This window comes from Synechococcus sp. O70.1 (assembly GCF_047462215.1).
GTDB lineage: Bacteria > Cyanobacteriota > Cyanobacteriia > Thermostichales > Thermostichaceae > Thermostichus.
Genome location: NZ_JANSIT010000017.1, coordinates 1 through 45,019, shown reverse-complemented (window position 1 = coordinate 45,019; position 45,019 = coordinate 1). Strand labels below are relative to the sequence as shown.

At 60.5% G+C, this 45,019-nt stretch carries 33 protein-coding genes and 2 pseudogenes; 19 read left to right on the top strand and 16 right to left on the bottom strand.

Going from position 1 to position 45,019, the window contains the following annotated elements; genetic code table 11:
- From NW833_RS09655 to NW833_RS09640, 4 genes are all read left to right on the top strand, one after another.
- Positions 1-2,382, top strand: a 2,382-nt coding sequence (locus tag NW833_RS09655; protein ID WP_414412338.1) for a glutamate synthase-related protein, incomplete at its 5' end; no start/stop codon positions are given.
- Between the two features lie 100 nt (positions 2,383-2,482).
- Complete coding sequence (gene acsF, locus NW833_RS09650; protein ID WP_414412337.1) at positions 2,483-3,574, top strand: magnesium-protoporphyrin IX monomethyl ester (oxidative) cyclase; 1,092 nt, start codon at positions 2,483-2,485, stop codon at positions 3,572-3,574.
- Between the two features lie 47 nt (positions 3,575-3,621).
- Positions 3,622-5,103 carry a site-2 protease family protein gene (locus tag NW833_RS09645; RefSeq protein ID WP_414412336.1) on the top strand — a complete coding sequence of 494 codons (1,482 nt, stop codon included), beginning with the start codon at positions 3,622-3,624 and terminating at the stop codon, positions 5,101-5,103.
- 21 nt (positions 5,104-5,124) lie between these two features.
- Positions 5,125-7,062 carry a tetratricopeptide repeat protein gene (locus NW833_RS09640; protein ID WP_414412335.1) on the top strand — a complete coding sequence of 646 codons (1,938 nt, stop codon included), beginning with the start codon at positions 5,125-5,127 and terminating at the stop codon, positions 7,060-7,062.
- An 8-nt stretch (positions 7,063-7,070) separates the two neighbouring features.
- Here NW833_RS09640 and lgt read toward each other — a convergent pair whose 3' ends face one another.
- The 3 genes from lgt to NW833_RS09625 form a co-directional block, all read right to left on the bottom strand.
- Positions 7,071-8,189: a prolipoprotein diacylglyceryl transferase gene (lgt, locus tag NW833_RS09635; protein WP_414412334.1), complete on the bottom strand. Its 1,119-nt coding sequence runs from the start codon at positions 8,187-8,189 to the stop codon at positions 7,071-7,073.
- 92 nt (positions 8,190-8,281) lie between these two features.
- Positions 8,282-8,974 carry a response regulator transcription factor gene (locus NW833_RS09630; RefSeq protein ID WP_414394726.1) on the bottom strand — a complete coding sequence of 231 codons (693 nt, stop codon included), beginning with the start codon at positions 8,972-8,974 and terminating at the stop codon, positions 8,282-8,284.
- Between the two features lie 195 nt (positions 8,975-9,169).
- Complete coding sequence (locus NW833_RS09625; RefSeq protein WP_414412333.1) at positions 9,170-10,378, bottom strand: glycosyltransferase family 2 protein; 1,209 nt, start codon at positions 10,376-10,378, stop codon at positions 9,170-9,172.
- Positions 10,379-10,484: 106 nt separating this feature from the next.
- Here NW833_RS09625 and NW833_RS09620 point away from each other — a divergent pair, with 106 nt between their 5' ends.
- The gene (locus tag NW833_RS09620) at positions 10,485-10,829 is read left to right on the top strand and encodes an STAS domain-containing protein (protein ID WP_414412332.1); all 345 of its coding nucleotides are present in this window, start codon (positions 10,485-10,487) and stop codon (positions 10,827-10,829) included.
- A 15-nt stretch (positions 10,830-10,844) separates the two neighbouring features.
- Here the strand turns inward: NW833_RS09620 and NW833_RS09615 are convergent, their stop codons facing one another.
- The gene (locus NW833_RS09615; RefSeq protein ID WP_414401339.1) at positions 10,845-11,663 is read right to left on the bottom strand and encodes a tetratricopeptide repeat protein; all 819 of its coding nucleotides are present in this window, start codon (positions 11,661-11,663) and stop codon (positions 10,845-10,847) included.
- A gap of 173 nt (positions 11,664-11,836) precedes the next feature.
- On the opposite strand from NW833_RS09615, the gene NW833_RS09610 reads away from it, so the two are divergent.
- A complete protein-coding gene (locus NW833_RS09610) occupies positions 11,837-12,868 on the top strand; it encodes a 2Fe-2S iron-sulfur cluster-binding protein (protein WP_414412331.1) in 1,032 nt (343 codons plus the stop codon).
- Between the two features lie 9 nt (positions 12,869-12,877).
- Here NW833_RS09610 and NW833_RS09605 read toward each other — a convergent pair whose 3' ends face one another.
- The 4 genes from NW833_RS09605 to NW833_RS09590 all read right to left on the bottom strand — a co-directional run bounded on the left by NW833_RS09605 (position 12,878) and on the right by NW833_RS09590 (position 19,255).
- Positions 12,878-14,659: an NADPH-dependent assimilatory sulfite reductase hemoprotein subunit gene (locus NW833_RS09605; RefSeq protein WP_414412330.1), complete on the bottom strand. Its 1,782-nt coding sequence runs from the start codon at positions 14,657-14,659 to the stop codon at positions 12,878-12,880.
- Between the two features lie 117 nt (positions 14,660-14,776).
- Positions 14,777-16,771, bottom strand: a complete 1,995-nt coding sequence (locus tag NW833_RS09600) for an ABC transporter ATP-binding protein/permease (RefSeq protein ID WP_414412329.1) — start codon at positions 16,769-16,771, stop codon at positions 14,777-14,779.
- A 115-nt stretch (positions 16,772-16,886) separates the two neighbouring features.
- A complete protein-coding gene (gene larC, locus NW833_RS09595) occupies positions 16,887-18,080 on the bottom strand; it encodes a nickel pincer cofactor biosynthesis protein LarC (RefSeq protein ID WP_414412328.1) in 1,194 nt (397 codons plus the stop codon).
- A 71-nt stretch (positions 18,081-18,151) separates the two neighbouring features.
- Positions 18,152-19,255: an RNA-guided endonuclease InsQ/TnpB family protein gene (locus NW833_RS09590; RefSeq protein WP_414412327.1), complete on the bottom strand. Its 1,104-nt coding sequence runs from the start codon at positions 19,253-19,255 to the stop codon at positions 18,152-18,154.
- A 35-nt stretch (positions 19,256-19,290) separates the two neighbouring features.
- Here NW833_RS09590 and tnpA point away from each other — a divergent pair.
- From tnpA to gndA, 3 genes and pseudogenes are all read left to right on the top strand, one after another.
- Positions 19,291-19,685 (top strand): annotated as a pseudogene (gene tnpA / locus NW833_RS09585) (IS200/IS605 family transposase).
- A gap of 58 nt (positions 19,686-19,743) precedes the next feature.
- Positions 19,744-20,271 carry a pentapeptide repeat-containing protein gene (locus NW833_RS09580; RefSeq protein ID WP_414412326.1) on the top strand — a complete coding sequence of 176 codons (528 nt, stop codon included), beginning with the start codon at positions 19,744-19,746 and terminating at the stop codon, positions 20,269-20,271.
- Positions 20,272-20,361: 90 nt separating this feature from the next.
- Positions 20,362-21,771, top strand: coding sequence for an NADP-dependent phosphogluconate dehydrogenase (gene gndA / locus NW833_RS09575; protein ID WP_414412325.1), 1,410 nt, complete (start codon positions 20,362-20,364; stop codon positions 21,769-21,771).
- Here the strand turns inward: gndA and NW833_RS09570 are convergent.
- The 3 genes from NW833_RS09570 to nadC all read right to left on the bottom strand — a co-directional run bounded on the left by NW833_RS09570 (position 21,768) and on the right by nadC (position 25,224).
- Entirely contained in the window at positions 21,768-23,279 is a 1,512-nt protein-coding gene (locus NW833_RS09570) for an L-aspartate oxidase (RefSeq protein ID WP_414412324.1), read from the bottom strand. The genes gndA and NW833_RS09570 overlap by 4 nt on opposite strands.
- Positions 23,280-23,315: 36 nt before the next feature.
- Positions 23,316-24,248: a quinolinate synthase NadA gene (gene nadA / locus NW833_RS09565; RefSeq protein ID WP_414412340.1), complete on the bottom strand. Its 933-nt coding sequence runs from the start codon at positions 24,246-24,248 to the stop codon at positions 23,316-23,318.
- Positions 24,249-24,378: 130 nt separating this feature from the next.
- Complete coding sequence (nadC, locus tag NW833_RS09560) at positions 24,379-25,224, bottom strand: carboxylating nicotinate-nucleotide diphosphorylase (RefSeq protein WP_414412323.1); 846 nt, start codon at positions 25,222-25,224, stop codon at positions 24,379-24,381.
- A gap of 33 nt (positions 25,225-25,257) precedes the next feature.
- Between nadC and NW833_RS09555 the strand changes: the two genes are divergently transcribed.
- Entirely contained in the window at positions 25,258-26,337 is a 1,080-nt protein-coding gene (locus NW833_RS09555; RefSeq protein WP_414412322.1) for an ABC transporter substrate-binding protein, read from the top strand.
- A 446-nt stretch (positions 26,338-26,783) separates the two neighbouring features.
- Positions 26,784-27,185, top strand: coding sequence for a SaoD/DsrE family protein (locus NW833_RS09550; RefSeq protein ID WP_414412321.1), 402 nt, complete (start codon positions 26,784-26,786; stop codon positions 27,183-27,185).
- 5 nt (positions 27,186-27,190) lie between these two features.
- Here the strand turns inward: NW833_RS09550 and clpB are convergent, their stop codons facing one another.
- The 3 genes from clpB to phoU form a co-directional block, all read right to left on the bottom strand.
- Positions 27,191-29,833: an ATP-dependent chaperone ClpB gene (gene clpB, locus NW833_RS09545; protein WP_414412339.1), complete on the bottom strand. Its 2,643-nt coding sequence runs from the start codon at positions 29,831-29,833 to the stop codon at positions 27,191-27,193.
- 94 nt (positions 29,834-29,927) lie between these two features.
- Entirely contained in the window at positions 29,928-32,138 is a 2,211-nt protein-coding gene (locus NW833_RS09540; protein WP_414412320.1) for a ribonuclease R family protein, read from the bottom strand.
- Between the two features lie 129 nt (positions 32,139-32,267).
- Entirely contained in the window at positions 32,268-32,909 is a 642-nt protein-coding gene (gene phoU / locus NW833_RS09535) for a phosphate signaling complex protein PhoU (RefSeq protein ID WP_414394749.1), read from the bottom strand.
- Between the two features lie 135 nt (positions 32,910-33,044).
- On the opposite strand from phoU, the gene NW833_RS09530 reads away from it, so the two are divergent.
- Together NW833_RS09530 and NW833_RS09525 are read left to right on the top strand one after the other, a co-directional pair.
- On the top strand, positions 33,045-34,373 hold the full coding sequence (locus NW833_RS09530; RefSeq protein WP_414412319.1) for a four-carbon acid sugar kinase family protein: 1,329 nt from the start codon (positions 33,045-33,047) through the stop codon (positions 34,371-34,373).
- A 16-nt stretch (positions 34,374-34,389) separates the two neighbouring features.
- Positions 34,390-35,904: an FAD-binding oxidoreductase gene (locus tag NW833_RS09525; RefSeq protein WP_414412318.1), complete on the top strand. Its 1,515-nt coding sequence runs from the start codon at positions 34,390-34,392 to the stop codon at positions 35,902-35,904.
- Here the strand turns inward: NW833_RS09525 and treZ are convergent.
- Positions 35,901-37,754, bottom strand: coding sequence for a malto-oligosyltrehalose trehalohydrolase (gene treZ / locus NW833_RS09520; protein WP_414412317.1), 1,854 nt, complete (start codon positions 37,752-37,754; stop codon positions 35,901-35,903). The two genes, NW833_RS09525 and treZ, sit on opposite strands and share 4 nt — an antisense overlap.
- A gap of 101 nt (positions 37,755-37,855) precedes the next feature.
- Here treZ and NW833_RS09515 point away from each other — a divergent pair, with 101 nt between their 5' ends.
- Positions 37,856-39,907, top strand: coding sequence for a prolyl oligopeptidase family serine peptidase (locus NW833_RS09515; RefSeq protein ID WP_414412316.1), 2,052 nt, complete (start codon positions 37,856-37,858; stop codon positions 39,905-39,907).
- Here NW833_RS09515 and eno read toward each other — a convergent pair.
- The gene (gene eno, locus NW833_RS09510; protein WP_414394758.1) at positions 39,904-41,202 is read right to left on the bottom strand and encodes a phosphopyruvate hydratase; all 1,299 of its coding nucleotides are present in this window, start codon (positions 41,200-41,202) and stop codon (positions 39,904-39,906) included. The genes NW833_RS09515 and eno overlap by 4 nt on opposite strands.
- 182 nt (positions 41,203-41,384) lie before the next feature.
- Between eno and NW833_RS09505 the strand changes: the two genes are divergently transcribed.
- The 5 genes and pseudogenes from NW833_RS09505 to NW833_RS09485 all read left to right on the top strand — a co-directional run.
- Complete coding sequence (locus NW833_RS09505) at positions 41,385-41,789, top strand: universal stress protein (protein ID WP_414394759.1); 405 nt, start codon at positions 41,385-41,387, stop codon at positions 41,787-41,789.
- Positions 41,790-41,945: 156 nt separating this feature from the next.
- Positions 41,946-42,308, top strand: a complete 363-nt coding sequence (locus NW833_RS09500; protein ID WP_414394761.1) for a ferredoxin-thioredoxin reductase catalytic domain-containing protein — start codon at positions 41,946-41,948, stop codon at positions 42,306-42,308.
- A gap of 100 nt (positions 42,309-42,408) precedes the next feature.
- Positions 42,409-42,525, top strand: a complete 117-nt coding sequence (locus NW833_RS09495; protein WP_414361544.1) for a photosystem II reaction center X protein — start codon at positions 42,409-42,411, stop codon at positions 42,523-42,525.
- Positions 42,526-42,586: 61 nt separating this feature from the next.
- Complete coding sequence (locus NW833_RS09490) at positions 42,587-44,035, top strand: glycosyltransferase (RefSeq protein ID WP_414412315.1); 1,449 nt, start codon at positions 42,587-42,589, stop codon at positions 44,033-44,035.
- A 94-nt stretch (positions 44,036-44,129) separates the two neighbouring features.
- Positions 44,130-45,019, top strand: a pseudogene (locus tag NW833_RS09485) (proton extrusion protein PcxA); the annotation flags it as partial.

Here is a 45,019-nt window from a genome sequence, read left to right as displayed (position 1 = left end):
CTCCTCTCCAGCTACCACGGGGCCCAGATCTTCGAGGCCATCGGTCTCAGCCAAGAGGTGATTGACCTGGCCTTCCGCGGCACGGTGTCGCAGGTGGGGGGAATGACGCTGGCGGACTTGGCTCGCGAGGGCATGGTAAATCACCAGCGGGCTTTCCCCCAGCTCACCTCGAAAAAGCTGGAGAACTTTGGCTTTATCCAAGCGCGGCCTAAGGGCGAGTACCACATCAACAGCCCAGAAATGGCCAAGCTGCTGCACAGGGCCATCGCCTCTGGACAGCCCGATCACTACGAGATCTACCGGGCCTATTTGCGCAACCGCCCCCCCACGGCCCTACGGGATCTGCTTGACTTTCGCAGCGACCGGGATCCCATTCCCCTGGAAGAGGTAGAGCCCGTTACAGCCATCTTCAAGCGTTTTACCACGGGAGGGATGTCGCTAGGGGCCCTCAGCCGCGAAGCCCACGAGACCCTAGCCATTGCCATGAACCGCATCGGTGGCAAGTCTAACTCCGGCGAGGGCGGAGAGGACCCAGAGCGCTACCTCCCCATCACCGATGTGACGCCGGAGGGGACCTCGGCGCGGTTCCCTCACCTTAGGGGCTTGCGCATGGGGGACAACGCCAGCTCGGCAGTGAAGCAGGTGGCCTCGGGCCGCTTTGGCGTAACCCCTGAGTACCTGGTCAACGCCCAGCAAATCGAGATTAAGATTGCCCAGGGCGCCAAGCCAGGCGAGGGCGGGCAACTGCCCGGCTCAAAGGTCAGCCCCTACATTGCCAAGCTGCGCCGCTCCAAGCCAGGGGTAACCCTGATCTCGCCGCCGCCCCACCACGACATCTACTCCATCGAGGATCTGGCCCAGTTGATCTTCGACCTCCACCAGGTCAACCCCCAGGCGCAGGTGTCGGTGAAACTGGTAGCGGAGGTGGGCATCGGCACGGTGGCAGCAGGGGTAGCCAAAGCCAATGCCGACATCATCCAGATCTCTGGCCACGAGGGAGGCACAGGGGCTTCCCCTCTCAGCTCCATCAAACACGCAGGCTCACCCTGGGAGCTGGGCTTAGTGGAGGTGCATCACGCCCTCTTGGAAAACGGCCTGCGGCAGCGAGTGATTTTGCGAGTGGATGGCGGCCTGCGCACCGGCTGGGAGGTGGTGATGGCGGCCATGCTGGGAGCAGAGGAGTTTGGCTTTGGAACCGTAGCCATGATTGCCGAGGGGTGCATCATGGCGCGGGTGTGCCACACCAACAACTGCCCGGTGGGGGTGACGAGCCAAAAGGAGGAGCTGCGCAAGCGCTTCCCTGGCACTCCAGATCAGGTAGTAACTTTCTTTACCTTTGTGGCCGAGGAGGTGCGCCAGATCCTAGCCCGCCTAGGCTACCGCTCCCTCAAAGAGGTCATTGGGCGGGTGGATCTGCTTTGCCCCCGCGCCGACGTGGCTTTGGAAAAAACCCAGTCTCTCCAGTTGGACTGTCTGCTGCGAACTCCTCCTGGCTTTGATCCTCACCGTCAGCCCGAGTGGCTAGACCATGAGCCGGTGCACTCCAATGGCCCGGTGCTGGACGAGCAGATCCTGGCCCGGCCTGAGGTGCAAAAGGCTATTGAGACCTGCGGCACAGCCACGTTGGAACTCCCCATTGCGAACACCGACCGCTGTGTGGGCGGGCGCATCGCCGGCACCCTGGCTCGGCGGTATGGGGATGGGGGCTTTGCCCAGCAGGGGGGGCTGTTGGATCTGCGCTTTGTGGGCACAGCCGGCCAGAGCTTTGGGGCCTTTACCCTGGCGGGCATGCGCCTCACCCTGACGGGAGAAGCCAACGACTATGTGGGCAAGAGCATGTGCGGCGGCGAAATCGTCATCCTAGCTCCCCCAGAAGCCCCGCGGGATCCGGCGGAAAACGTGATCCTGGGCAACACCTGCCTGTACGGGGCCACGGGCGGATCCCTGTTTGCCAACGGCCAGGCGGGAGAGCGCTTTGCCGTACGCAACTCCGGTGCCCAGGCAGTCGTCGAGGGAGCTGGCGACCACTGCTGCGAATACATGACCGGCGGCGTGGTGGTGGTGCTGGGCCGGGTGGGCCGCAACCTGGGGGCAGGCATGACCGGCGGCCTGGCCTACGTGCTAGATGAGGAGGGCAACTTCCCCGCCAAGGTCAACGGCGAGATCGTGCGCATTCAGCGGGTGCAAACCGCAGCAGCGGAAGCGCAACTCAAGGGCCTGGTCCAGGAGCACTACCGCCGCACCCATTCCCCCAAAGCTGAGCGCATCCTCAAGAACTGGGAGCGCTACCTCCCTCTCTTCTGGCAGGTGGTTCCCCCTTCCGAAGAGGGCAGTGAGCTAACGGATCCCGCCCGATCCCAGCCAGCGGCAGTGCAGTCGTAGGAGTTTCAGGGTCTGTTGGTAACACTTCTTATCCCCACGGCAGCTAAGGGAACTGGTAAACTGCGAGGATGTAGCTGGTTTTTATCTGTTTTAGCTGCCTATGAGTTCCAGCCTGGAAGCCGCCAAGATTCAGGCGCGAGTACCCAAGGAGACTATCCTGACACCGCGCTTCTACACCACCGATTTCGAAGCCATTGGCAAGATGAGCCTAGGGGATCGGGAGGCCGACTTCCGAGCCATCCTGGAGGAGTTTCGCGCCGACTACAACCGCCACCACTTTGTCCGCGGCGAGGAGTTTAACCAAGACTGGGAAAGTCGCCTCGATCCGGAGGCGCGTCGGCTGGTTGTGGAGTTTTTGGAGCGCTCCTGCACGGCAGAGTTCTCCGGCTTCCTGCTCTATAAGGAGCTCTCCCGCCGGCTGAAGGAGACTAACCCAATTTTGGCCGAGTGCTTTGCCCTCATGAGCCGGGATGAAGCCCGCCACGCCGGCTTCCTCAACCGGGCCATGGGCGACTTTAACATGGCCTTTGATCTAGGCTTTTTAACCAAGCACAAGTCCTACACCTATTTCGCGCCTCGCTTTATCTTCTACGCCACTTATCTTTCCGAGAAGATTGGCTACTGGCGCTACATCCTCATCTACCGCCACCTAGAGGCCCATCCTGAAAACCGCATCTACCCCATCTTCAATTTCTTCAAGAACTGGTGCCAGGACGAGAACCGGCACGGCGACTTCTTTGCCCTTGTGCTTCTTAGCCAGCCACGGCTGCTCAGGGGATGGGTGGCTGAGCTCTGGTGCCGCTTCTTCCTGCTGTCGGTGTTTGCCACCATGTACCTCAACGACGTGGGCGAGCGCCCGGGTTTCTACCGCCTCCTCGGCCTGGATCCCCATGCCTATGACATGGAGGTAATCTACAAAACCAACCGCGAGGCGGCTAAGGTGTTCCCAGTGGTATTGGATGTGGAAAACCCTGAGTTTGTGCGGCGGCTGCAGAAGTGTATAGCCAACAACGCCAAACTGAGGGAGATTGAGCGGGGATCTGGCCCCTTCAAGGGTCTGCGCAAGCTGCCGCTTTACCTCAACAACGCCTACCAGTTCCTGCGGCTGTTCTTACTCAAACCGCGCAAAGCTGGCTTCTACCTGTGGGAGGAGCCAGAGCCTCGTTTTGAAGGAGCAGTCGTTTCCGCCTAAGCCCTCTTGCCCTAGCTGGATACCCGTACAGCCTTGCTAGGTCAGCCATGAACATTGCTGCTGGGATTACACCGCTCTTTTTGCTGGGAACGCTGGCCTTTTTGGGTTGGGGCTTCTGGCGAGCCCGCCGGCGGGGATCCCTAGCCGTCTGGATGTGGCTGCAGGGATCCCTGCTCCTTTTGCCGTGGGTGATCTTCCTGGGGCTGCTGCTGGTGGGGGTTTACCTCAACTTTGCCGGCTTCTTGCTGCTCTTGCTGGTGTTTACGGGGCTCTACATTGCCGTGGGGCGCAAAACCCGCCAGTTGGCCCAGCAGGAGCTGCAAGCGCGGCGGCAGCAGTTGGCTAGTTTAGAGGGTCAACCAGAAGGGGCAGCGGAGGCGTCGACCCAGGCTGCGGCGGAGCCAGCAGGGTTTCTGCGCAAGATCTCCGCCGAGGATTTGCAAGCTATTCAGTCCATCTTCAGCCTGGACACCTTTTTTGTTACTGAAACCATCCCCTATGGGGAGGGGGCCATCTTTAAGGGCAACCTCCGCGGGGACGCCGAGGTGGTCGTACCCCTACTGGTGGAAAAGCTCAAAGAGCGCGTGGGCAGCCGCTACCAACTGTTTTTGGTCGAGGATGCCTCGGAAAAGCCGGCGGTGGTGGTTCTGCCAGACGAGATAGTTAACTACCGCGCCTCGAGGGGAGCCCAGATTCTGGCCGCAGGCCTAATGCTAGCTAGCTTTCTGGCCACCCTAGAGGTGGGGGCCAACTTGCTGGGCTTCCGGCTGTTGGAGGCGCCAGGGCGCTGGGTGGAAGCTCTGCCCGTGGCAGCTGGGATCTTTGCCATTTTGCTGGTGCACGAGACCGGACACCGCTGGATGGCCGGCAAGTATGGGGTGCGCCTCAGCCCCGCTTTTGTTATCCCCAGCCTAGGGATTGGCACCCTGGGATCCCTAAACCGCATCCAATCGCCGGTGCCCAACCGCAAGGCCCTCTTCGACATCGCCTTTGCTGGACCAGCAGCGGGCGGCCTCCTTTCCTTGGTGGTGCTGCTGGTTGGCCTGAAGCTCTCGGGCGCTGGAGGCGTGTACGTGCCTACGGAGATCTTTCGCAGCTCCATCCTGGTGGGCACCCTGGCGCGGCTGGTGCTGGGATCCCAGCTACAGGCGGAGCTGGTGCCCATTCACCCCTTCGTGGCCGTGGGCTGGATTGGGCTGGCCATCACCGCCTTGAGCCTGCTGCCTGCTGGCCAGTTGGACGGGGGTCGCATTGTGCAGGCCGTGTATGGGCGTAAGACAGCAGCCCGCGCCACGGTGATTACCCTCATTGCGTTGGCCGTGGCAGCCATCAGCAACGTCTTGGCCCTCTACTGGGCGCTGCTCATTCTCTTTATTGCCCGTGAGCCGGAGCGTCCCCCGCAGGATGAGATTACGGAAACCGACGGCCAGCGGGATGCCTTGGCGCTGCTAGCCCTCTTTTTGATGGTGATGACCCTGCTGCCAATTGCCCCCGCCTTGGCGGGCTTCCTCAACCTCCCCAACGGCTAAATGTCGCTGCCAGGAAAAGGCTTGGGCCCCAGCCGAGAGGACCAAGAAAAGCACCTGCAGGCCCTGCTGGTTCAGGCTGTCCACCATCACCAGCGGGGGCAACTGGAAGAGGCCATCTCCCTCTACCAACAGGTGTTGCAGGCCCGGCCCGCCCACCCGGAAGCGCTGCACCTTTTGGGGGTCTGCCGACAGCAGCAGGGAGTCCTGGAGGAAGCCATTGCCCTGATGCAGCAGGCCTTGGCGCAGCAGCCGTGGTTTCCCGACGCCCACTACAATCTGGCAATTGCCCTCAAGCAGGTAGGTTACCTGGAGGAGGCAAAAGCTCACCTCCAGCAGGCGTTGGAGCAGGGGGGGCCGGATCCAGAGGTCCTGTACCAGCTAGGCCTGGTGCTACGGCAGCAGGGGGAGTGGGAGGCGGCGCTGGTGCCGCTGCTGCAGGCTCTGGAGTTGCAGCCGGGCTTCTTTACCGATGCTGCCCATATCCTGGCCATCTTGTTGCGCGATTGCGGGCAAGAGGAGGAAGCGGCCAAGCTGTTCTACCAACTCTGGCAAGCGGATCCAGCCGACTTGGCCGCCGCCCTGGGCTGGTGTGTCAGCCAGTTGCCCCTGCTCTACGACGCCCCGGAACAGATAGCAAGTGCTCGCCAGCGCTACCGCCAGGCCCTAGAAGAGGTCAAGGCCCGCTGGGAGCAACTGCCGCGGGATCCAGAAACCCTGGAGCAAGCGGCTGCCGGCGTCGGCTCTGTCCAGCCTTTCTTTTTGCCCTACCAGGGCCAGAACGACCGCGAGCTGCAGCAACTGTACGGATCCCTAGTGGGGGAGGTCATGGCGGCTCGCTACCCCCAGCCTTCCCTTCCCCGGCAGCGACGTCCTGGGCGGCTTCGGGTAGGCATCGTCTCCGGCCTGTTTCGGGATCACTCGGTTTGGAAGATCCTAACTCGCGGCTGGGTAGAAGCTTTGGATCGCTCCCAAGTGGCCCTCTACGGCTTCCACACCTCGGCCATCCAAGACGAGATCACGCGCTCCCTGCCCTCCCGCTTTGAGCAGTTTGTGGCCGGATCCCGCAGCTTAATGGAGTGGCAGGCAGTCATTCGAGAGGCCCAACTGGACGTGCTCCTCTACCCAGAAGTGGGCATCGACCCGGTCTGCGCTCAACTGGCTGCCCTGCGTTTGGCGCCGGTACAGGCCATGGCCTGGGGCCATCCCCAAACTTCCGGTCTACCAACAATGGATGTCTTCATCAGCAGCGAGCTGATGGAACCGCCGGACGGGGCCAGCCACTACACTGAGCAGCTCCTGCTCCTACCTGGCCTTGGCACCTACTACATCCCCTCGGAGGTTGCACCTGCCTCTGTGGACTGGCAGGCCTGGGGGGTGGATCCCGACAGGGTGCTCTACCTCTGTGCCCAATCCTTGTTCAAATACCTGCCCCAATACGACGAGGTGTTCCCCCGCATTGCCCGGGAGGTGGGGCGGTGTCAATTCCTATTCCTCCAGGGCCGCCTTTCCCAAGGGATCCGCCAGCGCTTTTGGCAACGGCTGCAGCGAGCCTTCCGCGCCTACGGCCTGGCCGCCGAAGACTATGTGCTGCTGCTGCCGGAGCTCTCGCCCGCCGAATACGCTGCCTACAACGCCCTGGGGGATGTTTACCTAGACAGCATCGGCTGGTCTGGCGGCAACACCACCCTGGAAGCCTTGCCCCACGGCCTGCCCATTGTGACCTTGCCGGGATCCCTGATGCGGGGCCGCCATACCTACGCCATCCTGCAGCAAATGGAGCTCCACGAAACCATTGCTTCTAGCCTGGATGAGTACGTTCAGATTGCCGTGCGGCTGGGCTTGGACGACCGCTGGCGTGAGAAAGTGGGCCGGCAGGTAAAAGCCCGCCAGGAACGGGTCTACCGGGATCCCGCCCCCATCCGCGCCCTGGAAGCGTGGCTGCAAACTCTGAAGAGCTGAGGGGGAGTTTACTGGCCGGAGTCCCGACCTTCCAGACGGCAGAGCAGTTGCCGCATCAATAGCTCCCGCTGGCCCAAAGAGAGGTGGGGAGCAACCGCGCTGGAAAAATGGGGCATGGCTAGGGTGACGCGATCCAGCAAGTCGGCACGGCGATGTTGTTGCTGGATGGCCCAAGCCCGCTGCACAAGGTCTGCAGCTGTTTCCAGCTCCAGCCCCGCTTGTTCGGCTAGCCAAGCGGCTAATTGTTCCAGGTCGGGATCAAAGCGCAGCCGGTACATGTAGATTAGCATCCCGATCCCGAGCACTAGGCCTACGGCGCTGGCCACATAGGCAGCCTTAACGGAAGTTCCCGGCAGATAGGCCACCGCCGACACGCGTAAGATTTCATAGGGGATGCGAATCAGGCTGTAGCCGACGACATAGGTCCAGACCCAAGTGCCATCCTTAAGCTTGGGAAAGCGCCAGAACATCCCCATCAAGAGGGCAAACAGAACCAGGTTAAGGAGGCTTTCGTAAAAGAAGATGGGGTGAAAAAACTCAAACTGGCTGTGTTCCGGCTCGCGGGCCTCGGGAGGGATATATATCCGCAAAGGCCAACTGCTGTCAGGAGGAATGGGGGCACCGTAGGCCTCGGAGTTGAACAAATTGCCCCAGCGCCCAATGGCTTGGCCCAAGATCAAGCCGGGGGTAATCACATCGGCGTACTTCCACCCGTTGATCCCGGTGGCGCGGCAATAGAGGTAAAGGGCAAGCGCCCCCGCCAGGATCCCACCGTGGATGATGATGCCTCCCCGCCAGATGGCAAAGGCCAAGAGGGGGTTGTCTCGGAACTCTGACCAATGGGTGAGGACGTAGTAAAGTCGGGCGCCCAGAAACCCCGACACCACTAGCCACAGGGCCAGGGCCTCGACCCGCTCGCTGGCCTTGCCCGGCTCTTTCTCGAGGTGACGGGCCTCTGCTAGGGCTTTGGTCAGGATTAGGCCAACCAACACGGCAATGCCCATCAGCAGGCCGTACCAACGCAAACCTAGCCCGCCCACCAGGGGAGTGCTGGGGGGGAAGCGGAAGACGAATTCCCCGGGCGAGCTAAAAGTAAGGCCTAGCAGCTCAGTACCCCGTAGATTCATCCCCAGCACGCTCTGCACCCCCGATCCCCCAACTTAGTTCCAGCAGTTGGCTTCCACGCCGCGCCAGTAGGACGAATTTTCCGGTCGCGCTCCTAGTCTCGCAACACGTAGCCTACCCCGCGCACCGTCTGGATGAGGCGCTTCTCTCCTGGAGCTTCGATCTTAAGACGCAAGTAGCGAATGTAAACCTCGATGATGTTAGAGTCGCCTGCAAAGTTGTGCCCCCACACATGCTCCAGAATCTGCTGGCGGGTGAGCACCTGGCGGGGATGTTCCATGAGGTAGCGCAACAGCTCGTATTCTTTAGCAGTCAGCTCCACCTGGCGCTCTCCCCGCCTCACCTCCCGCGTCACGGGATCCAGCGTTAGATCCATGAACACCAACTGGCCATGGGGGGATCCCTTGGGGTGCTGCAAATAGATCCGTATCCGCGCCAGTAACTCCTGAAGGCTAAAGGGTTTCACGACATAATCATCCGCCCCAGCCTCCAGCCCTGCCGCCCGAGCTGCCACCTCATCGCTAGCCGTCATTAGCACCACCGGCACGCGGTCGCCCGTCAAGCGCAACTGGCGACAAACCTCCAACCCCGAGATCTCGGGCAACATCCAGTCCAAGAGCACCAGGTCGGGGTTTTGGGTGCGGGCTGCCGCTAGCCCCGCTGTGCCATCGCCGACCACGCTGACTCGGTACCCTTCATAGGTCAGCCCAGTTTCCAGAAAACGGGCCAACTTGGCCTCATCTTCGATCACCAGAATGTGGGCAGAGGAGGATTCCGGCTCGGGCATATTCTCTCCAGAAGAGGCGGGAAATCGGCTCCCTGCCCACCAGCATACCTTAGCCATTGACAGGCGGGGTAACGTGAAGTCTGCGCCAGCTACGTGTCCCACAAGCGGCTGCTGCCTGAAGGAGAGATTTGCTGCAGCTACAGGATCTCCCAGCTATCCCCGAAACCAAGGGTGGCGAACACTTAGATTAATAGATTAACCTCCACTACGCTCGGCTGATGACGAGTAGGTGCGCCCGCGCCAAGAGCGGGGCCGGCTGAGGGCCGACAGGATCACTCGCAGGACGGCCAAGGGATCCGCCAGCGGCGAAGCCCAAAACGTCCAGGGGGGATCTTGGTAGGAGCCGCGAATGCCCACAAGGACTCCCAGTCGCAAGGCAACTAGGCCCAGGTTAAGACCCAGCAGCACCTGCTCCGTTAGGGAAAAGGGGAACCCCAGCCCGGCCTTGAGCCCCAGACCCCCAACCGCTAAGACTGGGATCCCCTGGGTAAGCACCAGTAGGGCGATATCCCCCCACAGTTGGGCTGCAGGAGTGGCATCTTTCAGGTCCAGGGATCGGCCCCACTCCCGCCAAGTTTCGGCCAAAGAAGTGTACATGCGCACCTTGAGCAGGTGCCGACCGTTGCAGAAAGCGACCTTAAAGCCGGCTGCCGCAATCTGCCGCACCAGGGTGACATCGTCGCAGAAGGAGGCCCGCGCCAGCGTGTAGCCGTTCATGGCTTCTAGCACCGAGCGGCGCACCAACATGCACTGCCCATTGGCCATCGTCCGCTCTGGCAGGGTAGCAGTGTCCCCTGGCGCTCCATAGCGGTAAATTAGGGTTGCCAAAAGAGCTGGTTGGAGCCAGCCTTCCCCCCAGTGCTGCAGGATAAACTGCGGCGCCAGGGTGAGGAGATCCAGCCCTTTGGCCTGGGCAGTTTCCAGCAAGCGCTCCACCAAGCCCGGCTGGGGGCGGGTATCAGCATCAATGCCCAAGATCCACTCAGAAGCGGGATCCGCATGGAGAAAGCCGTAGTGCAACGCCCAGGGACGACCCACCCAGCCGCTGGGCAGGGGATCGTCGGTCAAGAGGCGAAAGCGGGGATCCCGCTTGGCCATCTGCAGCACTTTTTCGCGGGTGCCATCCTGGGAGCGGCTATCCACCACCAGCACCTCGCGCACGACCGCTCCCTGGCGGTGCAGCCCTTCTAGGCAGGGATCCAGGCGCTCGGCTTCGTTGAGGGTAGGCAGCAAGACGCTGACCAAGCCCGGCGGAAAAGGGATCCCCGGTTGACCAGGAGGGAGAGGAGAAGGACGCCACAGAGAGGGCAGCAGCCGGGCCAGCAACACCGCCGCCATCGGCAGCTGTAGGGCCAACAAACCCAAGGCAGCCGCATCCTCCATCGGGATCGCGTGCGTATCCATTAGAGCTACCTTCCTACCTCCAAGTTGCCCAGCAAGGCCCAAGCCGGTGGCTTTGGTTCAGAATCAAGGTGACCCTTGCCCTCGGCTTTTTCTTTCTTAGCCCTTTGTGGATGTTTCCACTCAGCTTAGCCCCGGGGGATCCCTTGTTACCCTCGTCAAGCTTCCGCCAGGAAAGCTGGATCCGGTTCTGGTGCGCCAAGAGCTGGGCACGGTTCTCGCCGAGAAACCAAGACATCTCTTGCTGGATCTAAGTCAGGTTCCGCTGATCGACAGTAGGGGGGTGTCGGCTTTGGTGTGGGCAAGACGCCTCTGTTCCGCTGCCGGCTGTCCTCTCAAGCTCTGCAGCCTGGGAGAACAAGCGAAGCTGGTTCTCAAGGTTACCCACCTAGATTCCCTCTTCGAGATCTATCCCTCGGTGGAAGCGGCCCTCAAGGAGGTCTCCGAGTCTTGAGGGGGACGACTCTCCTCAGGGAGCAGTCTCCTGGCTCTCAACAGCCTGAGGCTGGTTTCTTTGGGCAGAGAGCTCGGCCTCTTGCCGGATCTGCTCCCGCAGCTTGGGTGGGGCCAGGCGGGCTGCTTGCTCAAATAGCTCCGGGGCTTTTGCCCGTAGGTTTTCATCGGTGGCGGAGCTAAGGGCTATTGCTTTGCCCAACACGGGCGCAAAGTCGCTGGGATCCGCCGCAATCATCTCGTCGTAGAGGGCGACAGCCTTTTCCGTCTGGTTATTGCGGACGTAGATAAAGGCCAAGCGCAGACGGACATCGTTATCTTCCGGGACTTCCTTCAGATAGTTCTCCAGTAGTTCAATGGCTTGAGAAGGGCGGCCCAGCGCTAGTTGAACGTCGGCCAGCTCCTGCAGGACTTGGCTATCTTTGGGATCCTTCTCGTGAAGGATCTGGAGCTGCTCTAATGCCCCTTCCAGATCCCCTGTATCTTGCTGAATCTGGGCCAAAAAAGCTCGCAGTTGCCGATTTTCCGGCTCCAGTTCCACCAGCTTCTTCAGCGGCTCGATGGCCCCTTGCGGCTCGTTGAGCTGCAGTTGCGTGTCGATCAACCCCCGCAGGGCGATGGGGTTATCCGGCTCCCGCTCCAGCACGACGCGATAGCCGTCTGCCTGGGCCCGCAGTTGCTCGGTTACCAGGCTGGCCTCTGGAGATTCGGAAGGCCCGAGGGCCTGGAATAGCGGGCCAAAGGAGAAGCCCAAGAAAGTTACCGTGCCCACCACCAGCAGCAAAATGTTGAGGAGCTTGCGGGCTGGGGATTCTTGGGGTTTGGACTGAGGCATAAAGGGCTCGCGCAGAAGACTCCTCTGTACTCTATCATCGGCGCCGGGGCAGGCTGCGGGGTGAGGTTACCCAATACCCAAAACTTTTGAAAACAGCATCCAAGGGGAGGGCAATGCCGTACTGAATTTAGGTAGTGCTGAATCTTTTTGCCACCCCTCACTCCCTCTTAACCATGCGGATCACCTGTTACCCCGACAACCTCACCTTGGAAGCCAATCCCCTGCTCACGGTTCTGGAAAATCTGCTCAAGGCGGGGGTGCGCCATGTCCATGCCTGTGGGGGCAATGCCGCCTGCTCCACCTGTCGCATTCTGATTTTGGAAGGCAGCCAAAACTGCCGCAGCATGACCCCTGCCGAGAAGAAGTTAGCTCAACGGCTAGACCTTCCTGTACATATTCGTCTGGCCTGTCAAACCCGCATCACTGGAGATGTCACCCTGCAGCGGCTGGTGATCGATAAAGCAGATGTGGAAGTAGCTCAACATCAATTGCAGGCCCATTCGGTCGGCAGCCAAGTCACCGCCGCCATTCTCAGCGCTTCGCTGCGGGGGACAGCCAACTTCGACGAGGAGAACTTTCCCTACGATGTTGTCTACACCTTGGGTCGCTACTTCACCCAGATGGGAGCATTGGTGCAGCAATATGGGGGAGTACTGGCCAACCAGAGCGGGCTGAGAAGTCTGGCTTTGTTTGGTCTCAAACAACCCGAGCTGGCCATACAGCAGGCGCTGCAGGCGGGGTTGGCGCTTGGACAGTCGGTGGCGGAGTTGAATAGGTCTCTGCGGCAACTCTCCTACCCCCAGGTTAAGCTCACCCTCGGGATCCACCACGGCCCGGTTCTTCTGCTCCCCATTGATCCCCAAGATCCGCAGCGGCTGTCCGCCTTCGGGAAGTCGGTTCAGTTTGCCACCTGGCTGGAGTCGGTTGAGGATGTTTCGCAAGGGGGGGGACAGACTGAGGAACAGAGCTTTCGGTTGCTCATCTCGGCAGCCGTGTATCGAGCAGTGGAAGGGCAACTCCTGCAGGTGGAGCCTCTTTCGGTGAAACCTTTTCCCAACGCCAAACCCATCCGAGTTTACAGGGTGCACCCTGACCAAGTTAGCTTGCCGGCTGGCGAGGAGGAAGCTCCAGAAGCAGCCAAGCCCGAACCGATTGGATGGCTGGAAGCGCTCCGGGAATGGCTACAGGCTTGGTCTCGTTTTTGAGGGATCCCTTCAGGCAAAAACGCCATCCCTTTGCTGCACCTGGGCCTGCAGGTAAGGGATCCCCACGCGGTGGCAGTAGTCGCCAAAGCGCTCTTGGGGCTGGCGCTCCTGCTTGTAGATCTGCAGGAGAATCCGCATCAGGGGCACAATTTGGCTAACATGCACCCGATCCTGAAACGGCTGGGCCAAGCGATCCCCTCGCGGGCTAGCCCCCAGCCAGATTTGGTAGTAGCCATCGGGGGCTGATCCCACCAATCCCAGCTCCGCCAAGTAAGGGCGGGCACAGCCGTTGGGGCAGCCGGTCATGCGCACCAAAAAGGGCGAGTCCTGTAGCCCCAGCTCCTGCACCACCTGATCCAACTGGCGAATCAAGCTGGGCAGGGCCCGCTCCGACTCGGTGATGGCTAGGCCACAGGTGGGGAGCGCCGGACAGGCCATGGACAGCCTCACCAGCTCTGGGATCTCCTCCTTGGAGGGGACTCCGTGGGACTTGAGGATCTGGTTAATGGCCTCTCGCTGGTGCTCCTCGATGTCGATGAGGATCACGTCCTGCGTGGGGGTAAGCCGCAGGTGGAGAGCAAATTCCTCCACAATCTTGCGCAGTGCCGTTTTGAGCTGCCGCTCCGGCGTATCTTGGATGCGGCCATTTTCAATAGAGATGCCCAAAAACCAACGGCCATCCCCCTGCTCGTGCCAGCCCAGGTAGTCGTCGCTGTTGGGGACAAACTTAGGCATGCGCCGAAAGGGCAATAGCTTCTCCCCCAGGTACTGCTCGACCACGCGGCGAAACTTGTGGATCCCCCAGTCGCGCACAAGATACTTCAGCCGCGCCTGCTTGCGGTCGTAGCGGTTGCCGTGATCCCGCTGCACGGCCAAGACCGCCTGGCAAACCCGATACACCGTCTCCGGCGGGGCAAAGCAGAGTTTCTGGGCCAAAAGGGGCTCCGTCTCTTCCTTGCCATGGGTGCGCCCCATCCCTCCGCCCACCACGATGTTGAAGCCCTTGAGGTTGCCCTTGCGGTCGGTGAGCACAATTAGGCCCAGATCCTGGGCGTAGATATCGACCGTGTTCTCTCCAGCCACGGTGATGGCGGTCTTGAACTTGCGAGGCAAGTAGACTGGGCCATACAGAGGCTCCGGCCCTTCCAGCCTTACCCCATTGCCGACAAACTGCTCGGCTTCCCGGACTTCCGGATCCACCGGCGGGATGGGAACTGGCTCCCCATCTACCCAGATCTCATAGTAGGCAGAGGTCTTCGGCGCCAGGAGATCTGCCAGTTTGCGCGCATACTCCTGGGCATAGCGGTAGGCAGGCCGGTTCTTGTAGGGGGCAGCCGGCGCCGTGATGTTGCGGTTGACATCTCCACAGGCAGCCAGGGTGGATCCCATCTGCCGAATAATGCTGGCCACTGTGGCCTTGAGATTTTTCTTCAGGATCCCGTGTAATTGCAAGGTTTGTCGGGTGGTGGCGCGCAAGGTGCCGTTGCCGTACTCATCGGCCAGCCGATCCAGGGTCAAATAGAGCTGTGGCGGCACATGCCCCCCCGGAATGCGGGTGCGCAGCATCATCTGGTAGGCCCGCTCCAGTCCCTCCTGCTTTCGCTGCTGCCGCAGATCCCGGTCGTCCTGCTGGTAGACACCGTGGAACTTGAGCACCTGCACCGCCGCTTCGCTGAAGTGGGTGGTGTCTTGGGCCAACTCCTGCTGCAAGGGATCCCGCAGAAAGTTGCTTTCAGCCTTGATGTGCTCTACTTTGGAGCGCTTGGCTTCGGAGGTGGCAGAGGAGGTCATCTAATTCCCCAGTAATCCGGTCGGAATACCTGTGAAACAGGGTATCACCTCTTGCCAGCAACGTCCAGTTTGGCTTCTTTACAGCCTGCTGTAGCGCTTACAGCCGGCCTCAAAGCTCTAGCCGGCCAGCCCCAAGCGGGCGCTGTAGTCTGCCGCCGACCAGAGTTTCCAGGCAGAGTTGCCCTGCAGCTCCAAGACAAGGTCGTGGTAGGCCAGGAGGGTGGGGCGGTGGCCGACACTGACGTAGGTGGTGTTGAGGCGTTGCAGTTGCAGGTAGAGCAGTTTTTCGTTGGCCACATCCAGGGCGCTGGTGGCCTCGTCCAAAATGGCGTAGCGGGGCCGTGTAATTAAGATGCGGGCAAAGGCCAGGCGCTGCTGTTCGCCCAAAGAGAGGGTGCTGGCCCAGTCTTTCTCCACGTCGAAGCCGCCCACCCGCTCCGGCAAGTCAGCGAGGTTAACTTGGGCCAAGATCTGCAGGAGCTCCTCGTCGGTCAGATCCCGGCGACGGCCTGGATAGAGGAGTTGATCCCGCAGGGATCCCAGGAGCATGTAGGGCTTCTGGGGCAGGAAGAGCATCTCGCCGGGGTCGGGACGGGCGATGGACCCCTGGCCGTTGCTCCACAGGCCAGCAATGGCTCGCAGCAGGGAGCTCTTGCCGCTGCCGCTGACCCCTACAATCAATAGCCGTTGGCCTGCCTCCAAACTTAGGGACAGATCCCGAACCAAGATTCGTTCCGAATTGGGCGTAAGCAAAGTAACATGCTGCAGCGCCAGGTGGGGGGCAATGCGGGTTTGGATGGCGCTTTCTCGAGGACGCAGCTGGCGCAGGGCCGGATCCTCCAAAGCTTCGTAAAAGGATCCCAGGCGGTTGATCCCGGCGGCAAAGCTGGAGATGCTTTGGATCTGGTTGGCCACAATCGAAAGGGCGCTCAGCACCTGGCTAAAGGCAATGGTGGCCTGGGTGATGGTGCCAAAATCCCGCACGCCGCTGAAGTAGAGGGGAGCCACAATCACATAGGGAACGATGCGGGTAAAGTAGTTATAGGCGTACTGAAAGATATCGATAATTGCTTGCCAAATGATCAACAAATTAAAGTTGCGCAAGACAGCAGCAAAGCGATTCAGGATCTGTCTTAGCTCTAGGTTTTCGCCCTGGTAAAAGGCAATGGACTCGGCGTTGTCTCGCACGTGCACTAGGCTGTAGCGAAAGTCGGCCTCGTAGCGCAGTTGATCGAAGTTAATTTTAATCAGCCTGCGACCGGCCAAAACGGCAATGCCAGTGCCGATGGTAGCATAGATAACCAATCCTATCGCCAGCACGCGGGAAATGCTGTAGAGAATGCCGGTGAAGGCGTAGAGAGTGAGGATTGAGTCGAGAATATCCAACAAAAAAGAAAGGGTGGTGCCAGTGAAGGAGCGAACGTCTTCTGAAATGCGCTGGTCAGGGTTATCGATTTCGGTGTTGGCAGCGTTGGAATCCAGCTCGTAGTAGGCCCGCCGGTCAAAGTAGCGATCCAGGAAGTAGTCGGTTAGCCATTCCCGCCAAAACAGGCCCAGCTTTAGCCGCGTATAGCGGTAGATCACCAAAATGGGAATGGCTGAGATGATCAACACCCCGTAGATGATCAAAAACTGCCAGAAGGTGCTCTCTTCCTTTTGCTGCAGGGCAGTGTCGATAAAACGAAAGATAAAGCTAATCATTACATTTAGCCGGTTTACTGTTAGGGACAGAAACAGCAAAAAGGTAAGGAGCACCCATTGCAACCAGCGCCGATGGATCTGCCTCCATACCACCCCAAACGCCAGGCTGCTTAGGGCCAAGCTGGCTGCTGCCACCCATAGCACTGGCGAGGCTAGGTTTCTCTCTGTTTGCTCGACCAAGCCTGCTGCTAGGGTTCGGAAGAACTCTGGAAAAAGGGCCTTTCCAACCAGGGTTACCCCAATCTCGACAAAGAACATGAGGGCAACCACAAACACCATGGATGCTGCTAGCAGGCCAAAGAAAATCCAGCCTCCATAGCGCACCCTCGGGTAAAAATATGGCTGAGCTACGGTGATAAAGCGGTCCCAAAGTTTGCGGTCGAAGTTAAACTGATAGGTTTGGGAGTCCATGTTGGCAGCCGTCGGCAAGAGCGTGGGAGCCTTACAACATCTTCCAGGCTAGCAGGCCAGGGATCTCCATCTCTGTTCAGCAGGAGCAACTTCTCTAGCTGGCAAGTCCGACTGGCTAGGCGGGATCCCCTTGCAGCCGCTTTTGCCATGCCGCGTGAGCCGCTAGCCACACCGTCTGCACCGGCACGCGGAACTCTTGGGCGCGGGCCACACAGTCGCGAAACTCCGGCTGGGCGTTGACAATGCGGCCGTGGTGGCAGGCCACCTTGACGTCCACCAGGCCGTAGGGAGTTTCCACCCGCTCGATCCGCCGCTCCAGGACGGTGCGCTGCTGCAGAGAGTGGCGAATGCCCAGGGTGGTGGTTTCCCGGAAGAGGAGATCCTGGCACTCCAGCACGCGATCCGGCGGGCAGATTACCGTCAGTAATACCCCTGGTCGTCCCTGCTTCATGGTGATGGGCTGGGTAAACACGTCCCAGGCACCGAGGGCCAGCAACTGCTCACAGGTGTAGGCAATCACTTGAGGGTTGAGATCGTCAATCTGGGTTTGTAAGACCGAGACAATCTCGGTCGGCTCATGCCCCTGCGATTGACCAATCCAAAGGCGAAAGATGTTGGGAATGGGCAGCTCACGGCTGCCAGCCCCCCGCCCCACTTTTTCCAGCCGCAGCGGTGGACAAGGCCCAAACTCTTCTGCCAGCGCCACTGCCAAGGCTGCCCCGGTGGGGGTAACCAGCTCGGCTTCCACGCCGTTGCTGAACACTGGCACACGCCCCATTTCCCACAGCTCAATCACCGCCGGCACGGGCACCGCTAGCTGGCCGTGTTCGGTGCTGACCCAGCCGCCGCCAATGGGGTGGGGAGAAGAGATCACCTGCTCCACCTGCAGCCAGTCGAGGCCAACACAGGTGCCGACGATATCCACCAGGGCATCGACAGCCCCCACCTCGTGGAAATGCACTTTTTCCAGGGGAACCTGATGAACTTTTGCCTCCGCCTGGGCCAGCTTCTCGAAAACCTTGAGGCTGCGGACCTTGACCGCAGGGGCCAAGTGGGATCCGGCAATCAAAGCCTGGATCTCCAACCAGGAACGGGGGGGCGGGGATCCGTCCAGCACCTCCACCACCGCCTGCAGGGCAGGCTGCCCACAGCGCTGCACGCGACTCACCTGCAGGTTGTATTCCCCCCCGATGCCCAAGGCCTGGAGCTGCTGGTTGAGATACTCCAGGGGCACCCCGCAATCCAGCAGCGCCCCCAGGCACATGTCGCCGGCAATGCCCGCTGCGCAGTCAAAGTAAGCTACTTTCATACCAAAGCATGTTGACATACTCCCCTCGCCTAAAGGCGAGAGATTCTTGACGCTTCACAAACTGCTGCTGGCTAGCCAGTCTTACGCAGTCTCCACGTCCGTTTTAGAGTCGGGCGATGCCCCATCCCGACTTGCTTTAGGTTGTTGGCAGCGTTGACGTCCCTGTCATGCACTGCCCCGCAACCGTCGCAGACTACCACACGGGTAGCCAAATCCAACTTGCCCCAGTGCCAGCCACAAGCCGAACAGTACTGGCTTGTAGCCTCCCACCGGTCGATTAGGCGCACTTCCCTCTGGTACTTCTCACCTTTGCCCTCACAGAGAGCCCGAAAGGTATGCCACCCCTGCTGACTAATCGCCTTGGACAACCGACGGTTTTTCAACATCCCGCTAACGTTGAGGTCTTCCAAGCACACGACTTGGTTTTCGACCGTGAGCTGGGTTGACAACTTGTGCAGGAAGTCGAGCCGCATGTCGGCAATGCGGTTGTGCAGCTTGGCAATCCTCAGCCGGGTTCGCTCCCACCGATGGGATCCCTTCACCCGCCTGGCAAGCTGCTTTTGCAGCTGGGCAATACGGTTGTACAGAGGCCTATAGTTGGGACTGGGGAACTTGGCCCCATCGCTTGTGGCGGCGAAGGTCTTAATCCCCAAATCCACTCCAATACTGGGTGAGCGAGCAGGGATGCTAACAGGTTCCGTCTCCACCACAAAGCTGACAAAGTAACGCTCGGCAGTGTCTTTAATTACAGTGACGGAACTAGGGGTACTCGGCAAAGGTCGGCTCCAAATAGGCTTAATGGCTCCCACCTTGGCCAAGTAAACCCGCTTACCGTTGATAGAAAAAGCTCCCCTAGTTAGCGTTGCTGACTGCTTGGCTGCTTTCTTTTTGAGCTGCGGCGCACCTCCTTGCTTGGTAAAGAAACGCTTGTAGGCTTTGTCCAAATGTCTGAGAGATTGCTGTAAAGCAACACTTGAAACTTCGCCCAACCATGAAGTCGATTGCTTGAGCTCGGTTAGGCGCTTGGCCAAAGCGTTGTACCCTGGATACTTCCCAACGGCTTGGCAGTGGGCTAAGGCTTCATTCCAGACGTACCTGACACAGCCAAACAACTTGGCAAGCTTCTGCCGCTGTTGGTCTGTGGGGTAGAACCTATACCTGTATCGAGCTTTCATGGGCTAGAGTCAAGTTGGTATGTCCAAGATAGCACATGAAATTAAGGAGAGACCGCAACAGTGTTTCTAGCCTGCAGGCCCATTTGGTGTTTGTCACAAATCCAGGCGAAAGATACTCACTCAAGAGAGTTTGAACTTGATTGCGGAGGCGTTTAAGAGTGTTGCCCGAAAGATGGACTTTGAGGTCTTAGAGTTTAACGGCGAGGCAGACTACGTCCGCCTTCTAATTGCCTACCCGCCCAAGTGGTCTATCTCTCAAATGGTGAATGCACTGAAGGAGGTTTCGAGTCGCAAGTGCGGGCAAGCTAAACTACTTAAACCTTATGGCAAGAATGCCTTGTGGAGTCCCAGCTACTTGGCTTCTAGTGTTGGGGGGGCTCCTCTGCAACTCTTAGTGGCCTACATCCAAAACCAAGAAAAGCTGCCCTAAAGGGCAGGGTTTTAGACCTAGATTTTCTGATAAGAACTTGCGGAAGGAGTTGAGCGCTTTGAAGCGTCCTGAGGCAGCAAAAGCAAAGGGGGGATCCCAGCTGCGGATCCCCCTGGGGATCCTGCTGGCGGCGACGCTGCTGCTGTGGGGTCTGTGGGGATCGGCGGCGAACGGCCAGACTCGCCTCAACTTCAACAACGCCGATCTGCGAGGGCAGGATCTGTCGCGTCAGGATTGGCGAGGCAGCAGCTTTGTCAGCGCCAACCTGCAGGGTGCCGACCTGCACGGGGCTAACCTCACCGGCGTGGTCTTCACCAAGGCCAATCTGGCGGGGGCCAACCTGGCTGGGGCGGATCTGAGCAACAGCCTGCTGGATCTGGCCAACCTAGCGGGTGCCGACCTCCGAGGAGCCAACCTCAGGGGAGCAATCGCCGCGCGGGCCGTTTGGGAAGGGGCTCAGATTGCCGGCGCCGACTTCAGCGAGGCCTATGTGGATCGGGCAGCCCTGCGCCAGTTGTGCCAGCGGGCAGAGGGATCCCATCCCGTAACCGGAGTTTCCACTCGCGCAAGTCTCGGCTGTCCTTGAAAGCTGGCAAAGGTGAAGAAAACAGGATCCCTAGAACCGGCCGCTCGGATCGACCTCTAGATTGGGTGAGGTGTTGATGGTGCCCCAACCATGAGCAAGCCCAGCTTTGCGGTGATTGGCCTGGGAGTGATGGGGGAAAACCTGGCCCTCAACGTCGAACGCAACGGCTTTCCAGTTGTCGTCTACAACCGCACCCGCTCCAAAACCGAGCAGTTCATCCAAGGGCGAGCCCAGGGCAAACAGATTACCCCCGCCTACAGCCTGCCGGAGTTGGTGCAACAAATGGAGCGGCCCCGCAGAATCTTGATCATGGTCAAGGCAGGCCCAGCGGTGGATGCCCTCATCGACGAGCTCAAACCGCTGCTGGAGCCGGGCGACATCCTCATCGATGGCGGCAACTCTCTCTACAGCGACACCGACCGGCGCGCCGCGGCCCTGGAGCCTACTGGGATCCACTTTGTCGGCATGGGGGTGAGCGGCGGGGAAGAAGGCGCCCTCAACGGCCCCAGCCTCATGCCTGGCGGCAGTCTGGAAGCCTACCACTTACTGGAGCCCATCCTCACCAAAATTGCCGCCCAAGGGCCGGACGGCCCCTGTGTCACCTACCTGGGGCCCAAAGGGGGCGGGCACTACGTGAAGATGGTGCACAACGGCATCGAATACGGCGACATGCAACTCATTGCCGAGGTCTACGACCTCATGCGCAGGGGGCTGAAGCTTTCGGCACCCCAGATGCAGGAGATCTTCCAAGCCTGGAACGAGACGGAGCTGGAGTCGTTTCTGATTGAGATTACCGCCAAGATCTTGGGGACGCTGGATGCGGAGACGGGCAGGCCGCTGGTGGACCTAATTTTGGACAAGGCAGGCCAGAAGGGCACGGGCCTGTGGACGGTCAAGGACGCCCTGGATTTGGGGGTGCCAGTGCCCACCATCGAGGCGGCAGTGCAGGCCCGCATTCTCTCGTCGATGAAGGAAGAGCGGGTGTCTGCCTCCCAGCAGTTGCAAGGGCCAGGAACCACCTTTGAAGGGGATCCCGAGCGCTTCCTTCAGGATCTGCGCGCCGCTCTCTATTGTTCCAAGATCTGCTCCTATGCCCAGGGGATGGCGCTGCTCCGGCAAGCCACTGTTGCCCACGGCTACATCTACACCTTTAGCGAGATCCCTCGCATCTGGAAGGGGGGCTGCATTATCCGCGCCCGCCTCCTGGGCAAAATCCAGGCAGCCTACCAGCGGGATCCGGAGCTGGTCAACCTGCTTCTGGATGAGGAGTTCAAGCAGGCCATCCAGGAAAGGCAGGGATCCTGGCGGCGGGTGGTGGCCACCGCAGCAGCTTTGGGGATCCCGATCCCGGCCATCAGCGCCTCCCTGGCCTACTACGACAGCTACCGCACTGCCGAGCTGCCCCAAAACCTCACCCAGGCCCAGCGGGATTTCTTCGGCGCCCATACCTTTGAACGCATCGACAGGCCGGGGGTTTTCCACCACACCTGGACCGCCTAGAGGGAAGCCCCACCCAGACCCAGGGGTGTCTGCTTAACCGTAAAGCCCCACACTTCCGTATGGAAAGGATCTCCTTCTTGGGGGAAATCCTTGCGGAAGTGGGCTCCGCGGCTTTCCTCTCGCAACAGAGCCCCTTGCGCCACCAGGCGGGCAAGCAGCAACAAACTCCCGGCCTCGACCTCTTCCCGGCTGGCCCAGGGCTTCTCCTCCAGGGGTAGGGCCTCTGCAAAAGCCAGAAAAGTCCGCAACTGCTCTCCCTCCCGCACCACGCCCAGGGCTTCTCCCACCTGCTGCCTGAGCTTGGGAAGCAGAGAGGGCGGCGCCGTCAGCACTGGTAGAGCCTGCACCTGCCGCGGTGGATCCTGGAGGTCCCGTAGGGCGACTAGGGCAGCCCGCTTGCCCATGACCAGCCCCTCCAGAAGGCTGTTGGAAGCCAAACGGTTTGCCCCGTGCAGGCCCGTAGAAGCCACTTCCCCCGCTGCGTAGAGGCCCGGCAGGCCCGTGCAGCCAAAGGCATCCGTTCGCACGCCGCCCATGACGTAGTGGGCAGCGGGAGCAACCGGCAGGGGCTCTCTTTTGGGATCCAGCCCCAAAGCGCGGGCAGAGGCAACAACGGTAGGAAAGCGCTCTTCCAGATGGGGCACAGCTTGGAGGTCCAGGTAAACTCCCCCCGTCCGCTGCTGCTCCCAGAACACTGCCTGGGCCACCACATCCCGCGGCGCTAGATCCCCCAGCTCCGCATAGCGAGGCATAAAGCGCTCCCTCCAGGCGTTGAGCAGCACGGCCCCTGCCCCTCGGGCGGCTTCACTGACCAGGGCTCCATTGGGCAAAACGGTGGGGTGAAACTGCACAAACTCGAGATCCCTGAGAATGGCCCCTGCTCGCCAGGCCAGGGCCATGCCATCGCCAGTAGCTCCCGGCGGAGCTGTGGAGAGGGGGAAGAGGCTGCCAAACCCGCCTGTAGCCAGGAGAACCGCCCCCGCCCTTACCTGAAGAAAGCCCTCCGGACCGAGGAGCAGGGCTCCTCCCACTCTCTCCCCTGCCATCAAAAGGCTGAGGGCTGTGTAGCCCTCCAAAGGCGGCTTGCTCAGGCGAGCCAGCAGGCCTCTGAGAAGCCATAGCCCACTTCGATCCCCTCCCAGATGGCGTACCCGCGCCCGCGAATGGCCCCCTTCCCGCACTGGCTCAGGGTGGAAGGGCAGATCCCAGGACAAAAGCTTCTCCAGATGAAAGGGCGCTTCCCACAGAATGGAGCGGGCCACTTCGGCCTCCACCAGGCCCCGGCCTGCCTGCAGGGTGTCCTGGAGGTGGGCCTCCACATCCGCCGCATCCAGCGGAAAAGCCACCCCCCCCTGCGCCCAAGGAGTGGATCCCGAGGGGAGGGGATCCTTGCTCACCACCAGGGCTCTGGCCCCCTCCGCTTCCGCCCACAGGGCTGCATAGACCCCTGCCACCCCTGCTCCCAGGATCAGGAGGTCTGTTTCCGCCGGGAAAGCCGTGGACACCACTGGACAAAACCGCCCCTCGACCGGGGCGCCCCCCTTCTAGGCTCCCGCCGGCACCGACAGCATGGCCAGGAGGGACTTGCGGGCTTTTTCGGCCACCGCCTCTGGCACTTGGATTACGTGGCGCATCTCCAGCAGGGAGCGATAGATCTTTTCCAGAGTAATTTTTTTCATGTACTCGCAGACGGCGTCTGCTTTGACAGGGATAAACCTCTTGTTGGGGGCCTCTTTTTGCAGCCGGTGGAGAATGCCCACTTCGGTGGCGACCACAAACTCGCGGCTGGCCGAAGTTTTGGCATAACGCACCATCCCCTCGGTAGAAAGGAGCTTGGCGTCCGGCTTGAGAAATAGACAACTGGAGCCACAACTGCACTCGGGGTGGATGAGGAACTCCGCCTCCGGGTGCCTCTCTGCCATTGCCTTGAGGTGCTCCTCCCGGATGCCGACATGGACGTGGCACTCGCCGGGGAATAGATCCAGCTCCCTCCCCGTTGCCTGGGCTACATAGGCCCCCAGGAACATATCCGGCACAAAAAAGATGGGGCGATCCGGCGGCAGGCTAGCCACCACTTGAACCGCGTTGGCGCTGGTTACGCAGACATCGGCCAAGGCTTTAATCTCGGCAGCGGTGTTGACGTAGGCAACCACCAGGCCTTCTGGGTTGGCCTCTTTCCAGTGCTGCACATCCTCCGGGCGGATGCTGTCAGCTAGGGAGCAGCCAGCCTCCAGATCCGGCAGCAGCACCGTCTTTTCCGGGTTGAGGATGGCTGCCGTTTCGGCCATGAAGTGGACGCCCGCAAAGACGATGACCTGGGCGTTCGTCTTCTGCGCCTCACGGGCCAGGCCCAGCGAGTCTCCCACAAAGTCCGCCACCTCTTGCACCTCAGGGAGTTGGTAGGAGTGGGCTAAGATAACCGCCTGCCTTTCTCGCTTGAGCCGAGCAATTTCCTGCACAAGGGCTGCTTCTGTCATCCTATCTAGGCCGGCCATCGAGTACAGATCCTGCCTTTGCCAGGCTGCCTGCCAAAAAATCCGAGACAAGGCGTTCCCAGCAGCCGGGCTTGGGCTATTTGCCTAGCCTAGCATTAGAAACAGCCCCCGCTCAGACCTCAAGGCCGCACACCAGCAAGGAGAGATCCAAGGCCTTGGCTGAGTGAGTCAGGGCCCCCACACTGACGTAATCCACGCCTGCCTCAGCCGCTTGCCGGGCGCGCTCTAGGTTCATGTTGCCGCTGACCTCTAGGGGAACTTTCCCCCCTACCCGTTGAACGGCAGCCCGGATCTGCTCCAAGGGGAAGTTATCGAGGAGGATCAGATCGGCGCCTGCTGCCAAAGCCTCCTCCAGCTCTTGGAGGTTGCGCACCTCAACCTCGACCTTGAGGTGGTGGGGGGCACCTGCTTTGGACCGCTGGATGGCTGCCGAGATGCCGCCTGCGCCGCGGATGTGGTTTTCCTTGATCAAGATGCCGTCGAAGAGGCCAAAGCGGTGGTTTTTGCCGCCCCCGACTCGAACGGCGTATTTCTCCAGGGCGCGCAAGCCAGGGGTGGTCTTGCGGGTGTCCAAAAGCTGGGCTGAGGTTCCCCGCAGCGCCTCTACGTAGGTGCGGGTGAGGGTGGCAATGCCGGAAAGCCTTTGGAGAAGGTTCAGCGCCAGCCTTTCTGCTGCCAGAATGCCCCGCAGGGATCCCTTGAGCTGGACTACCTCCTGGCCAGCAGCCACAGAGGCCCCTTCCTCTACCTTGGGGGCGAACTGCACTTGGGGATCCACTAGCCGGAAAACCCGCTTGGCAATCTCCAAACCCGCTAGGATCCCTGGCTCCTTTGCCAGGATCACTGCCTCGCCCTCCACGCCAGGGGGCAGGGTCAGCTCACTGGTGAGATCGCCGTGGCCGAGATCTTCCCATAGCCAGGCGCACAGGGTCTCCTCTGGGATGTAGAATGCTTGCATCATCTTCTGCAGAAGTGAGTTGCTTATTTGCTTATGGCCTCGGCTGGATCCCCTAAGTCCAATAGTGGCACTTTCAGCCGTCGTCGGTTGCTCAAAGCAGGAGCTGCCGCGCTGGGAGGCAGTTTGCTGGCCGCAGCAGGTGCTCAAGCGCAGCGGCGAACTTCCCCCACCCTCATCGTGGCGCAGAGATCCAAGCTCGACCGAGTTTCCTATGCTACCAACTGGTATGCCCAAGCGGAGCATGGCGGCTTCTATCAGGCGGTGGCCACAGGCATTTACCGCGAGTACGGGCTAGACGTCACCATCAAGATGGGCAGCCCCCAGGTCAACATTACCCAGATTTTGGCCGGTGGAGCTGCTGACTTTGCCATGGGGGGAAGCGCGGGAGTCATCAACGCTGTGCGGGAGGGGATCCCGCTCATCTGCGTGGCGGCTATTTTCCAAAAAGACCCGCAGGTTCTCCTGGCCCATCCCGGCACCAAGCGCCTGGAGGAGCTCAAGGGCCGACCCATTTTCGTGTCCAAGGGGGCCTTTACCACCTACTGGCCCTTCCTGAAAGCCAAGTACGGCTTTACTGACGACCAAACCCGCCCCTACAACTTCAACCCTGGCCCCTTCTTGGCCGATCCCAGCTCTGCCCAGCAGGGGTACCTCACCTCTGAGCCTTTTGCCATCGAAAAACAAGGAGGGTTTAAGCCAGTCGTTTTTCTCCTGGCCGACTACGGCTACAACCCCTATGCCACCACCATCGAGACGCGGCGCCAACTGGTGGCAACCAAACCTGACTTGGTGCAGCGATTTGTCGATGCCTCCATCAAGGGCTGGTACAGCTTTCTAGAGGATCCTCGCCCCGCCTATCGCCTCATCAAGCGGGCTAACCCAGAGATGACCGATGAGCAGTTGGCCTACAGCTTTGAGAAGTTGAAGGAGTACGGCATCATTTTGTCTGGCGACGCCCTGGAAAAGGGCATTGGCGCCATGACCCACGAACGTTGGCAAAGCTTCTTTGAGACCATGACTGTAGCAGGCGTCTTTGAGCCAACTATCAACTACCGAGCTGCCTACACCCTGGACTTTGTCAACAAAGGTCCTGATTACTACAAGAAGAGCTAGGCCTATGCCCTGCAGCGGCCTGGCAAGCCCCCTAGGGACAGACAGCAATTGCTTTCCAGCCTTGCCCCCATCTGGTCTAGCTAAAATCCGCAGGAACCCTCGTGCGCAGTTTGGCTTGTTGAGCAACTTGGCTTAGCGAGCACGCAGAGGGAGGGAACGGTCTTGCTTGTGCCAGTCGATGGTTGTGAGCAGTTTGAGTTGACAATAAGCAACTCCCCGAGCGGAGGGTGAGCGGGTTTGGGAAAGCGGCAAGACGGCTTCCACGACCTCTTTGTCGGTCTGGAACTAGTGCCAGTAAGGCTTTGGGAGGCAGAGCTCTAGAAAAAAGCTAGAGTGAGGGGCTTGAACCCGCCCTCTCTGCATCGCCGTGGGCGCAGGTGGTTTGCCTAAGTGATAATCAGTGATAATCATAACTGGTGACGATTGGAGCATGGAGCAAGTTAGCCGTGAAAGTTGCTTACGTATTCATTACCCCCCGCGGCGGCACCTACAAGCTAGGCCAGATGATCCTGCCGCAGCTTGAGGCGGGAGTCCACGGCGCAGAAGTGGTGGGCATGTTCTTTTTCGACGACAACTGCTTTGTCTTGCGGCAGGGGGATCCCATCGGCGAGCGCCTGGCCCTGATTGCTGAAGCGCAAAACATTTTGCTGATGATGTGCGATATGTGCGCCCTGGAGCGCAGCCTGGCAGAAGGGGAACCCAAGTGGTGCGACGCCCAGGGACGTGGGCGCAAGGAGCCGGGCTACTGCGTTCCTAAAAACGTGGTTAAAGGCGTGCAGGTGGGCTGCTTCCCCGACCTCTACGCGGCCTTGAAAGACAACCCACCTGACCAAGTGATCAGCTTGTAACAGGCCTAGCTGACGGCTACGGCCGCAGGCGGCTCCTGGCGGGGCTGAGAGCCAATCTTGCGGAAGACGAGCCGCTCGTTGGCCACATCCACCAAAATGCGGTCGCCGGGCAGGAACTCGTTTTCCAGCAGCTTGGTGGCGATGGGGTTTTCGATCTCCCGCTGGATCACCCGCTTCAGGGGACGGGCCCCGAACACTGGGTCGTAGCCCATCTCTGCCAGGTAGTCCTTGGCTTCTTCGGTGAGCAGGATCTCGATTTGCTGATCTGCCAGCAGCTTTTCCACCCGCTGCATTTGCAGGCCGACAATCTGGCGAATTTGCTCTTTGGTGAGGGCGTGGAAGATGATGATCTCGTCCACCCGGTTGAGGAACTCCGGCCGGAAGTGCTGCCGCAACAGAGTCAGCACCTGGCTTTTCATCTCCTCGTAGCGGTTTTCGTCGCCCCCGATTTCCAGGATGAGGTCGCTGCCGATGTTGCTGGTCATGATGATGATGGTGTTTTTGAAGTCCACTGTCCGCCCTTGGGAGTCGGTGATGCGGCCATCGTCCAGCACCTGCAGCAGGATGTTGAAGACATCCGGGTGGGCTTTTTCCACCTCGTCAAACAGCACCACCGAGTAGGGGCGTCGCCGCACCGCCTCGGAGAGCTGCCCCCCTTCTTCGTAGCCCACATAGCCCGGCGGAGCACCGATGAGGCGGGAGACCGAGTGTTTCTCCATATACTCCGACATGTCGATGCGCACCATCGCCTCGGAAGTGTCGAAGAGGAACTCCGCCAAAGCACGGGCCAGCTCGGTTTTGCCGACGCCAGTGGGGCCCATGAACAGGAACGAGCCAATGGGCCGATTGGGATCCTTGAGGCCGGCCCGGGCCCGCCGGATGGCTGCCGCTACTGCCGCTACCGCCTCGTCTTGGCCCACCACCCGCTGGTGCAAATGGGCTTCCAGGCGCAGCAGCTTTTGCTTTTCCGACTCCATTAGGCTAGTGACCGGGATCCCGGTCCAGCGGGAAACAATCTCGGCAATGTCTTCGGGCGTCACCTGTTCCCGCAGCAAGGGCTCGCCGTTGGCCTGCAGCTTGGCCAGGTAGGCCTCCTGTTCTTGGATTTGGCGCTCCAGCTCCATCAGCTTGCCGTATTTGAGCTCGGCAGCCCGATTGAGGTCGTACTTCTGCTCGGCTTGCTCAATCTGCAGCTTGACAGCGTCCCGTTCGGCCTTGAGGTTTTGCAGGCGCTCGATGGCCTCTTTTTCCATTTGCCAACGGGCGCTCAGCTCCCGCTGCCGCTCCATCAAGTTGGCTAGCTCCTGCTCAATTTTGCCCAGGCGCTCCTTGGAGGCGGGGTCATCTTCTTTCTTGAGGGAGAGCTCCTCCATCTGCAGTTGCATGATGCGCCGGTCGATCTCGTCTAGCTCGACGGGCTTGGAGGTAATCTCCATCTTGAGCTTGGCCGCTGCCTCATCCACTAGGTCAATGGCCTTGTCAGGCAAAAAGCGCTCGGAAATGTAGCGGTTGGAGAGAACCGCCGCTGCCACCAGGGCCGAATCGCTGATTTTTACTCCGTGGTGCAGCTCGTAGCGCTCCTTGAGGCCGCGCAGGATGGAGATGGTGTCTTCCACGGAGGGCTGATCCACATACACCGGCTGGAAGCGGCGCTCCAGGGCAGCGTCTTTTTCAATGTACTTGCGGTACTCATCCAGGGTGGTGGCGCCAATGCAGCGCAATTCACCGCGGGCCAGCATGGGCTTGAGCAGGTTGCCAGCATCCATGGCTCCCTCGGCGGCCCCTGCCCCTACCACCGTGTGCAGCTCGTCAATGAAGAGGATGATCTGGCCCTCCGATTCGGTAACCTCCTTCAGCACGGCCTTGAGGCGATCTTCAAATTCGCCGCGGTACTTGGCCCCAGCAATCAGGGATCCCATGTCCAAGGCAATGACCCGCCGGTTTTTCAACGACTCCGGCACATCTCCCCGGTTGATGCGCTGGGCCAGGCCCTCGACAATGGCGGTTTTGCCCACGCCCGGCTCGCCGATGAGCACGGGGTTGTTTTTGGTGCGGCGGGAGAGCACCTGAATGACCCGGCGGATCTCCTCGTCCCGCCCAATGACCGGATCCAGCTTCCCTTCGCGAGCAGCCTTGGTAAGGTCGCGGCCATAGCGCTCCAGGGCTTCGTAGCGGGCCTCCGGGTTTTTGTCGGTAACCCGCTGCTTGCCTCGCACCTGCTGAATGACGGGCTTAAGGCGCTCGACCGTCAAGCCCAGGGGTGCTAGAACCCGCTTGCCCACCCGCTCGTCGTCTAGGGCTCCTAGGAGCAGGTGCTCCACCGAGATGAAATCATCGCCATACTCTTTGCGAAACTCCTCGGCCCGATCCAGGGTGGTCTCCAGGCCGCGGCCCAGGTAGAGCTGATCCACCCGCGCCAATTTTGGCTGCTGGTTGATGAAAGCCTCGACGCGATCCCGCACCCGCCTTGGCTCAATGCCAGCCCGCTGCAGAATTATTGGGGTAAGGCCGCCCTCTTGGTCCAAAAGCGAGATAAGCAGGTGCTCGGTTTCCAACTGCTGCTGTTGGTGGCGTCGGGCTACATCCTGGGATTGAACCAGGGCGCTCCAGGCTTTCTCGGTAAATTGGTTGGGATTGGTGGGCTGCATAGGAGTTCGCAAGGTGTTCTCTCAATCCAGATATCGCCCATTGGGCCAAAGTTGGAGTTCGTAACAACCGTCCCTCGGGGGAGGGATCCCCGCCTCATTCCTCCTCTTCGCAGGGCCGTCCCTCGCCAATCACCGCCAGGTCAATCTGTTGGCGGTAGTAATCCACGTTCTTGACCTGCACCTCCACCCGGTCCCCAAGGCGGAACTGGCGCCGGGTTTTTCGCCCCACCAGGGCTTGTTTGCGGTATTCGTACCAATCGTTTTTCAAGGTGCTCACCCGCACCAGCCCTTCTGCCAAAATGGGGTCTACCAGCACGAAAAAGCCGTAGCTCTGGACGCTGACGATCAGGCCGGGGAACGTCTCCCCGAGGTGTTTTTGCATAAACTCGCACCGCTTCAAGCCCATCAGCTCCCGCTCTGCCTGTTGGTGGAGCTGATACCCCGCCTGGATTTTGGGCAGTTGCGCTTGGAGAAAGGCCTGCCACTCCTCCTGCACTTTTGGCGGCAGCACCTGCCAATCAAGTTGGTCGTAGCCGCTGGGGCTGTGCAGATCCACCACGGTTTTGGAGCGAGGGCTACGCCGATTGCGCCCTTTGCTTAGAGCCAGACCCAGAGCCCGCAAGTTGAGCAAATCGGCATAGCGGCGCAAAGGGGCAGTAAAAGAGGCATAGGGCTCTTTGAGACCCAGGCCAAAATGTCCATCCTGCAGAGGCTGCAGGCAATACTCGACGGGGGGCAGAGTAGCCAACAGCTGGGCCACCAAGGCTGGGCTAGTCCCTGCGGCCAACACATCGGGGGCAGTGATGCGGGCACAGATCCGCTGCCAATCGGCCAGCGTTACCGTCTCCGGCTCCTGCAAGTTCAGATCCAGCTTCATGGCGTTGGCCAGGCGCAGGAAGTTCTGCAGGGCCTCAGCGGTGGGGGGGTTCTGCACGCGGGCCAAAGAGGGGATCCCCAGCCGGCGCAGGTGGTGGCCCAGAACTTGGTTGGCCAGCAGAAGAATTTCGGTCATCAGGGCGTGGGCGCCAAAGCGATCGCTAATCAGGAGGGGCCCGTAGCCGCTCTCGTCGGCAGAGTAGGGGGTGAGCAGGTCCAAAAGCGGCAGGTCGAACCCGCCGGCTTGGTGGCGCTTGACCCGTAGGATTTGGCTAAGACGGAGCAGGTTTTGCAGCAGGGCCATCAATTCTGGCACCTCCTCCTCGGGGCCAAGATCCGCAGCAGTGGCCAAAAGCGCCTGCACCTGGCCGTAGGAGAGGTGGGCCCGTGACCGCACCAGGCTGGGGTGGATCTCGAAGTTCCGCACCACCCCCTCGGCGTCAATGGTGATTAGCAGCGAATAGGCCAGGCGCTCCTGCTGCGGCAAGAGAGCCAGGCGGCTATGCACTTCCGGCGGGAAAAGGGGCAGCACCACGCTATCCAGGTAAACCGTGGCGGTGCGCCGCTGCGCCTCCTGCTCCAGCGGGTGATCCGGATCCAGCCAGTGGGCCACGTCGGCAATGTGCACCCCTAGCAGCCAGTGGCCCTCTTCTTGCCGCTGGAGGGAGACGGCCACATTGGGCTCGAGGCCGTGGGGGTGCTGCAAGTCCAGCGGTTCTAGGGTGATGCAAAACCAATCCCGTAGATCCAGACGGCCCTTTTGGTCAGGGCGGCTTAGCTTTTTGGGCAAGGCTGCTGCCGCTTCCAACACCGCCGGGGGAAACTCCTGGGGCAGGTCGTACTTACAGCAGACCAGATCCACGTCGATAGAAGCCTCGGGACCATGGCCCAAAATCTTGCGGATGCTGCCCACCGGCGGCAGGTTGCCAAGGGGGTAGCGCTTCACCTCTACATAGGCCAGCCGACCTTCAGCCAGCTCAGAAACAGGCGCTGGGGAGGAGGGATCCGGCTCGCTCAGGACGAGCTCAAACGGCAGCCGGTCGTCCAAGGGCACTACCCGAAAGCCTTCCTCCGTCTGCTTGAGACGGCCCACCAGCGTAGGGTTGGCCCGCTCCACTACAGCCACCACCTCTCCCTCAGGGCTGCGGCGGCGATTGCCTTCTTTGGTAATCCGGGCTATCACTTGGTCGCCATTCCAAGCGCCATTGAGGTTGCTGCCGTGGATGTACACGTCCTCCGCCCCCGGTTCATCCCGAACGGCAAAGCAAAAGCCCTTGTTGGAGCAGCGCAACCGCCCCACGACCAAGGATTCATCCGGCTTACGCCGGTAGCGAGGCGGATCCCCCGCTCGTTCAAGAAACCCCGCCCGCACTAGTCCATCGAGGGCAATGTCCAGCATTGCCACTGCTTCGGGGTCAGAAGTTGGCACAAGGGCTAGCAGCGTCTCTCTATCGCTCCATTGCTCGGCAGGTTGGGAGAGAAAATGATGAAAAATCCGAGAGAAGTCCATTGCAGGGAAGCAGAGAGGAGCAGAACCTGCAAACTCAACGCCTTGAAGCTAGTCGCGGTGGCCCGTGACGATGAACGCCACCCGCTGGCCAATGTTGGTGCTGTGGTCAGCTAGCCGCTCCAGGTAGCGAATAGCCAGCAACATCAATAGGATAGGCTCGATGGATCCCTTGACGTCAGACTGCTGCGCCAACGTATTGTAAAGGTTGGTGTAATCTTCATCAACGGCGTCGTCCTCCCGCTTGAGTTGTCGGCCCAGCTCGGCATCCAATTCCGTCAGGGCCGCAAGACTATGGCTGAGCATTTTCTGGCAGCGCCGCATCATCACGCGAATGCGCCCCAGCTGGGGCGGCGGGGGGTAGAGAGCCAGGCGCAAAGCCACCTCAGCCAAGTCTTTGGCGTAGTCGCCAATTCGCTCCAGATCCCGAACCAGCTGCATCAGGGTGCTGATCCAGCGCAGATCCCGCGCCACTGGCGAGCGCAAGGCGATGAGGTCAATACAGTCTTTCTCGATTTGACGATAGAAGCGGTCGATTTGCTTGTCTTGGTCGATGGCCTGTTCGGCGGCAGCTAGGTTCTGTTCAAAGAGAGCTTGCTGAGCCAAGACTAGCGATTTTTCCGCCAGCGCCCCCATGCGCAGCACATCCTGCTGAATCCGCTTGATCTGAAGTTGCAGCTCAGCTTGCTCCATGGCTTTCTCCCTGGGAATAGCTGCTGTCGTTTGCAGCTTCCAGAGCCTGTAAGTTTCATTTTAGATCTTGAATCATGGCAAACTTTTCTTGAGCAGTGGAAAACTGGCTCCCACTCTCCGCGCTGGAGGACAGGGATGAGCCGTCTCCCCATTGTCGTTTTGGACGATGACCCTACCGGATCCCAGACTGTCCATAGCTGCCTGCTGCTGACCCGCTGGGATCTGGAAACGCTCAAGTTGGGGTTGCAGGATAGCTCGCCAATTCGCTTTATCCTCACCAACACGCGATCCCTGCCAGCGGCGGAGGCTGCCGAGGTGACGCGGTCGGTCTGCCGGGCCCTGAAACAGGCCATGGGGGAGCTGGGGTGGGAGCGGGCCCTTTTTATCAGCCGCTCCGACTCGACGCTGCGCGGGCACTATCCCTTGGAGACGGATGTGATGGCGGCGGAGCTGGGGCCTTTTGATGCCCACTTCCTGGTGCCAGCCTTTTTTGAAGGAGGGCGCATCACCCGCAACAGTGTCCATTATCTACGGGTGGAGGGCCGCTGGGTGCCAGTCCATGAGACGGAGTTTGCCCGCGATGCGGTGTTTGGCTACCACCACAGCTATTTGCCCGAGTATGTGCAGGAAAAGACCCAGGGGCGGATCCGGGCCGAGCAGGTGGTGCGATTGACTCTAGAGCAGATTCGCGCTGGCTGTCTGGAGCAGCTTTTAGGCCTAGGGGGGAATGTCTGCTGTGTGGTGGATGGAGAAACCCAGGCAGATCTGGATCGTTTTGCCCAGGATGTCTGGGCAGCTCTGGAGCAGGGGAAGCGCTTTTTGTTTCGCAGCGCCGCCAGCCTCTTGACGGCTTTGGCCCAGTTGCCGCCGCAGCCAGTTCCGCCAGAGGAGATGGGGCAGTTTGTCCGCTCTGACCGGCCAGGGGTGGTGATCGTGGGATCCCATGTCCAAAAGACCAGCCAGCAGTTGGCCCGCCTGCTCCAGGAGCCAGGGATCCAGGGCATCGAGGTGGAGGTAAGGCGGCTCTTGGAGGCGGGGAAGGAAGCCGAGCTGCTGCCGGCAATCTTGGAGCAAGTCCACCGCGCCTACGGGCAGGGCCTGACGCCGGTGGTCTACACCAGCCGGGAAGAAGTGGGGTTTGACGGCGCCAACCCGGAGGCACGCCTGGCCTTTGGGCAGAGAGTTTCCCGCCTGTTGATGGCCATTGTGCAGGGGCTGCCGGAAGGGATCGGCTATCTCGTTAGCAAGGGCGGCATTACCTCCAACAACATCCTCAGCGTTGGCCTCAACCTGCCAGCGGTGCGGCTGCTGGGGCAGATCTACCCAGGGATCTCCATGGTGCTCACGCCAGCGGATCATCCCCGCTTTCCCAGCTTGCCGGTGGTGCTGTTTCCGGGCAACGTGGGCGAGGCGGATACGCTGGCTTTGATCTACCGTCGCCTCCGCAGCCGCGGCTTGGTCTAGCCTAGTCCTTCCCGCCATGGCTGAACTCGTCTCCCCACCTGAAACTCTGCCTGCCTTGGAGGGCTGGTGGGGATCCCTGCGGCAGAAACCAACGGTGCTGCCCCCGGCGGTGGTTCACTGCTGTTCTGAGAGCCTGGGCAGCCCCGATGCCGATGTGGTGATTGCCGGCGGCACCCTGGGGCTTCTCTTGGGATCGGCCTTGGCCAAGCGGGGCTGGCGGGTGATCCTAATCGAGCGCGGCATCCTGCGGGGGCGGGAGCAGGAGTGGAACACCTCCCGGCGGGAGCTACAAGTGCTGTTGGAGCTGGAGCTGCTCACCCCGACCGAATGGGAGGCGGTGCAGGTGACCCACTACCCCCGAGGGCGCATTGGCTTTGGGGAGGGCCCCACCTGGTGGGTGGAAGGGGTGCTCAATGTGGGCGTGGATCCGGTCAGCTTGCTGGAGTTCCTCAAGCAGCACTTCCTAGACTGGGGAGGGCAGTTGCAGGAGCAAACTGGCTTTCTTGGCGCCACCATCCACCCCGACGGGATCCGCATCCAGACCACCACCGGCCAGCTCAGCGCCCAGCTCCTGGTGGATGCCATGGGGCACCGCTCCCCCATCGTGGCCCAGGCCCGCCAAGGGCAGCCGCCGGACAGCGTCTGTCTGGTGGTGGGATCCTGTGCCCAGGGGCTGCCGGAGCAACCCACGGGGGATCTGTTCTACAGCTTTACCCCAGCCCAGAACGGCTACCAGCCCTTCTGGGAGGCCTTCCCCGCCCGCGAGGGCCGCACCACCTATCTGTTTACCTACTGCGACCGGGATCCCCGCCGACCGAGTCTAGAGAGGCTCTGGGAAGACTACTGCCGGCTACTGCCTGCCTACCAGGGGGTTGAGCTGGAGCAAATCCGCTGGGTGCGCAAGCTGTGTGGCGTTTTCCCCGCCTACCGGCGCAGCCCGCTGCAACTGCCCTGGGATCGCCTTCTGGCAGTAGGAGACAGTAGCGGCAGCCAGTCGCCTTTGAGCTTTGGCGGCTTTGGGGCAATGTTGCGCCATCTGGATCGTCTGCAACAGGGAATCCACGAGGCTCTAGCCCAGCGGCAGTTGGATCGGCCGGCCTTGGCCCTGCTGCAGCCCTACCAGCCCAATTTGGCGGTAACCTGGCTGTTTCAAAAAGCAATGATCCCTCCTTTGGGAGAGGAAAACTGGGATCCCCATAGCATTAACCGCCTGTTGAGCAGAGTCTTTGAAGCCATGGTTGCCGCCGGCCCCCAGGTGGTGCAGCCCTTTTTGCAGGATGTGGTGCAGCTTGGCGGCTTGGCCCAGGCCCTGTGGGGGGTGATGAGCCGAGATCCGGCACTGGTGGCCGCGCTCCTGCCTCGGCTGGGGCTGCCGGAGCTGCTGGACTGGGCGGGGCACTTTGCCGCCCTTGGCCTCTACGAGCTCTTGCAAAGGCTAGCCGACCGCCTGGAAGTGGATCCAAAGGACTACTTCTGGAAACGGCGGCGAGAGGCCTGGCGCTACGGCTGCGGTCGGGATTACCTCTTCTAGCTAGGTTTCTGGCTGTACACCACCACCCCATAGGGTGGCACTTCAACGGGATCCCCTTGGCTTTTTGCCGGCAGGGAGGATCCAGGGCCCAGCCACTGCGCCTCGTGGCTGTCCAAAAGCTTCTCCCAACTGCCGCCCCGCCAATCGGTGTAGGTGGCCGGCTGATCGGGGCTGAAATTGAAAAGGGCAAGCAAAGACTGGGATCCCTGGCGGCGGTGCAGGGCCAGGCCAGAGCCGGAAAACAGCTCCACTTCCACCCCCTCCCGCTCTAGGTGCTGGAGGGCCGGTTGGGTTTTGCGCAGCCGGATCAGGGTCTGGTACCACTTCCAGAGAACCTGGTGGTGACCGGCCTCCTTCAACTCCCAGTTCAGCTTGGAGCGCAAGAAGGTCTCCTCTGCCTGGGGATCCGGGGGCTCGCCCTGCCAGGCAAAGGCGCTGAACTCGCGGCGGCGTCCCTGGCGCACCGCTTTCACCAGGTTGGGATCCCCGTGGCTGATGAAGTAGAGAAAGGGGGCCACCTCCCCATACTCTTCCCCCATAAACAGCAGCGGCAACATGGGAGCTAGCAGCAGGGCAGCGGCGGCCAACTTCAGGCCCGCAAAGGAGGTGAGCTGGCTGAGGCGCTCCCCCAACATGCGGTTGCCCACCTGGTCGTGGTTTTGAATGCAGATGACAAACTGGGATCCCGGCCTGCTGACGGCGGAATTGCCGTGGCGCCTGGCACGGTAGCGGGAGTACTGGCCGGAGTAGACGTAGCTCTCCCGGTAGGCCTTGGCCAGGTGCTCCAATTGGCCGAAGTCTTGGTAGTAGCCTGTCTTTTCCCCAGTAAGCAGGGTGTGAACCGAGTGATGAAAGTCGTCGCACCACTGGGCGTCTAGCCCGTAGCCCCCTTGCTTGCGGGGGGTGATGAGGCGGACGTCGTTGAGGTCGCTTTCAGCTACAAGCACCCTGGGCCAGCCCGTGCGCGCTTCTAGGGCATCCACCCGCTCCGCCAATTCCTGCAAAAAAGGGTAGGCGCTGAAGTCGTAGATGGCATGCACCGCGTCCAGCCGCAGGCCATCTAGGTGAAACTCCTCCAGCCAGTACTCGGCGTTTTGCAGGAAAAACTCCCGCACCCCGTCCGAATAGGGGCCGTCGAAGTTCATGGCCTTCCCCCACGGCGTACGGTACTTGTCGGCAAAGTAGGGGCCGAAATCCCCCAGGTAGTTCCCCTCCGGACCCAGGTGGTTGTAGACCACATCCAAGACGACAGCCAGGCCCTGCTGATGGCAGGCGTTCACCAACGCTTTCAGGCCCGCTGCTCCCCCATAGCTAGTCTGCACGGCATAGGGATAGACGCCGTCATAGCCCCAGTTGCGCTCCCCTGGAAACTGGGCTACCGGCATCAGCTCCAATACGTTGACCCCCAGCTCCACAAGTTGCGGCAGGCGAGGAATGATGGCGGCAAAAGTGCCCTCCGGGGTAAAGGTGCCCACGTGCAGCTCGTAGAGGATCCACTGGGAGAGAGGGATCCCCTTCCACCCCTGATCCTGCCAGTCAAAGTGGGGATCCACCACCCGCGAGGGACCATGGACGCCGTAGGGCTGGCAGCGGGAAGCGGGATCTGGCCGCTCCACCACCCCCACTGCGGTGTGCAGGCGGTAGAGGTAGTCCACCGGCCCAGGCGGGATCCCCTCCACCTCCCCCTGCCAGTAGCCTTGCTCATCCTGGGTCAGAGGGATGAGCCGTCGGACGGGGCTAGTCAGCTTTAGCTCGACTCGTTCAACCAAAGGCGCCCACACCGAGAAGCGATAGCGGCCCTCGCCCAAGGGATAGGCGCCAATTCGTCCAACCGGGGAACGCGGAAGCACAAAACCTGTCTGCACAACTCGGCTTCTACTATAGCGAGGCTTGCCCCCCGGCGGTTTTAGGCTTCTGCCATAGTGGAATTGGCCTCTTGCTCTCCGTCTCTATGCTCAACTACCCTCCTAGCCATCCGGATCCCACCGTTGTCGACATCTACCATGGCCAGCCAGTGCCGGATCCCTATCGCTGGCTGGAGGATCTAGACTCTGAGCGGACGCGGGCCTGGGTCGAGGCGCAAAACCGGCTCACCTTTGACTACTTGCAGCGGATCCCGGCGCGGCAGCGACTCCTGGAGCGCTTGAGGCAACTTTGGAACTACGAAAAATACAGCCAGCCCTTCAAAGAAGGGGGCCGCTACTTCTACTTCAAAAACGACGGCCTGCAAAACCAGAGCGTTCTCTATACCCAAGAGAGCCTGGAGGCCGAGGCCCGGGTTTTGCTAGATCCCAACACCCTTTCCGAAGATGGCACCGTGGCCCTTTCGGGCATTGCCATCAGCCGCGATGGGCGCTACTTGGCCTATGGCCTCTCCCGCTCCGGCTCCGACTGGCAAGAGTGGAAGGTGCGCGATATTGCAACGGGAGAAGACCTGCCGGATCACTTGCGCTGGATTAAGTTCTCTGGGGCCAGCTGGACGCCGGACGGACAGGGGTTTTTCTACAGCCGCTACGACGAGCCGCCCCCTGGCAGGGAATACGAAAGCGCCAACTACTTCCAAAAGCTCTACTACCACCGCCTGGGCACTCCCCAGTCGGAAGACCTCCTAGTCTACCACCGCCCTGACCAAAAAGAGTGGGGCTTTGCCGGCGGGGTTACCGAAGATGGCAACTACCTCATCATCTCCGTCTGGCGGGGCACGGATCCCAAAAACCTCCTCTTCTACAAAGACCTGCGGGATCCCAACCTGCCGGTGGTGGAGCTTATCCGCGAGTTCGAGGCCGACTACAGCTTTGTCGGCAACGACGGCTCCCGCTTTTGGCTGCTCACCGACCTCGACGCCCCCCGGCGGCGACTGGTGGCTATTGACCTCGACAACCCAGGGCAGGTGCAAGAGGTGATCCCTGAAGCCGAGGAGACCCTGCAAGGGGTTAGCCTCATCAACAACCAGTTTGTTGCCTTCTACCTCAAAGACGCCCACACCCAGATCAAGACCTTTGCTCTAGACGGCACCTACCTGGGGGAAATTCCCTTGCCAGGGCTGGGATCCGCCAGCGGCTTTGGCGGCAAACGCTATGACACCGAAACCTTCTATACCTTCACCAGCTTCACCACCCCGCCCACCATCTACCGCTACGACTTCACCACTGGCAGGAGCACCCTATTCCGTCAGCCGCAGGTGGACTTCGATCCCCAAGCCTATGAGGTGCAGCAGGTGTTCTACCCTAGCAAAGACGGCACCCGCATCCCCATGTTCCTCGTCCACCGCCGTGGCCTGGCTCGGACAGGGGATCACCCGACCCTGCTGTACGGCTACGGCGGCTTTGGCATCTCCCTGACTCCCAGCTTTTCGGTGGGCCTGGTGGCCTGGCTGGAGATGGGAGGGGTTTACGCCCAGCCCAACTTGCGCGGCGGCGGCGAATACGGGGAAGCCTGGCACCAGGCGGGCACCAAGCTCAACAAGCAAAAGGTGTTCGACGACTTCATCGCCGCGGCTGAGTGGCTAGTGGCCAATGGCTACACCAACCCCTCCAAATTGGCCATCTCTGGTGGCAGCAACGGCGGCCTCTTGGTAGGGGCTTGCCTGACCCAAAGGCCGGATCTCTTTGCGGCAGCCCTGCCCGCCGTGGGGGTGTTCGACATGCTGCGCTTTCACAAGTTCACCATCGGCTGGGCCTGGATCTCGGAGTATGGATCCCCGGAGGACCCAGAGGAGTTCAAGGCCCTCTACGCCTATTCCCCCCTGCACAACCTCAAGCCCGGCACTGCCTATCCCGCCACCCTAATTACCACTGCGGATCACGACGACCGCGTGGTGCCGGCCCACAGCTTTAAGTTTGCCGCTGCCCTGCAAGCAGCCCAGGGGGGATCCCAGCCCATCCTCATTCGCATCGACACCAAAGCCGGCCACGGAGCCGGCAAGCCCACCACCAAGCTTATCGAAGAGACCGCCGACCGCTGGGCCTTTTTGGTGGAGGTGCTGGGGATCCAAACAGACTAGCGACTCCGTGCCGGCAAGGCCCGAGGGCCCAGGCCCACCCGACCAGCATAGACGGCTGCTTCCCCCAGCTCGTCTTCGATGCGCAGCAGTTGGTTGTACTTGGCAATGCGCTCGCTGCGACAAAGGGATCCAGTTTTGATCTGGCCGGCGCGGGTGGCCACCGCCAGGTCGGCAATGGTGGTGTCTTCCGTCTCGCCGGAGCGGTGGCTGATGATGGTGCGAAAGCCCGCCTGAGCGGCCAGTTGAAGGGTCGAGACCGTTTCTGTCAGCGTGCCAATCTGGTTGAGCTTGATCAAAATGGCGTTGGCCACACCGCTGTCGATGCCTTTCTGCAGCCGAGCTGGGTTGGTAACAAACAGGTCGTCCCCTACCAGTTGCACGCGAGATCCCAGTTGAGCAGTCATGGCCTGCCAGCCAGCCCAATCTTCTTCGGCCAGACCATCTTCAATGGAAAGGATGGGATAGTTGGCTAGCAGTTGCTCGTAGTAATTGACCATCTGCTCGGCGCTGCGGGCTTTGCCCTCAAAGTGGTACTGCCCATCCTCCAGCAGTTCATTGGCCGCTACATCCAGGGCCAAGGCGACCTCTTCCCCTGGCTTGTAGCCCGCTCGTTCAATAGCGGTTATCAACAGATCCAAAGCGGCAGCGTTGGAGTCGAGGTTGGGGGCAAATCCCCCCTCATCTCCTACCCCCGTGGACAGCCCCTTCTGTTGCAGCACTTGCTTTAGCGCCGCAAACACCTCCGCCCCATAGCGCAGCGCCTCGCGAAAGCTGGGTGCCCCAATGGGCACGAGCATGAACTCTTGAATATCGAGGTTGTTGTCGGCGTGGGCGCCGCCGTTGAGCACATTCATGAGCGGCACTGGCAGCAGGTTGGCAAAGGGTCCGCCCAGGTACCTGTACAAAGGCAGGCCCACCGCATTGGCAGCCGCCTTAGCCGTGGCCAAAGAGACCGCCAAGATGGCGTTGGCTCCCAGTTGCGACTTGTTGGGGGTGCCATCCAGATCGATCATCAACTGGTCGATGCGGGCTTGGTTGAGGGCATCTTCTCCCCGCAGCTCCGACTGGATGGGGCCAAGAATGTTTTCCACCGCCCTCAACACGCCCTTGCCGCTGTAGCGCCTGGGATCCCCATCCCGCAGCTCGTGAGCCTCAAAAGTGCCAGTCGAAGCGCCACTGGGCACCTGGGCCAAGCCGGTTGCTCCATTGGCCAGGCCCACCAGAGCTTCTAAGGTCGGTTGTCCCCGCGAGTCGAGGATCTCATGGGCGGTAATCCACTCGATGGCCGTTTCCACAGTTGCACCTCAGCAATTGGCTAGACAGTTCTGGCCAAAGCCCAATTGCCAATAGACTAGTGGATTTTCGCCCCTAGATCCCTTTGCTTCCGGAAAACTTTAACGGCTTGCCCCTGTTTCAAGAGAAGCGGAAGTAGAATAGGCAGAGTAGTCCGGGTGGGGTGGAGGGGGAATCTGCGACTATGTTCGAAAGACTGCTCTTTCCCATCGACAACTCGCGGGAAACCAGCCATGCCCTGCCGCTGGTGGCGGACATAGCGCAGCGTTACAAGAGTCAGGTATATCTGCTCTCCGTCCTAGACAGTACAGAGCTAGACCCAGAGCAGGTGGAGCAAGCCCGCCAAACTATCCACAACCTGCTCAAACACGCTGAGGCTGGCCTGCAGCAGATTGGGATCCAAAACGTCAAGAGCGAGTATCGCGAGGGAAAAGTTCCCTTCGTCATCTGCGACGTGGCCGACGAGCTGGAGATTAGCCTAATCGTGATGGGATCCCGCGGCATCAGCCTAGCCGAAGGCCGGAAAAACGAATCCGTCAGCCACCGGGTCATCGACCTCTCCCCTTGCCCAGTGCTGGTAGTACCCTGAAGAGCAGGCCTTCTCTTTCCGGGGAGTGTGTTGAAGTTGTCTCAAAATGTTGCCTTGTGTAACAGCAAGGCCGTTTTTGTTCGTGTTGAACAGGAGTCTGCTGTACAACGAAGAGCGAGGTAGCCCGGATTACTGGTTACACCCCTGGGAATCGGTATGGAAAATCAAAGTCGTGGTTACAACAAGGCCTCGCAGAGAACCTTCGAGGTGATGCGGCATTTTGCAGAAACCTACGCCAAACGCACCGGCACTTTTTTCTGCTCCGACCCCGCAATTACGACAGCGGTGATTGAGGGTCTAGCTCTGCACAAAGAGCAACTGGGCGCCCCGCTCTGTCCTTGCCGCTTCTACGAAGACAAAGAGGCGGAGGTGAAAGCTGGCTATTGGAACTGTCCCTGCGTACCCATGCGGGAGCGAAAAGAATGCCACTGTCTGCTCTTCTTAACTCCGGACAACCCCCTTGCCGGCACCAGGCAAACGCTAGAGGAGGTACACCTGGAATACCAAGCTAGCCCGTAGGGTCTCCCCGCCAGGAGACGGAGGCAAACCAGGGTCACGAAGCTGGGTATAATTGAAGGGCAGTTGGAAATGGCTATTTGCCTGAGGAGGAAACCTTTCTATGACTCCCTCATTGGCTAGCTTCCTCTGGAGCCTGGTGTACGGCGCTGTAGTGCTGGGTCTCCTCTTTGGCGCCATCGTGATTGTTAGCTATAGAGACAGGGTGCGTCGCCGCTAAAGCCTTGGCAAAGGGCTTGACCGCGGGCAAACCTTTGAGCAGCGGCGGCAGAGGTTAGGCCTTGAGCTTTGCAAGAAATCAGCTTTCCCAAAGTCTATTGCCAGCCTCTGGATGCCCTCTTCACTACTGGCAGCAGAAGAACCGTTACTACTACGAGGATCTGGAGCGGCTGCTCCGCTTCTTTCTGCCTCCAGGTCTGCGCATTCTGGAGATTGGCTGCGGTACAGGGGCTCTGCTCAACGCTTTGCGGCCCAGTGTTGGAGTGGGGATCGACCAAGATGCCGAGGTCATTGCCCAGGCCCAGCAGCAATTTCCCCACCTCCACTTTCGCCTACAGGATCTCCAGAGGTTGGACAAGCGGGATCCGGTCTTGGCCCAGCCTTTTGACGCCATTTTGCTCGTCAATACTCTCAGCTACCTGAGGGATATTCAGCAGGTTCTTGAGCAGTTGCGCTGTTTCTGCACCCGCCGCACTCGCCTTATTCTTTCCCATCACAACCCCCTTTGGGAGCCGCTTCTGAACTTGGCAACCCTTCTAAGGCAGCGCAGGCCCCTGCCAGCAGCCAACTGGCTCTCGGCAGCTGATGTGGCCAATTTGCTCCATCTGGCGGGGTATGAGGTTATCCAGCAGGGCAAGCGGTTGTTGTTGCCGCGGCGAATTCCCCTGCTCTCAACCCTGGTGAACCGCGTGATTGCCCCCTTGCCAGGGATCAACGCCCTCTGCCTGACGGAATACACGATTGCCCGCCTCCAACCGGATCCCAACTGGGATCCCCCCCCTGAGAAACAGCCCTCTTGCACCGTGATCATTCCAGCTCGCAACGAAGCTGGCAACATTCGCCGCTGCGTGGAGCAGCTGCCCGAGATGGGATCCCGCACCGAGATCCTTTTCGTAGAGGGGCATTCCAGCGACGACACTTGGGCTGAGATCCAGCGGGTTCAGGCCGAATACCAAGGGATCCGTCCCATCCAGGCTCTCCGGCAAGAGGGCAAGGGCAAAGGGGATGCGGTGCGCCAGGGGTTTGCCGCAGCCAGGGGCGACGTGGTGATCATTCTCGACGCCGACCTAACTGTTCAGGCGGAAGACCTCCCCAAGTTCTTCCGGGCGGTGGCTTCCGGGCGCTGTGATTTTGCCAACGGTTGCCGACTCATTTATCCGCTGAAACCGGAGGCGATGCCGCGCCTGAACCAGTGGGCCAACCGCTTTTTTGCTGCTCTTCTTTCCTACATCCTTGGCATTCGCGTCAAAGATACCCTCTGCGGCACCAAGGCCCTCTGGCGGGAGGACTACTGGCAAATTGCCAAGCTGCGGCAAGAATGGGGGAATTTTGATCCCTTTGGCGATTTCGACCTGTTGCTAGGGGCGGCCAAGCGCACCCTCAAGATCCTCGACATTCCAGTGCGCTATTTCCCCAGAACCTATGGCCGCTCCAATATCCACCATCTGCGCGACGGCTTGCGGCTGCTGCAGATCTGTGGCTTTGCCCTCAAGCACTTCAAGGGATCCTAAACCCTAACTCCTGCAGGGCAGTTCCCTGCCTGGCCTCTTGGGAGTTGTTACAATAGCTAGCCATTGAAAAATCAGGCCTGAGAAAAACCGCCCTATGGGGAAATCCGTACTGAGCAGGCTTGGCCAGTGGATCTCAAGTACTCCCCTCCGCTCCCTTGATCGGGCCTATCAAGCTGCCCTTCGCATCAAAGCCATTGAAGACCGCTACTTCCAGGGAGGAGTCATCGGCAGCAACGGAAGCCACGGCCAAAACACCAGCCACTACTTTCAGATCCAACTGCGCCAGCACCTGCGGCAGATTAGCCTTAGTCTAGCAGAATTTAGAGCCAGCAGTCTCTTTTCCCGCCCGCCCGATCCTGAGCTAGATGGCAGCGGCCCTCGCGTTGCTGCAGAAGTCAACGACGCCGAGGATCTCAGTGCCAAGAGCAGCCCCTCCACAACCAAGGGCAAGGGGGCTGAGAGGGATCCCTCCATTTTGGAGAAGCTAGAGTTCATCGATCAGGTTATCTCCCGCTACAAGCGCCCTGCCCCTCCACTCAAGGTCAGCGCCACGCGGCTCCAGCCTCAAGAGCAAGACGAGTCAACTCAGGCAGAGCCTGCTGCTCAACCCATCAAGGCTGATAAGACCCCTCTTGAGGATGGCAGTGCCCCCGTTGCTTCTAAAACAGCCGTCCTGCCTCGCTCCCTTTTGCGCACAGCTAGGCAGATTCGCCGAGAGTTAAGTTCACAGGCAGAAGAAGAGTTGCTCCAGGAGTACCGCAGCCAACGCACGCGCACACTGGTGGCAGTTCGGTTTTTGTTGCTGCTGACCATTTTGCCGCTAATTGTCCAGATTTTCTCGAAGCACTTTCTGTTTGGGCCGTTGGTGGATCGGCTGCAGCCTCAGGAGCCTACCCTTGTGGCTTTAAGCCACGAACTTCAAGAAAGAGCTGTTGCGGAATTTGAGCTTTTCAAGGAAAAAATGGAGTTTGAGCGGGCTTTACG

Excerpts from the sequence above, each read along its gene's own strand:
- acsF (WP_414412337.1), top strand. The coding sequence starts at position 2,483 with ATGAGTTCCAGCCTGGAAGCCGCCAAGATTCAGGCGCGAGTACCCAAG.
- NW833_RS09645 (WP_414412336.1), top strand. The coding sequence starts at position 3,622 with ATGAACATTGCTGCTGGGATTACACCGCTCTTTTTGCTGGGAACGCTG.
- lgt (WP_414412334.1), bottom strand. The coding sequence starts at position 8,189 with ATGAATCTACGGGGTACTGAGCTGCTAGGCCTTACTTTTAGCTCGCCC.
- NW833_RS09630 (WP_414394726.1), bottom strand. The coding sequence starts at position 8,974 with ATGCCCGAGCCGGAATCCTCCTCTGCCCACATTCTGGTGATCGAAGAT.
- NW833_RS09625 (WP_414412333.1), bottom strand. The coding sequence starts at position 10,378 with ATGGATACGCACGCGATCCCGATGGAGGATGCGGCTGCCTTGGGTTTG.
- NW833_RS09615 (WP_414401339.1), bottom strand. The coding sequence starts at position 11,663 with ATGCCTCAGTCCAAACCCCAAGAATCCCCAGCCCGCAAGCTCCTCAAC.
- NW833_RS09610 (WP_414412331.1), top strand. The coding sequence starts at position 11,837 with ATGCGGATCACCTGTTACCCCGACAACCTCACCTTGGAAGCCAATCCC.
- NW833_RS09605 (WP_414412330.1), bottom strand. The coding sequence starts at position 14,659 with ATGACCTCCTCTGCCACCTCCGAAGCCAAGCGCTCCAAAGTAGAGCAC.
- NW833_RS09600 (WP_414412329.1), bottom strand. The coding sequence starts at position 16,771 with ATGGACTCCCAAACCTATCAGTTTAACTTCGACCGCAAACTTTGGGAC.
- larC (WP_414412328.1), bottom strand. The coding sequence starts at position 18,080 with ATGAAAGTAGCTTACTTTGACTGCGCAGCGGGCATTGCCGGCGACATG.
- NW833_RS09590 (WP_414412327.1), bottom strand. The coding sequence starts at position 19,255 with ATGAAAGCTCGATACAGGTATAGGTTCTACCCCACAGACCAACAGCGG.
- gndA (WP_414412325.1), top strand. The coding sequence starts at position 20,362 with ATGAGCAAGCCCAGCTTTGCGGTGATTGGCCTGGGAGTGATGGGGGAA.
- nadA (WP_414412340.1), bottom strand. The coding sequence starts at position 24,248 with ATGACAGAAGCAGCCCTTGTGCAGGAAATTGCTCGGCTCAAGCGAGAA.
- nadC (WP_414412323.1), bottom strand. The coding sequence starts at position 25,224 with ATGCAAGCATTCTACATCCCAGAGGAGACCCTGTGCGCCTGGCTATGG.
- NW833_RS09555 (WP_414412322.1), top strand. The coding sequence starts at position 25,258 with ATGGCCTCGGCTGGATCCCCTAAGTCCAATAGTGGCACTTTCAGCCGT.
- clpB (WP_414412339.1), bottom strand. The coding sequence starts at position 29,833 with ATGCAGCCCACCAATCCCAACCAATTTACCGAGAAAGCCTGGAGCGCC.
- phoU (WP_414394749.1), bottom strand. The coding sequence starts at position 32,909 with ATGGAGCAAGCTGAGCTGCAACTTCAGATCAAGCGGATTCAGCAGGAT.
- NW833_RS09530 (WP_414412319.1), top strand. The coding sequence starts at position 33,045 with ATGAGCCGTCTCCCCATTGTCGTTTTGGACGATGACCCTACCGGATCC.
- NW833_RS09525 (WP_414412318.1), top strand. The coding sequence starts at position 34,390 with ATGGCTGAACTCGTCTCCCCACCTGAAACTCTGCCTGCCTTGGAGGGC.
- NW833_RS09515 (WP_414412316.1), top strand. The coding sequence starts at position 37,856 with ATGCTCAACTACCCTCCTAGCCATCCGGATCCCACCGTTGTCGACATC.
- NW833_RS09505 (WP_414394759.1), top strand. The coding sequence starts at position 41,385 with ATGTTCGAAAGACTGCTCTTTCCCATCGACAACTCGCGGGAAACCAGC.
- NW833_RS09500 (WP_414394761.1), top strand. The coding sequence starts at position 41,946 with ATGGAAAATCAAAGTCGTGGTTACAACAAGGCCTCGCAGAGAACCTTC.
- NW833_RS09495 (WP_414361544.1), top strand. The coding sequence starts at position 42,409 with ATGACTCCCTCATTGGCTAGCTTCCTCTGGAGCCTGGTGTACGGCGCT.